The sequence below is a fragment of the Alkalidesulfovibrio alkalitolerans DSM 16529 genome (assembly GCF_000422245.1).
GTDB lineage: Bacteria > Desulfobacterota > Desulfovibrionia > Desulfovibrionales > Desulfovibrionaceae > Alkalidesulfovibrio > Alkalidesulfovibrio alkalitolerans.
In genome coordinates, this window is the sequence record NZ_ATHI01000022.1 from 1 (window position 1) to 56,362 (window position 56,362).

At 61.1% G+C, this 56,362-nt stretch carries 59 protein-coding genes and 1 pseudogene (1 of these 60 cut by a window edge); 47 read left to right on the top strand and 13 right to left on the bottom strand.

The features are described from left to right. Positions 1-378 precede the first annotated feature (378 nt). From DSAT_RS07060 to DSAT_RS15125, 4 genes are read right to left on the bottom strand one after another with little or no spacing between them, the layout of a single operon-like run. Positions 379-801, bottom strand: a complete 423-nt coding sequence (locus DSAT_RS07060) for a hypothetical protein (protein ID WP_020886689.1) — start codon at positions 799-801, stop codon at positions 379-381. Further along, positions 798-2,384 carry a recombinase family protein gene (locus DSAT_RS07065; RefSeq protein WP_020886690.1) on the bottom strand — a complete coding sequence of 529 codons (1,587 nt, stop codon included), beginning with the start codon at positions 2,382-2,384 and terminating at the stop codon, positions 798-800. The genes DSAT_RS07060 and DSAT_RS07065 overlap by 4 nt, the downstream gene beginning before the upstream one ends. Beyond that, positions 2,377-2,901: a DUF2924 domain-containing protein gene (locus tag DSAT_RS07070; RefSeq protein WP_020886691.1), complete on the bottom strand. Its 525-nt coding sequence runs from the start codon at positions 2,899-2,901 to the stop codon at positions 2,377-2,379. The genes DSAT_RS07065 and DSAT_RS07070 overlap by 8 nt, the downstream gene beginning before the upstream one ends. 34 nt (positions 2,902-2,935) lie before the next feature. After that, positions 2,936-3,178: a hypothetical protein gene (locus DSAT_RS15125; protein ID WP_020886692.1), complete on the bottom strand. Its 243-nt coding sequence runs from the start codon at positions 3,176-3,178 to the stop codon at positions 2,936-2,938. A gap of 302 nt (positions 3,179-3,480) precedes the next feature. On the opposite strand from DSAT_RS15125, the gene lexA reads away from it, so the two are divergent. From lexA to DSAT_RS07130, 12 genes are all read left to right on the top strand, one after another. Then, complete coding sequence (gene lexA, locus DSAT_RS07075; RefSeq protein ID WP_020886693.1) at positions 3,481-4,104, top strand: transcriptional repressor LexA; 624 nt, start codon at positions 3,481-3,483, stop codon at positions 4,102-4,104. A 46-nt stretch (positions 4,105-4,150) separates the two neighbouring features. Then, positions 4,151-5,317 (top strand): hypothetical protein, encoded by a 1,167-nt coding sequence (locus DSAT_RS07080; protein WP_020886694.1) that lies wholly within the window; start codon positions 4,151-4,153, stop codon positions 5,315-5,317. Next, positions 5,310-6,374 carry a hypothetical protein gene (locus DSAT_RS07085; protein ID WP_020886695.1) on the top strand — a complete coding sequence of 355 codons (1,065 nt, stop codon included), beginning with the start codon at positions 5,310-5,312 and terminating at the stop codon, positions 6,372-6,374. Before DSAT_RS07080 ends, DSAT_RS07085 begins: the two co-directional genes overlap by 8 nt. 322 nt (positions 6,375-6,696) lie before the next feature. Beyond that, on the top strand, positions 6,697-7,023 hold the full coding sequence (locus tag DSAT_RS07090) for a hypothetical protein (protein WP_011367849.1): 327 nt from the start codon (positions 6,697-6,699) through the stop codon (positions 7,021-7,023). Positions 7,024-7,218: 195 nt separating this feature from the next. Next, positions 7,219-7,803, top strand: a complete 585-nt coding sequence (locus tag DSAT_RS07095; protein WP_020886696.1) for a sigma-70 family RNA polymerase sigma factor — start codon at positions 7,219-7,221, stop codon at positions 7,801-7,803. Positions 7,804-7,907: 104 nt separating this feature from the next. Beyond that, positions 7,908-8,243, top strand: a complete 336-nt coding sequence (locus DSAT_RS07100) for a hypothetical protein (protein ID WP_011367847.1) — start codon at positions 7,908-7,910, stop codon at positions 8,241-8,243. Further along, positions 8,240-9,256, top strand: a complete 1,017-nt coding sequence (locus DSAT_RS07105; RefSeq protein ID WP_020886697.1) for a PD-(D/E)XK nuclease family protein — start codon at positions 8,240-8,242, stop codon at positions 9,254-9,256. The genes DSAT_RS07100 and DSAT_RS07105 overlap by 4 nt, the downstream gene beginning before the upstream one ends. 26 nt (positions 9,257-9,282) lie before the next feature. Continuing rightward, positions 9,283-10,053, top strand: a complete 771-nt coding sequence (locus DSAT_RS07110) for an ATP-binding protein (RefSeq protein ID WP_020886698.1) — start codon at positions 9,283-9,285, stop codon at positions 10,051-10,053. Positions 10,054-10,065: 12 nt separating this feature from the next. Continuing rightward, on the top strand, positions 10,066-10,539 hold the full coding sequence (locus DSAT_RS07115) for a DUF669 domain-containing protein (RefSeq protein WP_013219083.1): 474 nt from the start codon (positions 10,066-10,068) through the stop codon (positions 10,537-10,539). 2 nt (positions 10,540-10,541) lie between these two features. Beyond that, entirely contained in the window at positions 10,542-11,021 is a 480-nt protein-coding gene (locus DSAT_RS07120; RefSeq protein WP_235695934.1) for an ERCC4 domain-containing protein, read from the top strand. After that, the gene (gene recD2 / locus DSAT_RS07125) at positions 10,973-13,201 is read left to right on the top strand and encodes an SF1B family DNA helicase RecD2 (RefSeq protein WP_020886700.1); all 2,229 of its coding nucleotides are present in this window, start codon (positions 10,973-10,975) and stop codon (positions 13,199-13,201) included. Before DSAT_RS07120 ends, recD2 begins: the two co-directional genes overlap by 49 nt. After that, complete coding sequence (locus DSAT_RS07130) at positions 13,198-16,512, top strand: CHC2 zinc finger domain-containing protein (RefSeq protein ID WP_020886701.1); 3,315 nt, start codon at positions 13,198-13,200, stop codon at positions 16,510-16,512. The genes recD2 and DSAT_RS07130 overlap by 4 nt, the downstream gene beginning before the upstream one ends. A 15-nt stretch (positions 16,513-16,527) precedes the next feature. On the opposite strand, the gene DSAT_RS07135 is transcribed toward DSAT_RS07130, so the two are convergent. Both DSAT_RS07135 and DSAT_RS07140 read right to left on the bottom strand, forming a co-directional pair. Then, positions 16,528-16,854 (bottom strand): type II toxin-antitoxin system RelE/ParE family toxin, encoded by a 327-nt coding sequence (locus tag DSAT_RS07135; RefSeq protein WP_020886702.1) that lies wholly within the window; start codon positions 16,852-16,854, stop codon positions 16,528-16,530. Then, on the bottom strand, positions 16,854-17,129 hold the full coding sequence (locus tag DSAT_RS07140) for a type II toxin-antitoxin system Phd/YefM family antitoxin (RefSeq protein WP_020886703.1): 276 nt from the start codon (positions 17,127-17,129) through the stop codon (positions 16,854-16,856). Before DSAT_RS07140 ends, DSAT_RS07135 begins: the two co-directional genes overlap by 1 nt. A gap of 650 nt (positions 17,130-17,779) precedes the next feature. On the opposite strand from DSAT_RS07140, the gene DSAT_RS07145 reads away from it, so the two are divergent. The 3 genes from DSAT_RS07145 to DSAT_RS07155 all read left to right on the top strand — a co-directional run bounded on the left by DSAT_RS07145 (position 17,780) and on the right by DSAT_RS07155 (position 19,424). Next, entirely contained in the window at positions 17,780-18,550 is a 771-nt protein-coding gene (locus tag DSAT_RS07145; protein ID WP_020886704.1) for a hypothetical protein, read from the top strand. 3 nt (positions 18,551-18,553) lie between these two features. Continuing rightward, on the top strand, positions 18,554-18,832 hold the full coding sequence (locus tag DSAT_RS07150) for a hypothetical protein (RefSeq protein WP_020886705.1): 279 nt from the start codon (positions 18,554-18,556) through the stop codon (positions 18,830-18,832). A 91-nt stretch (positions 18,833-18,923) separates the two neighbouring features. Next, positions 18,924-19,424: a hypothetical protein gene (locus DSAT_RS07155; protein WP_020886706.1), complete on the top strand. Its 501-nt coding sequence runs from the start codon at positions 18,924-18,926 to the stop codon at positions 19,422-19,424. 555 nt (positions 19,425-19,979) lie between these two features. Here the strand turns inward: DSAT_RS07155 and DSAT_RS07160 are convergent. Then, the gene (locus DSAT_RS07160) at positions 19,980-20,894 is read right to left on the bottom strand and encodes a tyrosine-type recombinase/integrase (RefSeq protein ID WP_020886707.1); all 915 of its coding nucleotides are present in this window, start codon (positions 20,892-20,894) and stop codon (positions 19,980-19,982) included. Next, positions 20,875-21,249: a hypothetical protein gene (locus DSAT_RS07165; protein WP_020886708.1), complete on the bottom strand. Its 375-nt coding sequence runs from the start codon at positions 21,247-21,249 to the stop codon at positions 20,875-20,877. The genes DSAT_RS07160 and DSAT_RS07165 overlap by 20 nt, the downstream gene beginning before the upstream one ends. Positions 21,250-21,617: 368 nt before the next feature. Between DSAT_RS07165 and DSAT_RS07170 the strand changes: the two genes are divergently transcribed. The 3 genes from DSAT_RS07170 to DSAT_RS07180 are packed head-to-tail and all read left to right on the top strand — an operon-like array spanning position 21,618 to position 23,688. After that, a complete protein-coding gene (locus DSAT_RS07170; protein ID WP_020886709.1) occupies positions 21,618-21,890 on the top strand; it encodes a hypothetical protein in 273 nt (90 codons plus the stop codon). Further along, positions 21,887-22,165 (top strand): hypothetical protein, encoded by a 279-nt coding sequence (locus DSAT_RS07175; protein WP_020886710.1) that lies wholly within the window; start codon positions 21,887-21,889, stop codon positions 22,163-22,165. Before DSAT_RS07170 ends, DSAT_RS07175 begins: the two co-directional genes overlap by 4 nt. Next, positions 22,165-23,688 (top strand): terminase large subunit domain-containing protein, encoded by a 1,524-nt coding sequence (locus tag DSAT_RS07180; protein WP_020886711.1) that lies wholly within the window; start codon positions 22,165-22,167, stop codon positions 23,686-23,688. The genes DSAT_RS07175 and DSAT_RS07180 overlap by 1 nt, the downstream gene beginning before the upstream one ends. A 185-nt stretch (positions 23,689-23,873) precedes the next feature. On the opposite strand, the gene DSAT_RS07185 is transcribed toward DSAT_RS07180, so the two are convergent. From DSAT_RS07185 to DSAT_RS07195, 4 genes are read right to left on the bottom strand one after another with little or no spacing between them, the layout of a single operon-like run. Then, positions 23,874-24,872: a DUF4340 domain-containing protein gene (locus DSAT_RS07185; protein WP_020886712.1), complete on the bottom strand. Its 999-nt coding sequence runs from the start codon at positions 24,870-24,872 to the stop codon at positions 23,874-23,876. 3 nt (positions 24,873-24,875) lie between these two features. Next, positions 24,876-25,988: a Gldg family protein gene (locus DSAT_RS15835; protein WP_020886713.1), complete on the bottom strand. Its 1,113-nt coding sequence runs from the start codon at positions 25,986-25,988 to the stop codon at positions 24,876-24,878. After that, positions 25,964-27,772 (bottom strand): DUF7088 domain-containing protein, encoded by a 1,809-nt coding sequence (locus DSAT_RS15840; RefSeq protein WP_020886714.1) that lies wholly within the window; start codon positions 27,770-27,772, stop codon positions 25,964-25,966. The genes DSAT_RS15835 and DSAT_RS15840 overlap by 25 nt, the downstream gene beginning before the upstream one ends. After that, complete coding sequence (locus DSAT_RS07195) at positions 27,765-28,679, bottom strand: ABC transporter ATP-binding protein (RefSeq protein ID WP_020886715.1); 915 nt, start codon at positions 28,677-28,679, stop codon at positions 27,765-27,767. The genes DSAT_RS15840 and DSAT_RS07195 overlap by 8 nt, the downstream gene beginning before the upstream one ends. A gap of 478 nt (positions 28,680-29,157) precedes the next feature. On the opposite strand from DSAT_RS07195, the gene DSAT_RS07200 reads away from it, so the two are divergent. Further along, on the top strand, positions 29,158-29,703 hold the full coding sequence (locus tag DSAT_RS07200; protein ID WP_020886716.1) for a hypothetical protein: 546 nt from the start codon (positions 29,158-29,160) through the stop codon (positions 29,701-29,703). 84 nt (positions 29,704-29,787) lie between these two features. Here DSAT_RS07200 and DSAT_RS07205 read toward each other — a convergent pair whose 3' ends face one another. Further along, positions 29,788-31,098, bottom strand: a complete 1,311-nt coding sequence (locus tag DSAT_RS07205; RefSeq protein ID WP_020886717.1) for an ATP-binding protein — start codon at positions 31,096-31,098, stop codon at positions 29,788-29,790. A gap of 299 nt (positions 31,099-31,397) precedes the next feature. On the opposite strand from DSAT_RS07205, the gene DSAT_RS07210 reads away from it, so the two are divergent. The 28 genes and pseudogenes from DSAT_RS07210 to DSAT_RS07345 all read left to right on the top strand — a co-directional run. Next, on the top strand, positions 31,398-32,906 hold the full coding sequence (locus DSAT_RS07210) for a phage portal protein family protein (protein WP_020886718.1): 1,509 nt from the start codon (positions 31,398-31,400) through the stop codon (positions 32,904-32,906). Then, entirely contained in the window at positions 32,906-37,495 is a 4,590-nt protein-coding gene (locus tag DSAT_RS07215) for a minor capsid protein (protein WP_020886719.1), read from the top strand. Before DSAT_RS07210 ends, DSAT_RS07215 begins: the two co-directional genes overlap by 1 nt. After that, positions 37,492-38,004, top strand: coding sequence for a hypothetical protein (locus tag DSAT_RS07220; protein WP_020886720.1), 513 nt, complete (start codon positions 37,492-37,494; stop codon positions 38,002-38,004). Before DSAT_RS07215 ends, DSAT_RS07220 begins: the two co-directional genes overlap by 4 nt. Beyond that, positions 38,001-38,354: a hypothetical protein gene (locus tag DSAT_RS07225; RefSeq protein WP_020886721.1), complete on the top strand. Its 354-nt coding sequence runs from the start codon at positions 38,001-38,003 to the stop codon at positions 38,352-38,354. The genes DSAT_RS07220 and DSAT_RS07225 overlap by 4 nt, the downstream gene beginning before the upstream one ends. A gap of 103 nt (positions 38,355-38,457) precedes the next feature. Further along, on the top strand, positions 38,458-40,854 hold the full coding sequence (locus DSAT_RS07230; protein ID WP_020886722.1) for a DNA adenine methylase: 2,397 nt from the start codon (positions 38,458-38,460) through the stop codon (positions 40,852-40,854). A gap of 12 nt (positions 40,855-40,866) precedes the next feature. Beyond that, positions 40,867-41,229 carry a hypothetical protein gene (locus DSAT_RS07235; protein WP_011366968.1) on the top strand — a complete coding sequence of 121 codons (363 nt, stop codon included), beginning with the start codon at positions 40,867-40,869 and terminating at the stop codon, positions 41,227-41,229. Positions 41,230-41,247: 18 nt separating this feature from the next. Continuing rightward, positions 41,248-42,111 (top strand): HK97-fold major capsid protein, encoded by an 864-nt coding sequence (locus tag DSAT_RS07240; RefSeq protein ID WP_020886723.1) that lies wholly within the window; start codon positions 41,248-41,250, stop codon positions 42,109-42,111. An 18-nt stretch (positions 42,112-42,129) separates the two neighbouring features. Next, complete coding sequence (locus DSAT_RS07245; protein WP_020886724.1) at positions 42,130-42,489, top strand: hypothetical protein; 360 nt, start codon at positions 42,130-42,132, stop codon at positions 42,487-42,489. Next, positions 42,476-42,940 carry a hypothetical protein gene (locus DSAT_RS07250; protein WP_020886725.1) on the top strand — a complete coding sequence of 155 codons (465 nt, stop codon included), beginning with the start codon at positions 42,476-42,478 and terminating at the stop codon, positions 42,938-42,940. Before DSAT_RS07245 ends, DSAT_RS07250 begins: the two co-directional genes overlap by 14 nt. Beyond that, positions 42,927-43,286 carry a hypothetical protein gene (locus tag DSAT_RS07255; RefSeq protein ID WP_020886726.1) on the top strand — a complete coding sequence of 120 codons (360 nt, stop codon included), beginning with the start codon at positions 42,927-42,929 and terminating at the stop codon, positions 43,284-43,286. Before DSAT_RS07250 ends, DSAT_RS07255 begins: the two co-directional genes overlap by 14 nt. Continuing rightward, entirely contained in the window at positions 43,276-43,761 is a 486-nt protein-coding gene (locus tag DSAT_RS07260; protein WP_020886727.1) for a phage virion morphogenesis protein, read from the top strand. Before DSAT_RS07255 ends, DSAT_RS07260 begins: the two co-directional genes overlap by 11 nt. Positions 43,762-43,820: 59 nt before the next feature. After that, the gene (locus DSAT_RS07265; protein ID WP_020886728.1) at positions 43,821-44,369 is read left to right on the top strand and encodes a hypothetical protein; all 549 of its coding nucleotides are present in this window, start codon (positions 43,821-43,823) and stop codon (positions 44,367-44,369) included. A 12-nt stretch (positions 44,370-44,381) separates the two neighbouring features. Next, on the top strand, positions 44,382-44,639 hold the full coding sequence (locus DSAT_RS07270) for a hypothetical protein (RefSeq protein WP_020886729.1): 258 nt from the start codon (positions 44,382-44,384) through the stop codon (positions 44,637-44,639). Positions 44,640-44,641: 2 nt separating this feature from the next. Then, a complete protein-coding gene (locus DSAT_RS07275; RefSeq protein WP_020886730.1) occupies positions 44,642-46,171 on the top strand; it encodes a phage tail sheath C-terminal domain-containing protein in 1,530 nt (509 codons plus the stop codon). 30 nt (positions 46,172-46,201) lie between these two features. Continuing rightward, a complete protein-coding gene (locus DSAT_RS07280) occupies positions 46,202-46,648 on the top strand; it encodes a phage tail protein (protein WP_227501130.1) in 447 nt (148 codons plus the stop codon). Positions 46,649-46,663: 15 nt separating this feature from the next. After that, on the top strand, positions 46,664-47,341 hold the full coding sequence (locus DSAT_RS07285) for a T4 family baseplate hub assembly chaperone (RefSeq protein ID WP_020886731.1): 678 nt from the start codon (positions 46,664-46,666) through the stop codon (positions 47,339-47,341). Between the two features lie 329 nt (positions 47,342-47,670). Beyond that, a pseudogene (locus DSAT_RS15950) lies at positions 47,671-48,684 on the top strand (phage tail tape measure protein); the annotation flags it as partial. Between the two features lie 2,444 nt (positions 48,685-51,128). After that, positions 51,129-51,440 carry a DUF7768 domain-containing protein gene (locus DSAT_RS07295; protein ID WP_020886733.1) on the top strand — a complete coding sequence of 104 codons (312 nt, stop codon included), beginning with the start codon at positions 51,129-51,131 and terminating at the stop codon, positions 51,438-51,440. Positions 51,441-51,443: 3 nt separating this feature from the next. Continuing rightward, a complete protein-coding gene (locus tag DSAT_RS07300; RefSeq protein WP_011366981.1) occupies positions 51,444-51,914 on the top strand; it encodes a CIS tube protein in 471 nt (156 codons plus the stop codon). After that, positions 51,911-52,201, top strand: a complete 291-nt coding sequence (locus DSAT_RS07305; protein WP_020886734.1) for a LysM peptidoglycan-binding domain-containing protein — start codon at positions 51,911-51,913, stop codon at positions 52,199-52,201. The genes DSAT_RS07300 and DSAT_RS07305 overlap by 4 nt, the downstream gene beginning before the upstream one ends. A 66-nt stretch (positions 52,202-52,267) precedes the next feature. Next, on the top strand, positions 52,268-53,551 hold the full coding sequence (locus DSAT_RS07310) for a phage late control D family protein (protein ID WP_020886735.1): 1,284 nt from the start codon (positions 52,268-52,270) through the stop codon (positions 53,549-53,551). Next, a complete protein-coding gene (locus DSAT_RS07315; RefSeq protein ID WP_020886736.1) occupies positions 53,544-53,918 on the top strand; it encodes a YcbK family protein in 375 nt (124 codons plus the stop codon). Before DSAT_RS07310 ends, DSAT_RS07315 begins: the two co-directional genes overlap by 8 nt. After that, a complete protein-coding gene (locus DSAT_RS07320; protein WP_020886737.1) occupies positions 53,915-54,334 on the top strand; it encodes a DUF1353 domain-containing protein in 420 nt (139 codons plus the stop codon). The genes DSAT_RS07315 and DSAT_RS07320 overlap by 4 nt, the downstream gene beginning before the upstream one ends. Continuing rightward, on the top strand, positions 54,327-55,376 hold the full coding sequence (locus tag DSAT_RS07325; protein WP_020886738.1) for a phage baseplate assembly protein V: 1,050 nt from the start codon (positions 54,327-54,329) through the stop codon (positions 55,374-55,376). The genes DSAT_RS07320 and DSAT_RS07325 overlap by 8 nt, the downstream gene beginning before the upstream one ends. A gap of 12 nt (positions 55,377-55,388) precedes the next feature. Then, positions 55,389-55,763 carry a hypothetical protein gene (locus DSAT_RS07330; RefSeq protein WP_020886739.1) on the top strand — a complete coding sequence of 125 codons (375 nt, stop codon included), beginning with the start codon at positions 55,389-55,391 and terminating at the stop codon, positions 55,761-55,763. Beyond that, on the top strand, positions 55,760-56,023 hold the full coding sequence (locus tag DSAT_RS07335; protein WP_011366988.1) for a PAAR domain-containing protein: 264 nt from the start codon (positions 55,760-55,762) through the stop codon (positions 56,021-56,023). Before DSAT_RS07330 ends, DSAT_RS07335 begins: the two co-directional genes overlap by 4 nt. A gap of 10 nt (positions 56,024-56,033) precedes the next feature. Then, on the top strand, positions 56,034-56,342 hold the full coding sequence (locus tag DSAT_RS07340) for a hypothetical protein (RefSeq protein ID WP_020886740.1): 309 nt from the start codon (positions 56,034-56,036) through the stop codon (positions 56,340-56,342). Next, positions 56,339-56,362, top strand: the 5' end (the start) of a protein-coding gene (locus DSAT_RS07345) for a DUF2135 domain-containing protein (RefSeq protein ID WP_020886741.1). Its footprint extends 987 nt past the window's final position; only the first 24 of its 1,011 coding nucleotides appear in the window; it begins with the start codon at positions 56,339-56,341; the stop codon falls past the right edge of the window. The genes DSAT_RS07340 and DSAT_RS07345 overlap by 4 nt, the downstream gene beginning before the upstream one ends.

A 56,362-nucleotide genomic window follows, 5' to 3' on the forward strand; every position in this document is an offset into this window, starting at 1 on the left:
GGGTGACGGGTTTTCTTTTTCTCCTTGTTTATAAAGGGTTTGCGCCCGTTTCACATCTTTCCAAAGCACCTCTTCGCACCATCGATTCTCCCCATCCTCCCGCCTTTTTTTCTCTGTTTGGCCCCTGATTCTCTGTTTTCTCCGGACCAAGTCCGAAGCTCGTCCGGAAAGCTACATCCTTGATTGATATGGGTTTGCGGCTGGTTGCCGTTTTGGGCGGTTGTCTTAGGTCATCGCTCGATGCCGCAACCGGACGTTTTTTTCGAAATCACCCGCCTCGGCCATGAAAAGAAGCGTGGTCAACTCCGGTTTCCTGCCCCCGAAGAAGAAAAGCCGACGCTGATGGTCGGCTCTCTGGGGTGGTCTCCGGTCCGGTCGTCAGTCGGTGGCGAAGCCGAACTGGCGGCGCTGCTCGGCCCAGTCCTCGGGGAAGGTCTGGGTCAGCTTGGCCAGCGAGAGCCCGTTGGGTTCCTCGCCGTTGATCAGGGCTTCGACGATGTCGGGGGCCAGGGTCGTCAGCTTGAGGATGCGGGCCACATACGAGCCATCGACGTCGAGGGTACGGGCAAGCTCGCTGATGGACTTGATCTGGCCGGATTCGAGGATGTCGGCCCAGGAAAAGGCCCTTGCCAGAGCCTGGAGGACGGCGGACTGTACCGGCTCCTGCGCCCCGGGGATATCTCCATCCAGGGCCTGGGGCGCGATGACCGTCTTGCGGCCGCGCATGCGCCGGATCAGCATCGGGATGTGGATCTGCAGGTTGCCGTTGTCGGCAACGGTAATGGTCGGCTTCATTTTCATCGGCTTGGCCTCCGTTCGGTGACTTCGCATGCCAGACCGGCCAGCTCGGCGATGAGCGTTGTCAGCCCGTTGGTGCGCAGCTCCATGTCGATCCCGGTCTCGCGGATCTCGACCTTATCCACCAGGAGGCGGATGAGCCGGTTTCGCTCCACCGGGAAAAGGTCTTCCCAGAAGCCTTCGACATTCTGGAAGGCCTCCGAGACGTCCTGTTCCGTGATGCTGTTCCCCCGGTAGGCTCTGCATCGCTCGCTCACGTGCGTCAGTTGTTTCGAGAGCTCGACCGCCTGGCGGTTGACGGTCGTCAGCATCTCTGCCTTGCCCGGCTGATCGCTGCCGGGCTTCATCAGTTCGAGTGCCTGCTCCCGCGCCTGCGACAGCTCCATCTCGAGTTGGGCTTTCTGCTTGAACAGCCGCTCCCGCTCCACCTGCTCGATGTCCCGGGCCGCGAAGTAGGTTTTGGCCACCAGCGTCGGTGTGCGGAACACCGCGCTCAACTGCTCGACCACGGCCTGCTCGATGTCCCCGGCGGGAATCCGTTTGAGCGGACACCGGCTCACGGTCCGCTTGCTGTCCTTCTGGCAGATGTAATAGGTGTAGTGGCGGCCGTTCTTGCGGGCGTAGGTCGGTCCCATCGCGCATCCGCAGTGGCCGCAGCGGATGACGCCTTTCAGTGGGGCGACCATTTTGGTTCTGGCCATCGAAACCTTGACCGGTTTGTTGTCCTCCAGGATGGCCTGAACCTTGTCCCAGGTCGCCCGGTCGATGATCCCTTCGTGCTCGCCGGGGTAGCTGCGATCCTTGTGGGCGATCTCGCCGATATAGATCCGGTTGTTGAGCAGCCGGTAGATATGGGCGGTGTTCCATTCGGAGCCCTCGCGCACTTTGCCTTTCTTGGTGGTCCAGGCCTTGGTGCGGTACCCCTGTTCGTTCAATTCCTGGCCCAGCTTCTTGGCCGAGCCGATCTGGATGAATCGGCGGAAGATGTACTGCACCGTCCTGGCTTCATCGGGATTGACCAGCAGCTTCTTGTTCTCCCGGTCGACGTCGTATCCGAGGATGGGTACGCCGCCGCAGTATTTCCCCCGGCGCTTGGCTGCCGCCACCTTGTCCCGGATACGTTCGGCTATGACCTCCCGCTCGTACTGGGCGAAGGTGATCAGGATGCCGAGAAACATTCGGCCGGTAGGGTCGGTGGTGCTGAAGTGCTGGGTGACCGAGACGAAGCTGACGCCCTTCTCGTTGAAGAGGTCGATCATCTTCATGAAGTCCAGCAGCGAGCGGGACAGCCGGTCGACCTTGTAGACCACGATCACATCAATCTTCCCGGCGTCGATGTCCGCCAGCAGTCGGCGCAGCCCCGGGCGCTCCATGTTCCCACCCGAGAAACCGCCGTCATCGTAGCGATCCGGCAGAGCCGTCCAGCCACGCATCCTCTGGGCTTCGATATAGTGTTCCGCCGACTCCCGTTGCGCATCCAACGAGTTGAATTCCTGTTCGAGCCCTTCCTCGTGGCTCTTGCGGGTGTAGATGGCACAGCGCAGGGTCTTGTTCTTGCCCGGCGCGACATTGCTGTTATCAAGCATCCGAACCTCCCTCGGCTTTTCTGCCGTAAACCTTCTTCAGCCCGAAAAAGACTTTGCCGTTCCAGCGCGTCCCGGTGATCTCCCTGGCCACCGCGCTGAGCGACCGGAAGGTGCGACCTTCGAATTCGTAGCCATCGGCAAGGACGATCACCTCATAGCGACGGTCGTTCCAGACCCGCACCAGTCTGGTCCCGGGCAGGATCGCCTCGTTTGATTTCCGCTCTTCTGGGATGCGTCGATTGACAGTGGCGACCGGGTCCTCCTTGGCGGCCTGCTGGAGATGGACCTTGGCCTGCTCGGACAGCCCGCCGTAGAAAAGCTCCTGGATGCGATAGGCTAGCCGCTTGATGAGGAATTGCTTCTTGTACTGGGGCGGCTCTTCACCGTTGAGGTCGAGCCATTTTTCCCGGAGCTGCTCCAGGGACATGGATTGCAGCAGGGCCATCTGCCGAAGAACCGAGTTTCGGGTTCGGTCCTGGTTCTTGCCGCCGGTGGCGTCGTTCTGTAACTCATTCATTTTCAACTCCTTATTTTGGTTTCCGGACGAGTTGTCATGAATGAATGCTCTGTTCCGGCAATGAATCAAGTCCTTCTCCGAGCACAGGGGAAGAATCTTTGAAAACATCTAACTCATTGCCCACACATGCTTTTTTGGCCTTTCGGCGCAGGACCGCCGTGGCCAGAATCGAGGCGGCTGACTGGAGCCTCGCCTCACCCGACAGGCGGCCGGGTTTGCCGTTTTCGCCAAGGTCATCCGTCCCCGGCACATCATTCATTTCCTGTACATCCAACATCGAACACCTCCGGTGGGACCGGGGGGGCTGGATGGTGTGGATGCCAGAAAACGGTGGCGGTCGGGATGCGCGTTCGATGGCACCCACAACCGCCTCAGCTCCGCCTCTGGTCGGTTATCTGGTTTCTAACTGTTCGTCCGGTTTCAAACCGGCTTTCTTCAGGCATTACCTACCGAGGGGCTCATGGAAGTGTCGGAAATCAGGTGTGAGATTATTTCTTGACCTGATGTGCATCAGGTTTATATTATTAGGGTTTGTTGGCGCATTGCGCCTTTTTGTCTTTCAACAGAAATGGAGACTCCATGGGCAAAGCGAAAACGGATGAGATAACGCCGTTGCAGCGAAAAACGCTCGAAGAGATATGTCGTTTCGTCGATGCCAAGGGTTTTCCTCCAACGGTGAAAGAACTGAGTGAGATCTTTGAAATCAGCCCGGCCAGCGCCCACGACCGAATCAATCAACTGGTGCGCAAGGGATTCCTGAAGCGAGAGGACGGAAAGTCGCGAGGAATAGCTGTTGCCCGCCGCCCCAGTGAGATGGCTGCCTCTCTGGTTTCAGTCCCTGTTGTGGGTATGGTGGCCGCTGGTCACCCTATCTTGGCCGAAGAGAACATCACAGGCCAGGTGCTGGTCGAGTCGGACGTCGTTCGTTCCGGACAGCACTTCGCACTCCGTGCGGTGGGGGACAGCATGGTCGGTGCCGGTATCAACGATGGCGATTTGATCATTGTGCGGCAGCAGCCCATCGCCGAGGACGGTGACATCGTTGTGGCGCTGCTCAACGACGAAGCGACCGTTAAGCGGTTGAGAATCAAAGACGAGCTCATCGAATTGGTGCCCGAGAACCCGGAAGTACGGAAGATCCGAATCAGGCCGGAGGATGACCTTCGCGTGTTGGGCAAGGTCGTTGGGTGGAAACGGAATTGATCGAGACAGACATGGAAGAGTAACGACAAAACGACAGGAGTAATTGATGGCAACTTTTAACCTACGCCGCTTTTCGAAGCCGGAGATGCTCCGGCGAATCGACAGGAAGCATCTCATTGCCTTTCTGGAACCTCATGCCGCTTATTTTTCAGCTCGCGGCGTAGAGTTGCCACCAGTCCAGCAGGAAGATGGCCTGGACTACAACGCCCTCAGCCACCTTTTGCTGACGCCGGACAGTACGACCCCGGATGATCTGGCCGAGGCGCTGTTTTATGTGAATGAGGTTTCGACCCCCGAGGGTTTTGACTCCATTCAGGATGAGATCGCTGGAACGGACATCGACGTGGAAATCGGGGAGAACGCCGCCCCTGCAGACTTGGCGATCCAGGTTTGGATGGCTGACCGGGAAATCATCGAAAAGGTACACGCCGAGCAGTTCTTCATGAACGTCAGGTCCTTCGAGTATTTCAAGACCAAGAAAAACCCACTGCCGGATTTCTTGCTGCCATCGCAGGAAACCCTCGCGGCCCTTGAGTCCGATCTCGACGAATGGTTTTCCAAGAAACGTCGAGGTAAGTATTCCAAGGTATTCGTCTATCCCAAAGAGGGTCACACATGGTTCCTCGTGCGCCATGGCAAGCCCTATGCCCGTGAGGCGGTCATTGAGGCCGGTGAGTCCACCAGCCAGTATTTTCGTCCTGAAAAATTCGATGTGCTTGCATACAACCCCGTCATCGGGGAGATCCGTATGAACGCCGAAACCAAGGGTGAGAAGGAGCTCTACCGCAAGAAATTTGGATTTCATCTGTTCGGAGACGAAGAGTTCTTCAACGAACGCAGCCGATTTGACCTGGAACCTTTGCGGCAAATTGGTGAGGACGCGCTCCTATGTGACGACGTCGATGGCATCGAGCATGTCAGGCTCAAGGAGGTTCAGGTCTTTTGGGGCGGCGCTCATAAGGACGTTGAGATTCGTCGGTCCGAGGATCTGTTTGCCTCCCTTCGTGATCGCGAAAAATCCCTTCCCGCAGGCGGAAAGATCGTGAAGGCAAGCTTCCAGATTAAATTCGACGGTTCGAAGACGCCCAGGTCGGTCACCTTGAGTTCAGGTAACCGAGCGCAATTCAAGCGGGATGGTGATGCCGAGGTTATCGAGCGCTGGCTCGGACTCAGGGGCTTTATTGTCGGAGCCGGAGGGACATCGGATGAGTGATCCCTTCTGGGCATACCTGGAGAGATTGCCTGGAAAGTCGGCGGCGCTGTTCGATTGGGATAAGGCGCTCTCCGGTTGGGACCGATACCCGTTGTTTCGGGATCACTTCCTTCAACTGACCAAGAATCACGCGACCGCCGTGGATTGCCCAACGGAATGTGGCCTCGGATGCCCACGGAGTGTTGTCACCCATGTGAAGACCAACATCCGGGCCATCTGCAATGAAAAGGAATATCCAGCCGTCCAACTCACCACAAGGCAGACCCTGATCTACCGGCTCAAGCAGTCAGCCATCAATGGCGCTATCTGCGCGGCGTTGGGAATAGAACACCGAGAGTCGAAACTTGATGGACTGCCTCATACATGGAGACTGGGCGATTTCATACCCACGGCGGGGATGGACTTCCCGGTTGTTCTGACGATGCAGGACAGCATGGATGCGCTGGCAGAGGTCGTTCGATCATTATGTCTCTCGATCCCCAAGCCCTTTGTCCTGATCGCGCCCACGCGCCTTCATCTGAGTCCTGCAGTTGAAACACTGCTGGCGCAGAGAAGCAGCCCCTTCATTGCGCTGAACGAAGAGCTGCACCTGGGAGATGCACCATGGTTTCTGACCCGTCGGGACAAGGCCGCGATATTCGCCCCCCTTATCGGCCAGGTGCCTGAGCCGGATTCTGGCGGCACGGTGTTTTTTTCAACACCGCCGGGCACCACATGGGCGCAAATCAAGATTCAATTCCGTGATGGCCATACCGTCACAATATGGGCGGGAGATCAGAGCGGTCGATACACCTATACGCAAATGGGAATGGCGAGCAGGAAGAATGGCAATCCTACCGAGCAATGGAAATTGCTCGAGGGGTTTGCCAACTCCCGTGGCGAGATCGACTGGCACAGCCGATACGCGTCGGACAAACTGAAAAAACAGAAGCAAGAGCTGTCGAGGCACCTGCGGGAATTCTTCCGGCTCGATGACGATCCCATCGAATGGGTCAAGGACACCAAGACCTACCGGTGTAAGTTCAGCATCCTCCCGGAAGGTGCCGAGGTTTACTGACCACCCTTTATAGCGCCCGACAAATCTATAGCCCCGATTCAGGATTCTGGATCGGGGCTTTTTGCGTCTTGGAGGCCCGCTCGGTGAAATTTCACTGGGGCCGGGCAAAAAAAGTTAAAAAAGTTTTCCTCTGTAAATCCAACACCAATCAGAGCCTTACGGGCTTTCCTCCTTCTTGAGCCAGGGCGTTTTTCGGGGTCGCAACGAAAATTCGCCAAAGCAGGGTGACAGGTCTGGTGAACACAAAAAGTTCACGACCGCCACCCGGGAAATTCATGCCGGACCTGTCTCCCGGTCGGTCCAGAAATGAAGGAGGTTCGGCATGAACCAGACAAGCAAAGCACACCTCACCCCACCGAAGCGGCGACTCATCGAGTTGATGCAGGACATCAACTTCGGCCGCATCACCAACATTCCGGTCCGCGACGGCGAGCCGGAACTCACCCCTGACACGGTCATCGAGCGCGAGATCAAGCTGGGAGGACAGAGCGGTCCCCGGCCCGAGCGCGACCAGGATGACTTCATTCTCAAACAAGAGGTCGTGGCGCTGCTGGAGCACCTCGCGCAGATGGGCAGCGGAAAAGTCTGCCTGCTCGAGATCAAGCACGGTCTCCCGTTCCTGATGCGCATCGAGGAACGGGCAGCCTGAACACGTAACGACCTGAACCCTTAGACACTGGACAACAAGCTGGACGCATGGCGGAGGCTGTTGTGGGTGTCGCCGAGCCGAATACGGCAATTGGCGGCGTACCTGCGACCCCTTCGCCCACGCGACAGCTTTGTCCTGTGATCTGGCCCGTGCCGACACCCACGCGGACCTCCTCCTCGCTCCGAGGAGGCCCCGATGGTTTCACAAAATTCTTACGACGGCATCGACAAGTATGCCGCCGACCTCATTCGGCACAAAGCACGTCAACTCGTAGGCAAGGCCGGATTCACCGAGGACGACAGACCCGACCTCGAACAGGAACTGATGATCGATCTGCTGCAGCGGATGCGGCATTTCAATCCCGCCAAGGCCAAGAAGACCACCTTCATGGCCCGGATCGTCGAACGTCACATCTCCACCATCCTGGAGGCCCGGTTCGCCCAATGCCGGGACTGGCGGCTCTGCCAAACCTCACTCAACGAACCCCTCGACAACGGCGAAGGCGACACCACCGAGCGGATCGAGTTCCTGGACAGCGAAGGTTCTCTGGGAGGCGGCACCCGCGAGACAAGGGAGCGCCTCGCCCATGAGATCCGCATGGATCTCGGCCAGGCCATCGCCTCGCTGCCGGAAGAGCTCCGGGATCTGTGCGTGCGCCTGCACGACAGCACCATGGCCGAAGTCGCCCGGGAGATGGGCATTCCCAGAACCACCCTCTACGACCGGCTGAGCAAGCTCCGGGACGCGTTCCGCGAGGCCGGGCTCGAGGACTACCTGTGATCTCCGACGCATCGGCTCCGCCTCCGGTAAGTAAGCACCGTGCCGCATGGTGCGGCTATCCGGGGCCTCGGAAATCAGAACCTGAACAAAAGAGGAGTTCAACCATGACTCACGACACCTACAAGTACCGTTTTGACGAGTCGGTCCCGGCCCAGGAACTGGAAGACACTTTCATGCTGGCGATGCTGGCCGTCGAAAGCCTGCATGGCCGTTCCCGTGTGCGGATGGAGAGCCGGTTCAATCTGGACAAGGCCCGACGCACCTGCGTGATCGACGCCTCCACCGATGTCGGCAGCGACCTCGCCCGCATTTTCACCGGCTTCGCCACCAAGGAATACGGCGAACGCTCGGTCCTGATCGAACGTACCCAGCCGTCGGGTTGCGCCTGTGCCTCCAAGCATCGCGCAGCGCCCGCCGCCGAAGCGGGGGTGGCGGTATGAGCGAGCTGATGACCACCACCTATTCCATGTGGCGGCTGTTCCGCAACTGCCGCATGGCCTGCAAGTGGCGCTACATCGACGAGCTGGTGCCGCTCGAGCGCGACCCCAATCTGGCCTTCGGCTCGGTCATCCACGACTGCCTGGAGTGCTGGCACGGCGAGCGGAATCTGGCCAAGGTCCTCGACCACATCGACCGGACCTATCCGAACCGGGCGCAGGACGACCATCAACAGGCCGACTGGCATCTCGCCCGGGCCATGATGAGCGCCTATGCGGAACACTACCCCGCTGAAGAGTTCGAGGTCGTCGCGCTCGAGAAAACCTTCGAAGGTCCCATCGTCAACCCGGCGACCGGGGCGACCTCGCGCAGTTTCATTCTCGCCGGGAAGGTAGACGGCATCGTCCGTCAGGATGGCCAGTATTTTCTGCTGGAACACAAAACCGCCGCGCAGATCGACGCCAGCTATCTGGAGCGGCTGTGGACTGATTTCCAGATCATCCTCTACGCCTGGTACCTGGAGCAGACCCTCGGCATCACGGTCAGCGGCATCATCTATAACGTCCTGGTCAAAGCCCGGCTGCGCCAGGGCAAGGGTGAAACCGAAGCTGAATACGAAGCCCGCCGAGACGAACTGATCGCCAAGTCGAAAACCGGCAAGAGCAGCGCCAAGCGCAAGTTGCCCGAGGACGACGACACCTTCCAGCAGCGGCTCCAGGAGAAGTACCTCGAGCCGGGCATGTTCCACCGCGAGGTGCTCTACATCTCCCGCGACCAGTTCGAGGAACTGCGGGCGGAGCTGTGGGAACTCTCCAAGGCCATGCTCGACGCCCGTCGGCGCGACACCTTCTACCGCAACACCAGCTACTGCTTCCAGTACGGAAGGCCCTGCGCCTACTTCCAGCTCTGCCGCTCGGGCGGCAACCCCAACGTCATCGAAAACCATTTCCAACGGATCGCCCCGCACGAAGAGCTGCGGGACGGAGCCGGTGAAGACGCCGCTCCGGTGTTTTGAAATCCCAACCATAAGGAGACGAAGCCATGCTTCCCAAGACCAAAAGCAAACCCAAACACACGCTCTCGGACCTCACCGCTCTGGTGTACGGCCCGAGCAAGATCGGCAAGAGCACCTGGTGCTCCAAGGCCGATGACGCACTGTTCCTGGCGACCGAGCCGGGCCTGAACGCCCTGGAGGTGTTTCAGACCCCGATCACCTGCTGGGACGATCTTCTGCAGGCCTGCGCGGAAATCGCCGAGGGCAAGCACGAGTTCAAGACCATCGTCGTCGACACGATGGATAACGCCTACAAGATGTGCTCGGACTACGTCTGCAAGAAATTCAAGATCGAGCACGAGTCCGACCTGGGCTACGGCAAGGGCTACGCGCTGATCAACAACGAGTTCCAGCGCGTCATCAACAAACTCGCCTTCCTGCCCTATGGGTTGATCCTGATCTCCCACTCCCAGGAACGGGACATCGAGACCCGGACCGGCAAACACACCCGCATCGTGCCGACGCTGCCGGAAAAGGCGCGGAAGCTGGTTACCGGGCTGGTGGACCTGATTCTGTTCTGCGATCTGGACATGAAAACCGGCGAGGACGGCAAGCCGGTCTGGCAGCGCGTGATGCGCACCAAGCCCAGTCCCAACTACGACGCCGGTGACCGCACCGGCCGACTCCCCGAAGTCATCCCCCTCGATTTTTCGAGCTTCATGAAAGCGTTCAACAACACGGCAGCCGGAGCTGCGGCGAGTGCCGCCCGGCCGAAGCCGGAGCCGACCGCGAGTGCGGCGGCGAAACCCCAACAGTAAGGAGATCCGACCATGGAACACTACGAAAACCAATCCAGCAGCAACCTCGACCTGGCGCAGTTCGACGACGCCTTTGAAACCGCCGAAGTCGAGGAACGCGAGTTCGAGGCCGTCCCCGACGGCAAGTACCAGGTCAACGTCGACCGGGTCGAACTGACCCGCGCCCAGACCTCGGGCAATCCCATGCTCAAGTGGACTCTGCGCATTCTCGCGCCGACCCACAAGGGTCGTCTGCTCTGGCGCAACAACGTCATGGCCAGCAACGAGAACATCAAGTGGCTCAAGCAGGACCTCTACACCTGCGGGCTGCAGCTTCAGAAGCTCTCCGACCTGCCGGGCCACCTCGAGCAGCTTCTCAACATCAAGCTGGAGGTGACCAAGCGCACTCGCGGTGAAAACGAGAACATCTACTTCAACCGTCGCATTGTCATGGCCGACGATGCCGGGGCTCCCGGCGCGGCGATGGACGACATGATCCCGTTCTGATGATGGACCGGATTACCGTTGTCGTCGACACCCGCGAACAGGAGCCTTACAGCTTCGATACAGACAAGGTTTCGGCGGTTCGCAAGGCGCTGCCCGCCGGTGATTACTCGCTGGTTGGCCTCGAGGAACGGTTGGCGGTGGAGCGTAAATCCCTGACGGATTTCGTCTCCACCGTCATCCGGGGGCGGAAGCGGTTCCACCGCGAACTGGAAAAACTCTCTGCCTACGAATCCGCCTGCGTGGTTGTCGAGTGCAACTTTCGCGATCTGGTCGATGGCCGCTACCGCAGCGATGCCCATCCGCACGCGCTGATCGGAACGGTCGCCTCCATCGTCGTCGACTTCGGTGTCCCCGTCTACTTCTGCTCGGACCGGCAGGCCGCCTGCCGTTTTGTCGAGGAGTACCTGACACGTTTTCACCGGAGGATCGCGAGATGCCAAAAAGAAATGAGAGTAACCCGGCGCGACTCCGGGGAAGAATAGAGCGCGTTTACTATGCCGGACCCAAGTTCTCCGCAGGCCGACTGCTCACCCCGGCCGGTGAGGAAGTCCAGTTCGCGGGCAATTTGTTCGCCCGGGAAAATCAGCCTGTGGTCCTGCTCGGGTCGTGGTCCACCCATCCCAAATACGGCCGTCAGTTCAAGGTCGACGGGATGGAGCACGACCTCGAACTCGATCCGGAAGGGCTGATCCACTATCTGGCCAACCATCCGGAGATCAAGGGCATTGGTCCGGCCAAGGCCAGATTGATCGTCGAGAGTTTCGGCGACGCCTTTGAAGAAACCCTTTTGAGTGACCCTGAGCGCATCGCCCTCAAAGCCCGGCTGCCCCTGGATGCAGCCAAGCGGCTGCATGACGAATGGTTGAAGAACCGCAGCGTCAACACCGTCATGGCCTGGCTTTCGGCATTCGGCCTGACCCATCATCAGGTCACCACCCTGGTCGAAAGACTCGGCGGCAATTGCCTCGATATTCTGAAAGAAGACCCGTACATCCTCATTCGGGAGATCCGGGGATTCGGCTTCAAGAAGGTCGACAAGATCGCCCGCAAGCTGGGAACCCCAAAGGACCACGTTCCCCGTATCCGGGCCGGTCTGCTGTTTTGCGTCCGTGATGCCCTGGACAATGGCCACTGCTGGATCGAATACGAGGATCTGGTGGATCAGGCCAATCTGCTGCTGGTCATGGATGCCCTGGACAGCCGGGTCCGCATCGAGAGCGCCCTCGACGCTCTCATCGAAGAACAGGCGCTTTCCTGCGATTCCCACGGTGGACGTTTCGTGGTCGCTCTGCCGGAGATCGTCCGCATGGAGCGGGAGCTGGCCTTGTTGTTCGGCCAGGCCGAAACACCGAATCCTCATTTCCAGTCCGTCAAGAAACTCGATGCCCTGATTCGGCGCTGCGCATCAACGCTGAACGAGAAGCAGCTCGACGCGGTCCGCTCGGCCCTCCAATACAGCATCAGCCTGATTTCGGGTGGAGCCGGTTCGGGGAAGAGCTACACCATTTCAGTCATCAACACCATCTGCGAGGAGAGCGATCTGGAGGTCGTGCTCGCCGCGCCGACCGGCAAGGCCGCCAAACGCCTGGAGGAAGTCAGCGGCCGTAGCGGCACCACCATCCACCGCCTGCTCGGCTATGACGGCAAGGGTTTCTCGCGCAGCAAGGAGAACCCCATCGATGCCGACGTCCTGGTGGTCGACGAGTTTTCGATGGTCGACGTGCCGCTGGCCTGGCACCTGTTCGAGGCGGTCGATTTGTCGCGGACCACGGTGCTGCTGGTCGGGGACCACAACCAGCTTCCGCCGGTGGGACCCGGAAACATCCTGCGCGATCTGATCCAGACACGCGCCATCCCCACGGTCATCCTCGACAAGGTCGTGCGCCAGGCTGGCGTCCTCAAGGAGAACTGCACCGCCGTTCTCAAGGGCGAGGTGCGCAAGACCAGCGAGGCGTCGGTGGCCGGATGCCGGGATTGGTACCTGGTGGATCAGTTCACAGATCCGATGGCTGCACGCTCGTTCCTGCTGGAGCTGTTTCAGGAGCGGCTCGACGCCCTGGGTTTCGACATCATCAAGGACGTGCAGGTGCTGACGCCGACCCACAAGGGGCCGCTCGGCACCAAGGAACTGAACGAGGAGCTGCAGCGGCTCATCCAGCGCAAGCTCTGGAACACCGAGGTGCCGCCGGTCGCCATGGGCCGCCGCGCCCCGTTTCTCAAGCACGACAAGGTCATCCAGACCCGGAACAACTACGACCTGAACGTGATGAACGGTGCCATCGGCTATGTGGTCGATGTCCTCGCGAACGGCACCCTGGTCATCGACTTCGACGGCATGCCCGTGGAGATGGAAAAGGGTTCGCCCGACCTTCAGGACCTGCAGCTCGCCTATGCGCTCACCATCCACAAAACCCAGGGGTCCGAATTCCCCTGCGCCGTGGTGGTGGTCCACAAGGCGCATTCCTTCATGCACCACCGTAATCTGCTCTACACCGGGGTGACCCGCGCCCGGCGCACCGCCATTGTCCTGGGCGACCATTGGGGCATCCAGAATTGCGCCAAGCGTTGCCAGGTGGATGACCGTCGGACCTTTCTGCCCCTGTTTCTGGACGCCGCCCAGCACGCGGAGGCCGATTTCGCCCGTGTCGCGGAGGCCGAATGAGTATGGGCGGAACGGATAACGTCAGGGAGTATTACCGGCACGTCACCGAGATGGACATCGGTGACGTGGCCCGGGAACTCCTGCCGGGACGGATCACCCAGGAGACCGGCCAGCGCTTGATGTGCGACTGCCCCAACCATCAGAGCCAGTCGCGTCTGTCGCTGCACGTGATGCTCGACAAGCAGGGCTGGTACTGCTTCGGCTGCGGAGTCGGCGGTGATGTGCTGCAGCTCGTTGAGTTCATTCAGACGGGCTCGGTCACCGCCGGGCAATCCGGTCCGATGCCGGACAGCCACCGTCAGGCCCGGGACTATCTCGCCAAGAAGGCGGGCTTGCCGCCGCTGTCGCGCTATGGCCTCAGCCAGGAGCGTCTCGCCCAGACGGAGGCCGACCGCGCCTTCGAACTGCGGGTCAAGGACGCGCTGACCTCGCTGGCCAGGCTTTACCACGCCAGACTCAAAGAGTCGCCGGAGGTCCTCGACTGGCTGAAATCCAAATACGCCCTGAGCGAGGAGACCATCGACGATCTCCTGATCGGCTACGCGGACAACGCGTCCGGCGCGGTCGCCCAACTGACCGGGGGTGAGGACGGTTTCTCCAAGCGGGAGCTCGCCGCCACCGGCGCTTTCCGTCCCACCAGCCAGGACGGCCTGACGCCATTTTTCGAGCGCCGCATCGTCTTTCCCTACTGGAGCCGTGGCCGGGTGGTGTTCATGATCGGCCGCAAGACGCCGTGGACCCCGGACGTTGGCTGGGAGCAAGGGAAATACAAGAAACTGCCGGTTCACGACGAACACCAACGGCCTTACGTCGCCGACTTCATCAACAACGCGCTGCTGTTCAACGAGGACTGCCTGCTGGCGAGGCCCGGCAAGGTGATCATCACCGAGGGGGTGACCGATTGCTTGGCGCTGATGCAACTGGGCCTGCCCACCGTATCGCCGGTCACCGTCCGCATCCGGGCCGCCGATTGGGAGCGCCTGATCCCCAAACTGCGCGGCGTCGAAACCGTCTACATCTGCCAGGACAACGAACTCTCCCAGGCCGGTCTCAAAGGGGCGCTGCAAACCGCTCGTACCCTGGCCGAACACAAGATCGACACCCGCCTGGTGACGCTGCCTTTGTCGGAAACACAGATCTCGGCCCGGCAGGAGCTGACCGAACGCTTCGGCCTGACGGCGAGCGTGGGGCCGAAGGAGCTGGCCAAGCTACTGGCGGGACGTCCCGCCGAGGAAATCCAGGCGGCCGAGGCGCTTCTCGCCATCGCCAAGATCGACGTCAACGATTACATTGCCGCCGGGCATACCCTGGAGGATTTCGAACGCCTGCTCGCCGAGGCCAGCACGCCCATCGAGTTCGGCGTGCGCTCGCTGCCCGAGGGCGCTGAAGAGGAAGAACGCAACCGCCTGCTCGAACCTATCCTGGGGGAGATTTCCGAGCAGTCTCCGCTGGAACAGGCCCGTCTGCTGAAGCTGGTGCAGGAGCGCATCGGCGGTGGTGTTTCGATGGCCACCCTCAAAGAGCAGATCCGCGCCATCCAGAAGGACCGTAAAGTCGAGTTCCGCAACGAAAAGAAGAAGGCCAAGCGGATGTCCGGCGCGATGCCCGGATCGTGCCGCGCCCGGGTCGACGAGGTGCTGATCGACACGGAACTGGAGAACGGTGCTCCCGACTACACCCTGGCCGCCGAGGCTGCCTACGACTGGTTCAACGCCAACGGTGCCCAGTTCTTTCACACCCTGCAGGGCGAGCCGTTCATGTATTTCGACAACGCCATCTACTGGATGGATTCACCGGACCGGGGCCGCAAGCGCCATTACGCGGCCATGCTCTACAAGCACACGGGTATGGTGCCGACCACGGGCGGCGGACGGACATTTTTCGAGGTGCTGCCCAGCCTGGCCATGATCCGTGGCCAGGTGCGCGACCATTTTTCCTGGCTGCACACCGATGTGGCCTCCTACACCGTCTATTTCAACCTGAACAATCCGGAGCACGAGATCGCCAAGATCACCCCGGACGAGATTCAGATCATGAAGAACGGCGGCAACGAGGACGGCATCATCCTGGACGGCTCGCGCAAGATGAAGCCGCTGAAATTCCTGCCCGACGCCGACCTCGAAGAGGCGGACCGGCTCCTGGTCGATCTGCTGGTGGGCAATATGACCTGTCCGCAGGGGGATCGATTTCTCATCCTTTCCTGGCTCTCCTGTTTCCTGCTGATCGACTTCGCCGGGACGCGGCCCATGACCCGCTTCGAGGGTTCGGCCGGATCGGGCAAGACCACCGCCAGCAAGATCACGTCGACGCTGCTTTACGGCGAGCCCCAGCACAAGAAAGCCACCGACGCGGCGAACTACACCGATGGCTCGCAGAACCCGCTCATCGTCCTCGACAACATCGAGGTCAAGCAGATGACCGAGGATCTGACCACCTTCATGCTGACCAGCATCACCGGCATCGCCAAGGAGAAACGCAAGAGCGGCACAGACAGCGAGACCATCACCGAGCGGACCAAATGCCTGCTGAACACCACCGGCATCGAGCCGCTGTGCGGGGAGCTTTCGGAGATACTGTCGAGGTCCTTCGTCATCAACTTCGACCTCGCCAACCAGGCCAGCGACTGCTTTCTGGAATCGGAGGTCATCTCCGCCATCCAGCAGAACCGGGATCTGATCATCTCGGCCATCATGAAGCGGACCAGCCATGTGCTGGCGATGATCCGGGACGGAGCCCAGAAACAGGTCATGCGCCTGCTGCACCGAACCATGCCGACCCATGGCAAGCGCCGGTGCAACGATTATCTGAGCCTGATGTACCTGATGATGCTGGCCGGGTCCGAGGAACACGAAGTGACCACCGGACTCGAGGAGCTGAGCCCGCTGTTCATCGAGCAGATTCATTCCATCAACGACACCAGTCAGGAGATGGCGCGGGAGTCGAACCCCATTGCCACGGCGCTGGCGTCGCTTTTCCATGCCTACCGGAACGCGGTGGAGCTGGACGAGAAGGCCCGCTACGGCGAGGACGACCGGGCAAACCACGTAGTGGGGTTCATCGAACGCTACCAGGTGAGGTTCGAGAACGAGAACACCATGGAGCCAGTGTCAGCGGGACGGCTGCTCGCGGCGCTGCGCAGGGTCGGCCGGGAATTCAACCTCGAGTTCGAATACAAGAAGCCCGCCCAGCTCGGTCGGCGCATCAGCAACGACCTGGACGTCATCCGGGACGCCGGTTTCGACATCGACCGGCAGCGCAACGCCCACACCAAGAACTTCGAGTATTGGATCAGCGCGAACAGGGGGAAATGAAGGAGAACTGGAGAGTTATGCCTGTAATAGACGACGTTGCAGCAAGGTCTGCATATCACGGCGGCCGTCGGCAATCACCATGACATAAACATTTTCGGCCATGACGCGATAGATGATGCGGTAGGGTTTGAAAAATATCTCACGGTACTCGCGAAGCCCTATGGCCAGCAGTTCTTTTGGATAGGCTCCTCGCTCCGGGTTCTCGGAGAGGCTCGAAAAGGCCTTCTCTATTTCATCGAGAACGTAATCCGCTTTTCCCGGCGCGTCGTGGGATGCAATGTAGTCGTACAACTCCTCCAAATCCCGCGACGCATCATCGGTCAGAAATATCTGGAAGGTCATCAGCGACTCTTGCTCCGGTCGCGAAGCCGCTGGATGACATCACCGGCGGGCTGGACTTTGCCTTCCTCGATCTGACGCGAGCCGAGCGCGAGGATCTTCAGAAGGGCCATGGTCTCCTGGGTCTGCTCATAGCTTTCGATGTCCTGCATCACGACCTTGGCTTCGCCATTCTGAGTGATGACCAGGGGTTCACCTTGCCCGGACATGTTGCGCACGATTTCTGCGGCATGGGCTTTCAGGTAACTGATCGGTTTGATTTGGCTCGATAGCTTCATATCCATCCTCCTTTGTATGACCAAATATAGTCCGAAAACAGGTCAACTGTCAATCTGAAACGCTCCGAGTCGCCACCGTGGTGGCTTGGAAAATCATCCAGGACGCTCTCGGGCGTCCTTTTCTTTTGCGGTGGTGCGGTGATCACCGCTGTCTCTTGCGGTGGATGACCACCGCACGCCAAACCCTTGCCAGACAAGGAGTTTATGGCCTTTGCGGTGGATGCGGTGGTAAATCCAGAGGTCTCACCCCCTATGGGCTGAAATATTTTTTCGACCCACCGATCCGGCATTCCTCGGCAGAGAAATTTCGGCCAAGCGTGAGAGACATTCCCCAAATACCACCGCAACCACCGCACTCTCTCTTCTCTTTCTTCATAACTATCTAAAAACAAATAACAAACAAAGAACTACCCCCCTGCGGTGGGACAAGAAAATCTTCCACCGCACGACCACCGCAGCCACCGCACATATCCACCGCAGAACCTGCCAGTTTCTCGAAAAACGTTTAGAGACCTCAAAAAACAGTTACAAAACGGCCTCTCGCTCAAAAAAACGATTACAAGCGAAGGCATCGGTCCGCCGTCATCTGGCTTTGGGTTCCGGTAAGTAACGGGAAAAGCGATTAACCCGTATTTCTGGAGCGTGAAGCCATGAGCCTTCTGAAAACCATGATCAAGCACACCGCCGGAGGGCAGGAAGCCTCGGACGGAGGTGAAACCCCATCACTACCACCGCAACCACCGCAGCCCGCCATCTATGTCTCCACCGGGCTCGACATCCACGACATCGAGGACGCCCGTGATTGGCCTGAAGACAGGGAGATCGACGGCACGCTGTGTCGCCGTCTGTCGCCTGAATACTTTGCCTGGCTACGTTCCCGCATGGTCACCGCCCAAGCCGCGCACAAGGCCGGAAAACTCCCCGAGGATGCCTGGAATACGCTGCGGCAGCGATTCAACGCCCTGCAGGAGCTGGCCATCCGGGAATTCGGCAAGGAAAGCCTCCAGGAGGTCCTGCAGTCCTTTTCCCCGAAGAACTACCGGCCACCCGCGCTTCGTCCCGAGCCCCAGGAGAAACCCGTCGAAGCTCCCAGAAAGGACTGGATTTATCCCGGGAACCAAGCTTGGAAATGTAAGCAGCCGGTGACTTCCCAGGCTGTCGCCAAGGTCGACGCCATCCGTGAGGAGGCCATGGCCAAGGGCTGGTCCGAGGCACGCCTCTATCAGAACCAGGGCCGGTTCCGGTTTCCCTGCGGCGAGGACTACGGCCTGCTCTGCTTCGTCGATGGCGATCAGGAGATTGGCGAGGTCACCGAGCGTTCTATCGAAATTATCCACGGGCCGAAGTCCGGGCGTCCCAGCACGCTGCGGTTCTACAACCCGGACGTGCCGCAGCCGTGGATGAAGAAAGTGGAGGATTGAGCCGTGAAGAAAAAGAAACGCTACGCCAACGCCAAGGATGTCCTGCCCGAGAAACTCTTCGAGCAGATCCAGAAGCACTACACCGGAATTCTCTGGGTCCCTGCACCGAGCCGCTTCTACCAGGAACGCCGTGACCTGGTGCTTGCCCTTCATCTGCAGGGGATCAGCAGCCAGGAGATCTCCAACCTCGCCGGAGTGACCACCCGCCGGGTCAATCAGATCATCGCCGCCGAACGAAAACAGGATCGGGACCGACAGTTGGCCGCCGCTTCCGGTAAGTAACCCCTGAACCGGCGGGAGCGCGTTTGGAGGCTAAATCGGCCTCCCGCCCCGCATCCCGGCTTGGGAAAACAATATTCGGCAGGATTTCCACGTGGCACTGAACAAACCGGACAAAGAGACGCTGGATCGTTGGCACCGCAACGAGGGCAAGACCGAACCGCCCCGGCGCGGGCCTGGTGCGCCCGAGGGCAACCAGAACCGGCTGCGTCACGGCATCTTCGCCGACCGCTGCCTGACGCCGGAAGAGAAGGTCATGTTCGACGCGATCATCGACCGCCTCAACCAGGACTTCGAGTTCAACAAGTCCAGCGACTTCCTGCAGGTGGAGTTGGTGGGCGTCTACTCGGTGAAGCTGGTCCGCGCCCAGATCGAGGGGAACACCGACGCCGCCGAAAAACTCGACCGGATGATCCGCTGTCATATGAAGGATCTCAAGACCACCAAGATCGCCCGTGAGGGTGATGAGCCGAAAGGCCCGCAGACCTCTCCGGCGGAATGGGCGGCGGCGCTGCTCGAGAAGGTGGCCGAGGCCGCCAACGCCCCGGCAACGAAAACCTCCGGCCGCAAGAAACGCGGAAAGAATTGCGGATAACACCATGGAGGGCCTTTCCGATGACTCCGGCACACGGCGACTTGCGGCAGACAGCTTCACCAGGAATTGCGGATAAGACGTGTTCCTTGCACTTTCGGAATCGGCATTCTCCAGCGGCCGATCATCATTTCCACTCCTCCATTTCTTCCTGCAGCTCTCGATATCCGCTTGGCATGTGTGCGCATAAGCAGAGCCGCATAAGCCAAGCAGATATTGGCATGTCGAGGCCCAGGCAGAACCGGCCAAGCCCCGCAAACAGCCATTCCATCGGCAGCGGCCCTCGCACATGCCAAGCAGATATTGCCATGTGTGTTTTGCGCCAGGAGCGCACAAGCCAAGCAGTTATAGCCATGTGCGGCCGACAGACAGAAAAGGAGAAATTCCGGTCAATCGATATTTCCCGCTCCGCCCGGGAGGCTGAGAACCATCGTCATGATCATTCATCATCGGCTGATGTGTTCTTTTGCGGGCACTGTCATTCACTGTCTTCGACACTGTCTCGCCCAACGAAAACAGGAGCAGCCGAGGCCGCTCCCATCATCGGGGCCGAAAGGATCAGAGACGTTCGAGGGCTTCCTCGAGCTGGCCGTCCACGAGGTGGGTGTAGATCTGGGTGGTGGATACGTCCCGATGCCCCAAGGCCCGCTGCACCACGAGCAGGTCGTTGGTCGCGCCGTAGAGGTGGGTGGCGAAGGTATGCCGCAGCCCGTGCGGCGTCAGTTCCTTTTCGATCCCGGCTTTCCGCAGCCAGTGAGCGAGCCGGTTGGCAATCTGCCGCTGGCAGAGTCTGCCGTCCCGGTTCGACAGGAACAGAGCTTCCATTTCGGGACGGCCATGTCGACGGCGCTCGGCCAGGTAACGGCGCAGCAATGTGCGGAGGTCGGTCTTGATGAACTTGACCTGCGGCACATTCCCCTTGGCCCGCACCCGCAGATGCTTGGCGTCGAGGTCGATGTCATCCATGTCGAGCGCGGCCAGCTCGCCAAGCCTGATCCCGGTGCCCAGCAGCACCTCGATCATGGCGCGGTCGCGCAGCGCGGAGAAGTCGGTCCGTCCCTTGAGCTCCTTGAGGAGCCGTTTCTTTTCGGCGGCAGTCAGGAAGACCGGCAGCTTTCTCGGCAACCGATGCATGCGGATGGACCGGGCCGGATTGTCATTGACCACGCCCGCCTCGGCGGCCCAGGCGAAAAAGGCCCGCACCGCAGCCTTCATCCGATGGAGCGAAGCCGCCGAGCGTTGGCCTCGCTCACTCTCGATGACCGCCCCGGCGGAGAACACCTGGTCGAGGAGCCTGGCCGTGATCGCCCGGCAGACGATGCCCGGGGCCAGCTCCCCGGCCACACGGGCCACCAGGGCGAGGTCCCGGCGGTATGCGGCTATGGTCGCTGGGGAGCGTCCTTCGGCCGACAGGCGGGCACAGAACGCCTCTGTCGCGGCCGTCAGGTCGAGGTCAGCCGTTCGGTTGCTCATCGCTGGTCTCCTTCACCCGGCTGTGGCCCATGGGTGTGCTCTTGGGCAGCGGCAGCTCCTCGATACGCCCAGACTCTCTGGCCCAGACCATCATCATGCGGAACACCCGAACGGTCTTGGCGACGGTGCGCTCGGCCCGCTCCTTGCCGTCGGGGAGTTTGAGCAGCAGATCGGATTTGTAGAATTTGCCGACCTGGGGAAGCCGGATCTCGGCGAGCTGGCGATCCGCGCCGAAGAAGGACTCAACCACGTCGAGGTCCTTCCGGTAGGTGTAGAGGGTCCGCTCTTTCTTTCCGGATTCCCGCAGGTGGCCGATGAAAGCCTCGGCGGCTTGATGCACGGTGCATTCGGTCATGTCGATGTCTCCTTTGTCGGTGGCCCGGTGTGTTCAGGACAGGAACTCGTCCAGCTCCCGCAGCAGTTCCTCGACGTGGCCGAGGGAGCCGACGCTCGCCCAGGTGATGTCCGGCTGCTTCGCGTCCGCTTCGAGCTTGCCGCGAATGCCCTCGATCAGCCGGGTGATGTTCTCCTACTTTTCTCGGTACGCCTTGAGTGCCTGCTGGCGGTTTCTGTCGTAGGTCATGGCCTGCCTCCGGTTCCGGTTTTCGTGGATGCGGGACCATCCCGCGTCACATCCAATGACGCTTCTATTTCGTTGGAAATCAAGTGTTTGCAGAGATCTTTCTGCATGTTCCCCAAACCCATAACCCAAAGGAGATCAACATGTTGAAGAAGACCCTCGAATGGACCATCCCGCTGGTCCTGGCCGGGATCATGACCGGCTGCGCCACCTACCGGCCTCCGGCCCAGATCCAGTCGGCGGTGGCCACCATCAACCGCCACACACCCGAGTATGTGACCGAGGCCAACAAGGCGCTGCGCGAGGTCGGCCACCCGGACGCCGAGCGCCTGACCGGTGTCGGCCTGCGCCTGCAGACCGCCGTGGACGCCCTTGACCAGTGGGCCAATGGCTCGAACCAGGAGGCGGGCCAATGAAAGAGATCCTTCAGGAAAACAGCGATGCCGTTCGCCAGGCCGGTGAGGCCCTGGTTGAAATCGGCACCGAACTGGCGGCGGGACGGATCGAGAACGCCCTCGGCCGTCTGGAAGCGGCTCAGCAGCAGTACCGGGCCTGGGCGGAGTTGGACCAGGCCATCATCGACATTCAGGAGGCTGTCCACGACCGGAAGAACACCCTGGCCGTGCAGCAGATTCTGACGGAACTGGTGGGCACCATCCTCGGCAGCTCCTTGAGGACGGGAATGCACTGATGGCGGTAACCGACAAGGAGCGCAAACTCGCGGCGACCCTGAGCGATCCCGTGTTGTGGGGACAAGCCTACCTCTACAACCGGGATGGCTCGGGCCGCGACTACTGGCCGCACCAGGTGGAGGACCTGCGCTGCCCGGCCAAGAACATCATCCACCTCGACGGCCGGGACGTGGGCAAGTCCATCGTGCTCTCGACCGACGCGCTCCATTACGCCTTCACCACCCGAGGCGGCCAGGGCCTCATCGCGGCTCCGCACCAGGGGCACCTCGATACCATCATCGAGGAGATCGAGTTCCAGCTCGACACCAACCCGGATCTGATGAACAGCATCGCTCTGACCAAGTACGGCAAGCCCAAGATCCACCGCAAACCCTATTTCCGGCTGGAGTTCACCAACGGTTCGGTGCTCTATTTCCGCCCGGCCGGGGCCTATGGTGACGCCTTTCGGTCCCTGCATGTTGGCCGCGTCTGGGTCGATGAAGGAGCCTGGCTGACCGAACGGGCCTGGAAGGCGCTGCGCCAGTGCCTCAAAGCCGGGGGGACGCTACGCATCTACTCCACGCCCAACGGCCTGCGCGACACCACCTATTACCGGCTCACCTCGTCGGACCAGTTCCATGTGTTCCGCTGGCCGTCCTGGCTCAACCCTCTTTGGACCGAGGATCGCGAGGCCGAACTGCTGGAGTTCTACGGCGGCCGCGACAGTTCCGGCTGGCAGCACGAGGTGGCCGGTGAACACGGCAAGCCTTCCTATGGGGCCTTCAATGTCGAGCAGTTCAACCTCTGTCGGCAGGATCTGCTGGAGTATCAGAAGATCGTCATCACCGATTCCGAGCTACGCGATTGCGATACCGAGGAAGCGGCCCACGACCGGCTGGAGATGCTGCTCAACCTCACTCCCCGCAGCGGGCAGTTCTGGGTCGGCGGCGACCTGGGCTACACCAACGACCCCACCGAGATCGTCGTATTTCAGGAGATGGAGGTCGGCGAGCGGACGCTGCTGAAGATGATCCTGCGCGTGCATCTTGAACACGTTTCCTATCCGCACATCGCTCAGATCATTGCGCTGCTGGAGCGTTACTACACCCCGGCGGGCATCGGCGTGGATAACGGCGGCAACGGTCTGGCGGTGGTTCAGGAATTGCTCACTCTGGACAAATACAAAGGGCTGGAACTGGAAGGCAGGCTCAAGGGATACGACTTCGGCGGCATGACCCGGCTGGCGGTGCGGGACGGCAAGGAAATCAAGAAGCGGACCAAGGAGCTGATGACCAGCCTCATCAACGGAGCCCTGCAGCGTAAGCAGCTCATTTTCCCCTCGGACGACCTGGAGGTGGAGGACCAGTTCACCACCCACACTTACACACTGCGGGACGGCAAGATCATCTATTCCAAGGGCAACGACCACATCATCGACGCGGTGCGCTGCGCCATGCTGATCCGGGAGGAAGGCAACCTCGACCCGGTCGGCGAAGAGGTGGTCTCGCTCAAGCCGGTCCTCACCAATCCGGTCCTCATCTGACCGCACCACCATAACTTGCTGTATCTCAATAGTTTTAACCAAGTTAGGTAGACTCAATCATCCTCTTGGCAGATAAAAGGGGTATAACCCCATCGGGAGTTCGAATATAGAAAGCCAGTTTGAGAGGGCCGGCTGGCGGTGACAATCATGCCAGCCGGACCCCATCGGGTTAAAGAGTCAAATGGTTACTTCGATAAAGCCCCTTTTTTGGCTTTTTCGGCGATCTTTTTCGTCAGATTTTCGAGACTGGCGGATTCAATTAGCGGCTTGGCCTTGTAGCTGGCCAGCCTGAAGTACTCCGGTCTGTTGGAGACCTTGAGAGTGTACTCTTCCTTATCCTTGGCCTTGCCCAGCTGGTAGGTCAGTTTCGCCCCTCCTTTTTGAGTCAGGGTGATCGTCAGAACGGGATCGTTCAGGCCATATTCCTCTTTTGCCTCTTGCCCCAGGACACGCTCGAAACGCAGCTCCGCCAACAGTCCCGCGAGTTTGTCCGCGGCTTCGACTTTAAGCGCTTTGCCTTCATCGATGCCCTCGGCCTTCCATGTTGGTTGCGGACTCGATTCATCAGTCGCTTTGTCCTGAACAGTTTCGGCTGAGCTTCGTTGGATACGCAAGCCACCCACATCGATGGCGGCAATGTCCGATTTCAATAAGGTTAAGATGGATTTATCTTCCCAATCCTCTGCTTTCATCGGGACATCGTAGGCGGCCATCTTGACGGCATGGATGGCATCACTCGCTTCATTGCGGGCGTGGATCAGCCGCATGCCGGGCGAACTGCCCAGGTAGAGCCGGGCGAGCGTCTCATCGCCGCTGGACAAGGTGATACGGCGTTCAAATACCTCGTCACTGACCTTGAAGCGTTCACGGGCGCTACGGCTGGTGGCCACCGGCGCTCCGGAACGCAGGGCTTTGAGCCGGTCGAAAAGTTGCTTCACTTTGTCGCTGTTGACTGGGAAGTCGGCCACATCCGGCAGCACCCAAGTGCCACCTTCCTTCTCAAGCGTTACTTTCGCGTCGTCCGGTCCCTCCAGGGTGATGCGATTGACTTTTTCACCATCGAACTCCAGCAGAGAAACGGGTTCGTTGCCGGCGGAAATGCTCCGACCGGTCAGGCCGACCCCTGCCGCCAGCAGCAATTGTGCAGCGAGCAGAACGGCCAGTATCTTGACTGTTTTTTGCATGGTTTATACCTCCGCCAACACGGTGTCGTAATGCTGCTTGTCAGCGGCCGCTACCTTGCGGCGCCAGCCCCACACGGCCAGTAGTCCGAGGACGGCCAGGCCGTAGTTGACCCACTCCCAAATCCGTTGTTCGCCATCGGGCATGGGGTCGAGGGTGCGCGCCAGTTGCGTTCGTCCCCGCAAGGCCAACAATCCGCGGTCTTCCAGCGACCAGTCGATGGCGTTTTGCATGAAGGCCAGCGGTTTCGTATACAGGGTATTGAGACCCTGTGAGGCGAGGTCGATGGCGGCGTCAGAAGCGAAGGTGTTGCTCGACACCAGGATCAGCCGCGCCGATTCCGGCGAGCGCTCGATCACACCCGTGATGCGCTGCTCGGCCTCTTTCTCCTCTTTTTTATCCGCACTTTCACCGTCTGCCTCGCTGTCATTGGATGCGTCGTCGCTCTCTTCAACCATGGCCAGGGGCGACTCCTTGTCTTTGTAGAACGAATCGAAGCGCCCTTCGATGGCCACGGCCAGGAGCTGTGATTTGCGTTTGCCGCTGACGCTAAAGCCCGTATCCGGGTGGGCGCGGTAATCAGGCACCAGGTTCAGGCTGTCCGAGGTCCAGCTGTTCTCGGAGCTATGCAGCAGCTCGATCACCTTGCGCTCCTGATTTTTCTCTGTATCCACCTGAATCGGCGAGGCCCAATTCAGGGTGAGCTGACCCAGCGAGGCGGTGATGGGGTTATCCGGGTTCAGGCTGTCGCCGCGCAAATCCGGGAAGTGGGGATAGGGCAGCATGCGGATCTCCCGCAGGGCCAGGCCGCCGATGTAGCGCTCGGTCGGAACCGGCAGCGCCGCATTTTGCGGATCGAGCACCATGGTCTCGTGGATGCTGATGCCGTGATGTTCTAACCATTCTTTCAACCCGGAGTCCTGCTTGCTGGCGTTCAGGCTGCCACTGGTCTGCACGTCGAAGGGCGAGGTGGCGAGCACCACGCTGCCGCCCTGCATCAGGAACTGGTCGATGGCGAAGCGCTGATTTTCGTCCAGTTCACGCGGCGCCAGCACCAGCAGCAGGTCGGCATCCTCTGGCGCCTGACCGCTCTTCAGATCGCTTTCCTTGATACGCACGTTTCACCCAGCACGTCTTCCAGAGCATCATAGCGATGCCCGCCCGGGCCGAAGGCCTGGGGCTTGACCAGGGCGACGGTCTTTAGCGCACCGGGGGTCAGGCGTTGCAGCGCTGCGTTCAGCGAGCGCTCCAGGGAGCCCTTGTCCAGGGTCTTCGGTAACGGCACCTGCAAGGCTTGGCCGTCGCCCTCCAGCACCATGTAGAACCAGAAGGGCTTGGGGTCGAACAGGCTGGCGATCTGTGGCCCGAAACCGTACTTCTGCTGGAGCTCGGCGGCGAGCTTGCCGCCGTCGGCATCCGGATCGGCGAACTGCACGGTCAGCTTGTCGCCCGCCTGTTTTTTCAACTCGTCGAGCAAGTCCTTGAGATCGCCGCGCAGCTCGCGCAGGGTCTCCGGCAACTGCTCGTCGGGTGACATATAGCCCTTGAACGCCACCGGGTGTTGCAACGCCTCAAAGGGGTTGCCGCCGGCCCGGTAGCTGCCCGCCACCTTGCGGATGGCCCGGGTAATGGCGTACTCTGGATTCTTCAGCGCCACGTCCAGATCCCGTTCGCCGCGCGCTTTCACCTCGATGAGCTCCCGGAATCCTAGGGTTTCATACTGGTCGCCATAGGCGATCAACAGGTCGAAGTAGGAGCTGACCACGGCCGTCTGATAACGGTCCGCCGTCTGGAAGGGGACCGGCTTGATGCCATAGCGCGAGGCGGCCTCTTCTTCGGCCTCACGGTCGCGGGTGGGATCGACGAAATCGACCCGGATGCGGTCACCGCCGGCCACGGCATACTCGTCCAGCAGGTCCTTGATCCGAGGCACCAGCGGCGCCAGCAGGGGGTGAGTCTTGGCGGAGAAGTAGCCGCGGATCAGCAGGGGCTCCCGCAGGGCCGCGAGCTGGCTCTCGGTGGCCTCGGAGAGGGAGTACTGCTGGTCTGCGGTGATGTCCGCGCGGGCCCAGCCGATCGGGTTGAGCCAGAGATTGGCGGCTATGAAATTGGCTGCCGCCAGTCCCACGGCCCAGCCCCACAGCCGGTGTCTGGAGCTGATGGGATTGCCCGCCCAGCGCAGCCGCTCGAGTGAGAACAGATTGAGGGTCAGAAAGACGCCGACGATAGAGAGATAGTAGTAGAGGTCGCGCAGATCGAGCACGCCGCGGGTAATCGACTCGAAGCGGGTACCGGTGCCGAGCAAGGCGAGCAGACCACCGATCTCATGGCCGAAAAGAGTGGTCAGGGTGTTTGATCCGATCAGGTAGAAGAGCCCGCTGACCACGGCGGTCAGAATCAGGGCGACGATAGGGTTGTCGGTGCGCCCACTCGTATAGAGCCCGATGGCCACGTAGGCCGCGGCCAGAAACAGGGTGGCGATGTAGCCGCCGACCACCGGGCCCCAGTCAAGCGGCCCGAGCAGGGAGACCGTGACCGGCAGAGGCAACGTCAGCGCCAGTGCCAGGGCAACCAAGCCCAGGGCCGCAGTGAACTTGCCCAGGATCAGCTCCAGTGGTTTGACCGGTGCGGTCAGCAGGCTTTCTAGGGTGCCGCTGCGGCGCTCCTCGGACCAGGCGCGCATGGTCAGAGCCGCCACCAGGAAGATCAGCAGTATCGGCATCCACTGAAACAGCGGTCGCACATCGGCGATATTGCGGGCGAAGAAGGTCTCCACCCAGAAAAAGACGAACAGCGTCACCGCGAGGAAACCACCGAGGAAGAGATAGGCGGCCGGTGTGGCGAAGAAGCCACGAAACTCCTTGCGCGCGATACTCGGTATGCTGGAAAAGCGCTCAGCCATGGCTCACCTCCTCGTTGACCCGGGCGAATACCGTTTCCAGATCGTGGCGCTCCGGTGTGATTTCATGCAGAGCAAGTCCCGCATCCATGACAGCTTGAGCCACCCGGGGCGCGCTGCCCGGTTGCGCCTCCACCCGATAGCGCCTGCGGCCTGCGGCCGCATCCAGCTCGGCGACCTCGGCGACCCCCTCCACTGATTTGAGAGTGGTCTGTGCATCACCGTCGACGGCCACCAGCAGGGCGTCATCGCGTTGCAGCTCATCGATCCTGGAATCAACTACCAGGCGACCGGCGCGCAGGATAAGCACCCGCTCGCATACCGCCTGGACCTCTTGCAGGATGTGGGTGGATACGATGACCGTGGCCGTTTGCGCCAGTTCGCGGATCAGGCCGCGCATCTGGCGGATTTGGGTGGGATCGAGCCCGTTGGTTGGCTCGTCGAGGATGACGATGTCGGGCTCGTGCAGGATGGCCTGAGCCACACCGACTCGCTGGCGGTAGCCCCGAGACAGGGTCTGAATCGTTGCAGTGGCCTTCTCCTTCAGTGCCGTGCGGCGGATTGCCCTGACGATAGCACCCTTACGCTGGCCCTCCGCTATGCCGTGCAGGCACGCCTGGTAATCGAGATAATCGATGACGGTCATCTCCGGCCAGACCGGACAGTTCTCCGGCAGGTAGCCGATTCTTGACTGGATGGCCGTGGTATCCTGGCCGATACGCCGGCCGTCGATGTCGATGGTCCCGGCGGTGGGTTCGAGAAAACCGGTCAGCATTTTCATGATGGTGGTTTTGCCGGCGCCATTGTGACCGAGCAGGCCGACGATTTCACCGCGGCCAATACGGAAATTGACATCGTCCACGGCAGTGAAATCGCCATAACAGCGCGTCAGGTTTTCGACCTGAATCATGGAAATTTCTCCTTGTTGATAACGGATTAGAAAATTGAATGTGTCAGCATCGTCCCGGTGAATGCAATGCGTTCCGATCCGGCCAAGCAAGTGCGACAGCATCTTTGTTTAAAAGCAGGGAGCTATGGGGGGGGGCGGGCGGTTATACGTCTGGTGGAATTTTCTTTTTCTGCACAGATACATGGTTAATGAGGTTTTTTACATTGGTGTATTTTGGTTATAATCCACTTTAATGACAATGTATGATTCGAAAGAATCTTTCCTATCTGAATCTCATAAAATAAAAATACAGAAATGCCTTGTCAACCCATTGTCCCCTGGGGTCTCCCCATTTTTCAGAGACCGATGGGCAGAATTGGTAACCTGAGTTGGCTTTGGAGCCCAGGCGGTTTTCCGCTGCGCAATCGCTCGTAGAAGACGCTCCGGGCTTCGGCAAAAAGCCTCTGCCATCCCTTGAGCAGGCTGTAGAGTAGAAAACGTGGCCGCTTTCTGTCAGACGCTGCTGAAGATGATCCTGCGCGTGCATCTTGAACACGTTTCCTATCCGCACATCGCCCAGATCATCGCGCTGCTGGAGCGTTACTATACCCCGGCTGGCATCGGCGTGGACAACGGCGGGAACGGTCTGGCGGTGGTTCAGGAATTGCTCACCCTGGACAAGTACAAAGGGCTGGAGCTGGAAGGCAGGCTCAAGGGATACGACTTCGGCGGCATGACCCGGCTGGCGGTGCGGGACGGCAAGGAAATCAAGAAGCGGACCAAGGAGCTGATGACCAGCCTCATCAACGGAGCCCTGCAGCGTAAGCAGCTCATTTTCCCCTCGGACGACCTGGAGGTGGAGGACCAGTTCACCACCCACACTTACACACTGCGGGACGGCAAGATCATCTATTCCAAGGGCAACGACCACATCATCGACGCGGTGCGCTGCGCCATGCTGATCCGGGAGGAAGGCAACCTCGACCCGGTCGGCGAAGAGGTGGTCTCACTCAAGCCGGTGCTCACCAACCCGATTTTTATCTGAACCAGACAAATCGTTACCAGTTTTGTGGAAGTGGCAACAATAGGTCTGATGCCCGAGGGCCAGGGAATGGCCGTGGCTTGGATGTCAGGCGCTTTCCGGCATGTTCAGCAGAAACCGCCAGGCGGGCACCACGTCAATTTTTCCGGAATCTACCTGTATCTGCTCTTCCTCGTTACGCGTCACGATAATGCCATGCGACAGTTTCAGTTCGGTCATGGCTTCGGCAAGCGCGGTGGTTTCCCGCTTGCGGGTTTGCTGGTCGGCCATCGATTCACAAACCTGAACAAGCATGCGGGACGGGCCTTGTCGTCCGGCGATGAAATCAACCTCCCGGCCCGCCTTGGTCTTGTAGTAAAAGATATCCGGCGTGACCCGACGCAGCGCGGTGAACACCAGGTTCTCCAGAAGATGGCCCGAGTTGACCAGAATGCCGGAGCTGATCGACGTCACCAGCGCGTGATCGACGCAGTAAATCTTCTTGGGGTTGGTGTTGGCCCGGGCCAGCGAGGCGTCAAAGATGCGCACCGTGAACAGAACGTAGGCATCCTCGAACCATTCGAGATAATCGGAGACGGCGGGTTTCGGCGCTTTGTGCCCCAGGGATTTCAGGTAGCCGGTCAGGTTGTTGATGGAATAGAGGGAACCCGTATTGTCCACCAGCCAATGCGCCAGATCCGTGACCGCCTTGGGGTGAGAGATATCATGGCGTTCAACAAGGTCCCGGAACAGCATTGCGTTGAAATACTCTTGGTGGGTCTTGATTCGCAGCATACGGTTAAGGCCTGCAACCTCGGGGAAGCCACCGGTTTCCCAGTACTCCTCGAATGCCTTCTGGACAGTCAGACGTTTTTTGGTCGAGAGTGGACCGTCGCTCTCGATCCCCTTGTAGTCGAGAAACTCCCGGAATGAAAACGGGAACATTTCCCAGGAGAGTGCCCGGCCGCGCATCTGGGTCGCTATCTCTCGTGAGAGCATCTGAGCCGACGACCCGGTAATGTACACCTCGCACTTTTCCATGCGCATCAAGCGGTCAACGAAGGGCTCCCAGCCAGGTACGACCTGGATCTCATCGAAAAAGCAATAAACCTTCTCGGCATTCTTTTTTTCCGGACAGAGAGAAAAGTAGGCTTCCAGAATCACACCCAGATTGTCGTGTTGCAGACTATGCAGACGATCATCGAAAAAGTTCAGATAGAGGATGTTCTGACGGGCAACGCCAGTGTCCTGCAGCTTCTTCATAAGCTGGAACATGAAAGTCGATTTACCGCTGCGGCGCACACCGATGCAAACCGTGGCTTTTCCCGGCACTGGCGAAACAGCAACCCGCCTGGGCACACCCGTCGGAAGGTCAATCTCCTGAAAATCGAGGATTATTTCTTTAAGCATGTCAATCATCGCGAAAACCTCCGGCTATCAATTTTTCCGGTCAATATAACAACCGGAAATAATTATTGCCAGTTTAGGCTTGAAATGGCAAGGAAAATTTCTGGTTTCGACCTCGGCCGCCTCAATGCAGTCTGATGCAAAACCTCTTTACTTCTTCTCAAATGAAGAGGTTTTGCATATTGACCACCCGCCAAACTCATCCTCCGACGCTTTCCACCCCGCTCCGGTAAGTAACGGGCATCGAGCCGGGTTCGGCCCACACGGGCCGGATGTGCGGCTGTCATGGCCGAAACTATCGAGAGGATCACGTGGAAAGCACCGCCCATCAGGACGAACAACCCGAAAGCCTGGACACCACCGGCTTTGTCATCGCGCCGATGGCAGCAGCGGCCGCGCTCGACTCGGCCGCCTTCGCCAAGGTGAACGCCGCCGAAGCGATTCCGGCCACCTGGGAAGAACGCGCCCGCAAGGCCTGGGAATACTATGTCGAGGAGCCGCTGGTGAAGAACTGCGTCAACTCCTGGCGCACCTTCGCCGTGGGCGACGAGATCAAGATCACCAGCGATGACGAGACCCTCAAGGAACAGGCACTGGAGGCCGCCTGGCGGCTGAACGTCTCGCAATTCATCAAGGACATGGTTCTTCAGCTCCTGGTGAAAGGTGACGCCATCGGCTTCAAGCGCTTCACCAAGTCCGGCCAGGACATCGAGGAACTGGTCTGCGTCAACCCGGTTTCGGTCAAAGTCAAATACGCCCAGGGCGAGCTGATCGAGGCCCGGCAATTTCCCGAGGACACACCCGGCGGCGGGGAATCCATCCCTCTGCCCGTCGAACAGGTGGTCCACCTCAAATGGGATGCTCCGGCCTTTTCGCCCCGGGGCAACTCCCTCGTGCTTCCAGCTTTCCAGGCCATCGAACTGCTGCGCGACTACCGCCGGGCCGAACAGGCCATCGCCAAGCGCTGGGCCACGCCGTTCCGTCTGCTCAAGGTGGGCGGCGCGTTCGGCCAGAAGATGGTGATGCCGGACCAGCGGATGCTCGAACAGGTCCGCGACATGGTCAACAAGATGGACATGAAAAGCGGCCTGGTGGTCCCGTTCTACGTCAATGTCGAAACCCACGGCACCGACGGCCAGGTCCTCAACGTCGAGGACAAGGTCAAGGAGGTGAAGGAAGACATCGTGGTGGCCCTGGGTCTGTCACGCTCGCTGGTGACCGGCGACGGTCCGAATTTCGCCACCGCCTCGGTGAGCATGCAGAAGATGATGGTCATGATCCGCGAGATCAAACAGGCCGCACGCAAGCTCCTCGACTGGGTGTTCGACGACTGGATGGAGCTGAACGGCCATGGCGACAAGAGCATCCAGTTCATCTTCAACGACCTCGACCCCAGCGACGCGGTCGATTTCAAGAAGCTCCTCATCGAACTCTACGACCGCAAACTCATCAGCCGCTCCAGCCTCCAGCTCAAGATGGACCTGGACCCGGACATCGAGGCCGCCAACCGCGAGACAGAACGTAAGCAGATCGACCTGATGGACGAGAAACAGGTGAAGCCGGTGGTGGATATGGTCGTCTCCGGCATCCTGAGCGTGCCTCGCGCCCGGAAGATGCTCGGGATTCCGGCCGAGGACGATGAACCCACGGCGGAGGCTGCATTGGTCTGGTCGGGCGACCTGGAGTCCACCGGCGATGCGGCCGTGTGCGACGAGTGCAGCCACTTCATTGCTGACACCAACCACTGCCGGGTCCACAACAGCGAGCGCACCTTCGACGCCCCGGCCTGTCGTTTCATCGACCGCCGGGAGCCCCGCTGATGCCATCGGACCTCAAGCAGCGCATCCAGGCGGCCACCCTGAAGAGTCTGACGGCCCGCAACCGCTACAACGACCAGATCACGGCCCAGCTCACCCAGGCGCTGAAACAGGCCGAAGACGAGGTCGCCCGCGCCATCCTCCAGTACCGCTCCCTCGGCTCCCTGCCGGACAACAAGCTCGCCGCCCTCAAGGGGCTGGAAAAGCTCCAGCTCGAACTCGACGACACCATGAAGCGGCTCAAGCGGGAGCAGACACTGGTCTTTCGCAAGACGACCAAGGAATCCTTCAAGCTCGGTATCCAGCAGGGAATCGGAGAGCTCGCCGACGCGGCGCTGCCGTTCTACGCCGACCTCAAGCCCGAGGGCATCGACAAGCTGGCCACCAAGGTGTTCACCATCGTCGACACCAATGCCCTCGACTTCATGGCCCAGTACAACCTCACGCTCGCCGGTGACGTCCACCGCGAACTCGCAGACGGAATCAAGCGCACCATCCTGAACGGCGTCGCCACGGGCAAGGGAGCCGACGACATCGTCCGGGACATGGGCAAGGTGATCGTCGACAAGGACTCCTTTCGCCAGGCCGGAAGCCGGGTGTTCAGCAAGGCCCAGTACCGCATGGAGATGATCGCCCGCACGGAGGTACTCCGAGCCCACAACATGGGCAGGCTCAAGTTCCACGAGCGGGTCGGCATCCAGAAGCTGGAATGGCTGGCCATGGAGGACGAGCGCATGTGCCCGGTCTGCGGCGGCCTGGACGGCAAGACCTTTGCCCTCGACAAGTTCCCCCAGCAACCCGCGCATCCGCACTGCCGCTGCACCAATATCGTGGCCTGGCCGATGACCGTCTGCGGTAGCGAGATGGCCGCCAAGGCCGCCGCCCAGGCATCGCAGGGGGACGCATGCATTCTCCCGCCCCATGTGCTGGAAGGTATGGCCGCCGCCCAGGCCAAGGAGAACGCCAAGCTCAAGAGCGCCTTTGAAAACGGCGACATCGCCGACCTCGGTTCGCTGACGGTCAAACAACTCCAGACCCTGGCGAAACAGAACGGCGTGGCCATTGCCCGGACCAAGGCCGATTTCATCAAGCTGCTCGACCTGGCCGAACCCGGGATCGATCACGGTGACCTGGCCGGAGCGGCGCTCAGCGCCAAGCTCAAGGAACACAAGATCGGCCTGCTGCGGACCAAGGAAGAACTGGTCGAGCTGCTGGGACTGAAGCAGGCGGAACTCAAACAGGCCAAGCTGCTCGCCGCCCAGATGGCGAAGATCCCCCCCGCCGAGGGGCTGGAGGGCATGACCGCCCAGCAGCTCAAGGAGATGGCAAAGGAGAACGGCATCTCCCTCAACATAACCAAACAAGAGACCATCGAGCTGCTCGACAAGCTGGAGCCCGGCGTGGATCACAGCGGCCTGATGGGCAAGGAACTCGCGGCGGCCAAACAGAAGCACGGCATCGGCATCCTCAAGAACAAACAGCAGCTCGTCGAGGCGCTACAGAAGAAGGCCGGTGCCGACATGGCCGAGTCGGTCAAGAAAAAGGCGGTCGACGAGGCCAAGCAGAAGTTGATCCTGAAACAGAAAACGGCCCTCGAAGACGCCGCCAAGGCCGTGGTCGTTCCCGACACGCCGACCGGCTACAAGGATTTCCTCGACGCGATTGCCAAGGCGGAACAGGCGGTTTCCGGCGGCACCGATCTGCCCCAGGAACTGCTTGCGGCCCACAGCAAGGAAATCGCCCTCAAAAAACAGCTCTTCCAGGATCAGGTCGGCAAACTGAAATCGGCAGAGCTCAAGACGCTCGCCAAGGAGACCAAGGTCCAGTATTGGCAGTGGGCCAACAAAGACGAGCTGACCACGCTCTTCACCGAGACCGACCCGGCGAAAATCAAGGCGGTTCAGGCCAGCATCGACACCAAGCACGCCGCATGGGCCGAAAAGCATGGCGGCAAGAAGAAAACCGCTCCTGCCAAGCCCGCCACGCCGAAGAAAGATCCGCCGAAACCGGCTCCACAGCCGAGCCCGGTCAAGCCGCCCGAGGCCAAGATCGGCAAGAAAGGCGCGGAGTTCGCCACAGTCGATTCAGCGTGGCAGCAGAAAGGTCTGCCGTCAAAATTCAAGAAAACCGGCAAGGCCGCTGTCGGCGGCGCACATGAAAAGGAGTTCTGGACCGACGAAAACGGCGACAAATGGCTGTTCAAGCCCATTGGCCGCAAGGATGATGAGTTCATCGCCTTCGGAGAGGAAGCCGCCTACAAGATCGGTCGCCTGATCGACCCCCATTCCATCGAGGTGCGTACCATCCAATTGAACGGCCGCACCGGCTCTATCCAGAAATGGCGCACCGATCTGCGGGACGACTTCGATTTTCGCAACATCCTGCCCCAGGATCTGACCACCATCGAACTGGAGCAGATCCAGCGCGAGCATGTGGTCGACTGGCTGATCGCCAACCACGACGGACATTCCAAGCAGTTCATCCGCGCCCGGGACGGTCGCGTTTACGGCATCGACAAAGGCCAGGCCTTCAAGTTTCTGGGGCAGGACAAGCTCTCGCTCGACTATCACCCCAACGGCGTCTGCGGCGAGGAAGAGCCGTTTTACAACAAGGTCTTCCGGGCGGCCAAGGAAGGGAAGGTACGGGTCGATCCGAACGCGACCCTTCGCTACATCCAGGAGGTCGAAAAGATCGCCGACGAGGATTACCTCGATCTGCTGCGGCCCTACGCCGAGGGACGGTTTTCCAAGGACCCGGCCGGGCTGCGGCATTTCTACGATCTGGCCTTGGAGCGGAAACACAATCTCCGGCTGGACTTCGAAGGCTATTACGCCGATGTGCTGGGGGATCGTGGCTTCCGTTTCGACAAGCTGAGCGCCGCCACCGGCAAGAAAAAGCTGCTCTCCTCCGCCGAAGAGACCCTGGTCGAGGAGGCCCGCAAACTCGGCTGGCAAGGCAAGACGTTGCCCTTCGACAGCGGCGACGTGGAGGACCAGAATGCGCTGATCTTCACTGAGAGCTTCAAGGGGAAGAAGCGCACCGTGGTGAAGATGAAGATCCGGCCGGACACCGACCGCCGCATCGACGAGGTGCTGCGCAGGTATGTGCAGACGGCTGCCGGGGAAAAGGGACAACCGCTGGTCGAAGACAGCTTCTTTCCGACGATTCTGGACGCCGTCAAAAACGTCAATTTCCACGTGGGCGACGGCAAGTACAACCGGACCAAGATCGACAAGGCCCTGCGTCTGCGCAAGAAACTGGAGACCCTACAAAAGAGCGCCGACCCCAAGGTCAAGGAGATGGCGGACCATTATTTGAAATGGGTCAAGGAGATCGAAGAATCCGTCGACTGGGACCGGGCCACCAACGGCGTTTTTGAGCAGTATCTGCCCAAGCTCGACGCGCAGAAACCCAAGGAGAAACCGCCGTTCAAGGTGGAACGCGGCAAGGTGACCCACACCAAGCGCAGGATCGGTTCCGGCACCATCACCGTCGAGGCCGACGACATCGACAACCGGACGCTGTTCAATCACAACTCCTGCATGCAGGACGGGCACCAGTACACCGTCACCTTCGAGGACGGCACCCGGGTCCGCTATCGCCCCTGGTCGGACACCAACCTTTATGCCCAGCGCGGAGAGCTGGAAATGATCCTGGATGGCGATGCCACCCCCGGACGGGTCGAAGCGATGCTGGAAAAGCTCGAACAGCTCGGCATCGACACCCGGGTGGCCACGGCGGAAAACGCGGAGCAGATGTATCTCGAAAAGCTCGCCTACATCCGCAAGACCGACAAAAGCGCCGACTTCAAACGACTGCAGAAATCCCTTGATGACCGCAACGCCACCACCACCGAGCGGGTACAGGCCCTGCGCGGCTATTGGCAAAAGGAGCTGGGCGTCCAGGACATCACCCAGCTTTCCGGGTACAACCCGCTGGGCGAATACCAGGCGGGCTTTCTGGACCGAGACGCCAAGGGCGGATACCGGCACCAGTTCCGGTTCGACATCACCGAGGAGGACCTGGAAAAACAGATGAAGGGCTATTCGCTGGTCCATGATCTGACCAACGGCGAGAGTATGTCCGGCTTCATCGACTTGATCATGGAGAACAACGGAGCCATGGTCAGCACGGTCGAGAAGATGCGCATGGGCGTGGCTCCGGGCGGAATGTCCCCGGTGGCTGACATGCAGACCGGCGGCGCGAGCTATTTCTTCACCCGGATCAAGAAGCAACCGGCCAGCGACGCCTCACCGGCCCTCTATTTCAAGAAACAGATGCTGCGGCGCATGGACGCTATCAGTTATGACCATGACGCCTACGGCAAGGTGATTGATGACTACGTGCAGCGCAACCGGGGGGCCAGCATCGACGACTGGAAGCGGTTCTCGCAGCGCCATGGTAACGAGACCATCTTCAAATACTCGGTGACGCTGCTGGACAACATCGAATTCATCGTCGCCAGAAGCGACAACGAACGCCGGGAGATCATCCAGAGTTTCACCCGGCGCGGCATCAAGAAACTACCCGACGGGCGCAAGGTGGAGGACATCGTCCATACTCCTCAAAGCTGGAGCAAACGCAAACAATGACCATGAAAAACTTTATCGAACAAGAGAAACAGCGGCTGCAGGAAGCGCTGCACTGGTTCAACAACCGGGGCAGCCGCATGACCGTAAGGGAATCCGGGGATCTCTTTCTGGATACCCTGGTGGACAGCTTCACCGTCACCCGGATCGCACCCCATTTCGACACCGCTGGCAACCATCTGCGCACCGATTTCTGGCTGTTGTGGAAGGCACTCGGTTATGACGAGGGTTTTCAGCACGCCCACACCATCAAAGTGGTCGATGTCCGGGTCGAAGATACCCTGATGGCCGAACATGACGGCAAGGAGGTCGAAGGCTGGCTGATTGTCGAGCTGACCGACGATCTGGGCCGCATTCACCATGTCGAAATGATCGAGCCGGTCTCGGAGCCCGAGCTCGCGGCGGACTGGCAACGCTGGATCGCCTACCGACAAAAAAACGCCGAAAGATTCCACCGGATCGACGCCCAGCTTCTGGAAGAGCATCTCCAGATCGCGGAGGACTGGTCATGAAACTGCGCTATATGATCGACTCGATAATGGCCGACCGGCAAGCCACCGTCCCGGAATACGTGCCCGTGGGCGTCTGGGTTCAGGGGCCGGGTCCCGGTCTGGATGTGGAGATGTACTACCTCGACCGGGGGCCGAACGGGCTTGCCGACCGCAAGGACGAGGCCGCCTGGGTGGTCAACCGTCTGGTCGAGGCCGAGGCCACCTCGCTTCCGGCGAATTTTCTCGAATATCACCGGCTGTCCCGCTCCCCCTATGACGGGGTCTTTTCCGAGATCACCGAGAGCGACGAAGACCCCTCCCTCGACGCCTGCGGCAAGGCCGTTCTGGGCCGGCTGAACTCCGCCCGCTGAAATTCGCCGTCACCCTCCGACACATCGCCGACGCTTCCGGTAAGTAACCGCTGAACGCTCCCCGCAGGTCGCGGAGAGCACAGCAAACTGACCGGAGACGTTGATGGAACTGTTCGCCACAGACCTGGAAAGGCTGGCGTTTCTACTGGAGGCCGATGCGGCGCTGACTCTCGATCCCGATGCGCTCGGGTCCGAGGCCGCCGAACAGTCAGCTCCTGAAGAGCTCCCTCCCGAGAAGCGCCCCAAGTACATCACCAACTACATCGGCAGTAAGCAGAAGCTCGTCGACTGGATCTGGAAGCATACCCCGGAAGGCACTGGCACGGTGCTGGATGCCTTTTCGGGGTCTGCGGTCGTGGCCTACATGTACAAGACCAAGGGCCTCCAGGTCATCGCCAACGACCGGCTCCGCTACTGCCACCATGCCGCCAAGGCGATCATCGAGAACAACTCGGTTCGCCTGAGCGAGGACGAGATCGAGGCACTCCTGGCCGACAACGCCAAGGCGGGCAGCTTCGTTCAGGACAACTTCAAGGGCATCTTCTTCGCCAAGGGCGTCCATGCGCTGATCGACACCATCCGCGCCAACTGCGACAAGCTCTCCGGCTTCAAGAAAGACATCGCCCTGTTCGGCCTCGGCAAGACCTGCATGAGCGGCAAGGGCGGCTTCGGCCACTTCTCGTCGTCCACCGACTATGGCCGCCGCCAGGACACCCCAGACGAATTCAAGGATCGTCTGCGCAAGAACCTGCAGCGCATCAACGCCCTGGTCTTCGACAACGACAAGGAGAACAAGGCCCACCGGCAGGACATCAACGACCTGCTGCCGAAAGCCAAGGCGGATCTGGCCTACTTCGATCCGCCCTACGCCACCGAGTTTTCGACTACCAACTACGAGCGGGCCTACCACTTCGTGGAAGGGCTCATGACCTATTGGGAAGGGCTCGAAATCAAGGCCGACACCAAGGTCAAGTATTACGAGACCGACCACAAGACCGTCACCAAGGCCAACGCCAGCGAGTTCTTCCAGACCTTTCTCGGCAATGCCAAGCACATTCCGCACTGGCTGATTTCCTACCGCGATCACGCCTATCCCAACGAGCAGGAGATGAAGCGGATCATCGGCTCATTCGGCAAACAGAGCCGGATGAAGTCCAAGGATCACCACTACGCCATCACCTCCAAGCACGGCGAGGCTTCCAACGCCAAAGAACGTCTGTTCGTCTGCGCTCCCGGGGCCAAGGCCAGCGCCGAACGGGAGGAGAAACCCGTTCCGATGGCCGCCGCCGCGAACTTCCACACCAGCATCCCCGTGGACATCCGGCTGGGCGATGGTGAACGCCTCGCGACCGAGGCCATGGATGTCGGTTCGGCGGGCGACCCCCAGTTCAGCTTCGTGCTCTGCCGAACCGGGACCAACAAGAACGGCGACCACTTCACCGCCGAGGAGTTGTCCGGTCGGCACATGACGGCCGTGAACAAGAAGGTCGATCTGCAGCATTCGCAGGAGTTCAACGACATCGTGGGTGGCATCGTCGCCGCCGACTACCTGGAGGACGACAACGGCGGCCGCGTGGAATGCGTCGGCGAGCTGTATGTCCACGACACCCCGGCCGCCCGGCTGGCCTACAAGCTGATGAAGCGCGGGATCATCTCCCAGGTCTCCATGGAGTGCGACTACCAGGAAGGCGAATGCTCGGTCTGCCACAAGCGCTTCCAGAACAAGGCCGACTACTGCACCCACCTGCGCAAATTCAAGGGCCGTGATGTGGGCGGCCAACCCGTTTTCGAGATTCTGCACGGCGTCACTTTCACCGGACTGGGACTGCTCGACCGCAAAGGCGCGGACGAGAACGCCAGGATTCTGCAGGTGGCGTCCCTTCAGAGCCAGCCCGACCAATCCCAACCCGAAGGAGATTCCACGATGGAAGACAAAACCAAACCTACAGATGAACCGGCCGTCGAAGCGGCCAAGAAGAAACCGTCCCAGCAGGAAGGCGATCCTGCCCGCGTTACCGACCTGGAAAAGGAAAACCGGCAGCTCAAGGCCCAGGTGGCCGAGCTGCAGAAACGAGTCCAGGAACTGGAAGCCGAACAAAAGGCGGCCGCCTGCCGCTCCCGGGCCAAGAAGCTGCTCACCCGTCTGGAGAAGCAGGGGCTCTCCTTCGCTTCCGAGGAGGACCGGGAAGCCGAGCTGAAACGCCTGGCCGAACTGTCCGACGAAACCTTCGCCGCCACCGAGGCCGCTTACGAACGCCTGCCCAAATCGGCCAAGGCGGACAAGGACAAGGAAGAGAAACCCGCCGACAGCGACCAGGGCGGCAAGCCCGCCGCCAAGGCATCGACGGAAACCCCGCTACGCAGCGACGCCGGTGTCCGGCCCCACGATGTGGACGACCGCAAGGTGTCGCTCGAGGACCGTCTGCGCGACGGGTTCATGGCCGCTTACCGCAACCGTGTCGGCGAGGACTTTCCCGAACACTCGCAAATCAACGCATAAGGAGGAAACACCATGTCATTCATCAATCCGTGTCACCGCAGCCTCGCCTATGGCGACGGCCACATCCAGGGCGACGGCCAACTCGGCCAGGTGGTCCGCGTGGTCGGCGACGACCTGTTCGCCGTCAACACCGATCCCACCAAGCGCTCCTTCGGCATCCTGATCAAGGATTACGCCGGTGGCGAAATGCCCGGCATCTACTGCGACGGCGGCGTTTACGAGACTGACGCCTTCGAAGGGACCGTCGTCGCCGGAGACGACCTGAAAGTTTCGGCGAGCGGTCGGCTGACCAACGGCATCGCGGCCGGAGAGCACGTCGTCGCCCACGCCATTTCCGTACAGAGCGGCGTCCTCAAATTCCGCCTGCTCGTCTAACCCAAGGAGCCAACGCACATGAAAACCAATCAGTTGAAGATCCATTCCCAGGAATACATGGAAACCATGGCGCGGCTCATGAGCGAGGCTCTCGAGTCGCCCGAAGGCATGCGGGCGCTTGCCGCCGCCATTGCCGCGCCCATCGAACAGGAGATCAAGCGCAAGGAGATCTCCTCGCTGCTGCTCACCAAGCACACGCTGCCAAAGGGCGAACGTCCGGTTTACCAGAAGAAACCGACCGTCAAGGCCCACTGGATCAGCAAGGACGGCGACGCCCAGGAGCAGGAGGTGGGCAAGGACGAAGTCGAGTTCCCCACCAACCGCATCCACTCCAATCCGATGGTGGACGTGTCCGTCCTCAAGAACGGCAACATCGGCACGCTGATGGACATCCAGACCAGCGCCGCCGACGCCATCCGCAAGGAGATGGACCGCCGCACCATCTCGGTGCTCTCCTCGGCCATCCCGGCGACCAACACCATCGAGGTCACCGGCGACCTGCTCACCGAAGAGGCGCTGAACGAAGCCATCTCGATCATCGAGGACCTGGAGCTGTCGGTGAAGTACATCGTCATGCGCGGCCGCCGGTTCAACGACATGCGCGGCTGGAACCTCGATCCCCAGACCAAGCTTGAGCTGCGCCAGAAGGGCGTCATCAAGAACTACGGAACCGGCGGCATTCTGCTGACCGCCTCCATGCCGCTGGACGAGATCATCATCGTCCCGGATGAAGAGGTCGGAAAGATGCCGGTGCGCGAAAACCTGAAGACGGAGTCCATCGATCAGAAGACCCGCTTCAAGACCGGCTGGCTGGTGTGGTCCGAAATCGGCCAGGGCATTACCCGCCCTGACATCATGGCCAAGGTCAAACTGATTCCGTAATCCGGGAGGTGACGTGAGATGAATCGAATCAAGAACATCCGTCCCGGCGTTCTGGTGATCCCCGACGCCGGGCTGAAACTCAAGCCCGGCCAGGTAGTCGAGGTGGAACGCCTCACCAAGCAGATCCAGGCGGCGCTCAAGAACGGCCGCCTGGCCATGGCCGACAAACCGAAGCAGGAACCGCTCGCCCCTCCAGAGCCAGACCAGGACGCGGAACCGGTGGACCTGAGCAAGCTCTCCGCCACCGACGCGATTTCCAAGGTCAACGAGGAGGCCAATCCGGAGACCCTCAAGGGCTACATGGAAACCGAAAAACGCCGCACGGTGATCGACGCGCTCAAGAGCCGTCTGGAGGGCCTGCAAGGTGCTACTGAGTGACCTGATCGCCGACCTGCGGCTCGACCTGTCCGATCCGGGCGCATCTCTCTTCGAGGACCAGACTCTGGAGAGATGCGTCCGGAAAGCCGTTTTCCGGGTCGGCCGTGACCTCGACCAATCGCTGACGGTAACGGCCGGAGAGATCACCCCCGATCCCACCGGCGAGGTCCGCGAGCTCCTGGTGATCGTGGCGCAGATCCACGCCTGCCAGGTCATGCGTTCGGCCACCGCCAACGCCTTCTCCTTTTCCAGCGGCGACAAGCGGGTGGACAAAACCGGACAGCCCGGCCACTGGGCCAAGCTTGAAGCCGATCTGCTCGCCGACTACCGGCAGCGGCTCACCGAGCTGCGTCCGGCCACCCAGCTCGATCAGGAAGCCTACATCCTGACCCCGAGCGGCCTTACGCCGGTCATCTACGAACAAGGGATCGATCTCGATGTTGTTGAATGAGCGGGAACGCGTCGAAGCCGTGGCCGACGTCGCCCGGCTGATCCTCTCCTCCGGCCAGACCGCACGCATCCTGCGCGTGGTTCCCGGCGAGCGGCTCTACGGCACCGACGATGCCGAATACACGGAAATCTCCGTCATCCCCCTAGAACTGAACGAAACCCCGCCGGAGGAGCTGAGCGGCAAGATCGACGCGCTTGCCTGTGTCCTTCCGGATGCCGATGTCCGGGGTGAAGACCGCCTGGCCACCGACAGGGAAACCTATCGCATACAGAGTGTGGAAGAAGAACACTTCTTCGGCACCGTCACTCACAAGAACCTGCAACTGGTGAAGCTCAATGGGCGTTAGGCGGACCGGTGACTGGGATAAGGCCCGCGCCAAGCTGACCACCGGCACGGGGCCACGCTTGGCCACGGCCCTGCGTCAGGCCACGATCCGCAACGCCCTTTTTTTGGTGCGCGAGATCCAGCGGGGGATTCGCTCCCAGGCCCCGGGCGGACAGGCCTTCGTGAAACTCGCCGAGAGCACCATCGAGCGCAAAGGCTCAAGCAAGGCGCTCATCGACACCGGCTTTCTCGTCAACGCCATCACCCAGAAGATCATGGCCGACAAGGCGTTCGTCGGCCTGCTGCGCGGCACCGTCAACAAGGACGGGGAAGACATGGTGAACATCGGTGCCGTCATGGAGTACGGGGCCACCATCAAACATCCGAACGGCGCGACCATCATCATCCCCGCCAGACCCTTTCTGCATCCGGTGATGGATAAGTACCGCGAGCAAATCCTCCAGAACTATCGCGAGGCGATCCGCTCCGCGCTTTGAGCCTCCGACACATCGACAGCGCTTCCGGTAAGTAACCAGGCAGAAAACGGAGGCGTCCCTTGAGCACGATACAGACCGTCACAGAAACCCTGATCCGCCTGGCCAAGCAGGCCATCCACCCGGACACTGTGTTGGTGTTCCCGGATGACCTGTTCGAGGTCCAGCGCACCCCCAGCGTCATCCTCCAGGGGCCGAAGCTGACGGAAGACCGTTTCCGCCGCAGCCAGAGCCGCCTATTCGAGAAGAATATCGCGGAGCTGAGTTTCGAGGAGTGCCGGTTTCCCCGGCTCTATCACCTCGATTTCGACCTGGTGGTAACCGTGGATCGGGAGGCCGAACTGCTCGGTTTTCACGAGTCGGTATCGCGGTTCCTTCAGCTTTACCCGGAGATCGCCATCGCCGACCAGGGCAGCCTGAACCTCACTGAACTGGTTCCTCTGGGTGGCCTGGCCCGGGTGAACCTCTCCAATCTCCGGCAGAGCTCCGGACGCATCCGCATCGAATCCTGCCCGGTGTACGACGGCGACCTGCGCGACGGTCGGCTGATCCGGGACCGGACCTTCCAGTTTCACGGCGACGTGACAGAGCAACGAACCATTCAACCGTAAAGGAGAACAACCGTGATCGAGATCAGAAACCTGCAGTTCCAACCCCTGACGTTCAACCTCTCCGGCCAGGGAACCCTCCACCTCGGGCCGCGAGAACGCAAGAGCATCGCCCGCAAGGACCTCTCAGCCGAGATCAAGACCGCCGGAAAACGCGGCCTGGTGCGCATCACCGATCTGACCGGCGGCGCGGAACCGGAGCCGGAAAAGCCCACGGCGACCGAGGACGCCGGAACCGATGAGGCCAAGACCACCAGCAAGCGGAGGAAATAACCATGCCAACCTATCTATCGCCCGGGATTTACACCCGGGAAACGGACTTCAGTTTCTATGTGAAGCAGATCTCGACCTCGTCGGCCGCCATGGTCGGGGTGGCCGAGAAAGGCCCGATCAACAAGCCTGTGCTGGTGACGAGCTGGGAACAGTTCATCAACCGTTTCGGTTCCTACATCAACGAGAGCTATCTGGCCTACGCCGCCCGGGCGTTTTTCGACAACGGCGGCTCAGTCCTCTATGTCACCCGCATCGCCCATCTCACCGATCCCACCGACCGGGACACCCTGACGGCGCTCAAGTCTTCCATCGTGCTGCAAAACCGGGAGGCGACGCCCGCCGACGCCCTGCGGATCGAGGCCGTGAACGAAGGCGTCTGGGGCGACCGACTCTCAGTCTCCATCGAGGACGGCTCCCTTGACCCGGCCAACCATTTCAACCTGGTGGTCCGGCATAAAGGCGATGTGGTCGAGGTGTTCAAGGATCTGAGCATGGACGAGACGCTGCCCAACCATGTGGAGCTGGCGATCAACGACCGTTCGGATTTCATCCTGGTCCAGGATCTGGCAGCCGCGTCGGGAACGCCCGGCGACCGTCCGGCATTGGGCGTGTTCACGCTCGGCGGCGGCGACAACGGACTGACCGATCTGGCCGATGCGGATTTCATCGGCGATCCCTCGCAGCATACCGGCCTCTATGGCTTTGACGAGATCGACGCCCTGAACCTGCTGATGGTTCCCGGTGTCACCACGGTGCCGGTGATCAACGCCGGAATCGCCTATGCCGAGGGGCGCAAGGACCTGCTGTTCATCGCCGACACGCCCATACACCTGGAGCCGCTCGAAGCGGTCGACTTCCGCAAGGGACAAGGGATGTACAGCCACGCGGCATTCAACTCCTCCTACGCGGCGCTCTACTACCCCTGGCTGGAGATCAGCGATCCGGTCAACTCGCGCAAGAAGCTGGTGCCGCCCTGCGGCGCGGTGGCGGGCTGCATCGCCCGCAGCGACCAGAAGACCAACGTCTGGAACGCGCCCGCCGGTATCGACCGTGGCCGCATCTTCAACACGCTCTCCCTGGCCTACAAGACCAGCCGTGGCGAGCGCGATGTGCTCTATCCGGAGGGGATCAACGTCATCGCCGTGTTCCCCGACACCGGCATCAACATCTGGGGCCAGAAGACACTGCAAAGCCAGCCCTCGGCCGTGGACCGCATCAACGTGCGCCGCCTGATGATGTTCATGGAGGAAGCCATCTCGGAATCCTCCCGCTTCGTGGTGTTCGAGCCGAACCATCCCCAGACCTGGCGTGCCCTCGGTCGCCTGATCAATCCCTTCCTGCAGGACATCAAGGACAAGGGCGGCCTCTACGACTTCGCCTTCCAGTGCGACGAGGAGACCAACACCCCGGCGGTCATCGACCGCAACGAAATGGTGGCCCGCGTGTTCGTCAAGCCGACCAAGACGGCGGAGTTCATCGAGCTGAACTTCATCCTGACCGCTACCTCTGCGGACTTCAAAGAAATCATCTAACGGGAGAACACGGCTATGAGAAGCGGAAACATGCCCAAGAGCCTTTACCAGAACTGGCAGTTCGCCATCGAGGTAAACGGCTTCGACGTGGCCCTGTTCCACAAGGGACAGGAGCCCAAAACCGAATTCGAGGAAGTGGCCTTTGCCCCGGCCGGTTCGATGTTCGACCAAAAGGTGGCGGGGCGGGTCAAGTTCGAGGACATCACCCTCGAGAAAGGCACCCTGCAGGACGGCTCCGACGAGGCGGCCCGTGAATGGATCAAGAAACAGGTGGACGTGAACGCCGTCACCGGCGGCCTTCCGGCCGACTACATGCGCGACATCGACGTTGTCCGCTACGACCGCACCGGCAACGAGACCCGCCGCTGGACCCTGCACGGGGCCTGGGTGAAGGCGCTCGAATACGACGAGCTCGAAGGCGGCAACACCGAGAACACCATCGAGAAGCTCACCATCTGCTTCCAATACTGGACCTAAACCGGAGGATCGACCATGTACAGCTTTGAACTGCCAAGCGGCACTGAACTCGAGCTTCGGGAAATGACCGGGACCGAGGAAGAACTGCTCACCAACCAGCGCCTGATCCGTTCCGGAGAGGCGATCAACCAGGTGCTCCGCAACTGTTTCGTCCGGCTGGGCGAGAAGACCGATCCCGATCTCGCCGAGGTGATGAACCTGCTCTCGGGTGACCGGCTGTTCGCCCTGGTCCGCCTGCGCCAGATTTCCCTGGGGGACGAGGTGGAGCTGGAGCTGAGCTGCCCGAACAGCGCCTGCCGCATGACCAACTTTGTGACCATCAATCTCGAGGATCTCAAGGTCACCCCCTACGGCGAGGAGCGGGAGTTCTCCTTCAAGCTGCCCGGCTCGAAGAAAACCGTGCGCTTCGGATATCTCGATGGCCACAAGGAAAAGCGACTGGCCAGCCTGCGCGAGCCCAATATCAGCTCGGCCATGCTCATACGTATCCTCGACATCGACGGCAAGGCTCCCTCCAAGAAGAGCCTGGCGGAGATGTCGATGCGCGACCGCAACGCGCTGCGGCAGGAGATGTCGCGGGTCGACGCGGGAATCGACACCTCGGTCGAAACCGAATGCGATGGCTGCGGCACCAAGATCCGCACCCGCCTGGAGGCCGAACCGGCTTTTTTGTTCCCCGGAGTTCGCTTGTAAGCGACGCATTTTTTCTCGCTTACGGCGGACTGCACTGGGGCTGGTCGGAAACCCGCTCGCTGCCGCTCAGGGTCCGGCGTCAGTTCGTCGAGGCCCTCGAGCGGCAGCTTGATTTTGAACGTGAGCAAACGGAACGGCGATAGATGAACGGCGATCTCGGACTGGGCATAGTGGTATCGATGAAGGATGCGTTCTCGCAGAACGCGCAGCGCATCCGTGGCTCCATGATGGACCTCGATTCCACCGTGGCGGATGCCAGTGAGCGAATGACCCGCAACCTGGACCGCATCCAGCAAGGCACCATGATGCTGGGGGCGGGGCTGGCCCTGATGGCAGTGCCCGCCGCCTTGGTCGCCTCCACCGCCGCGACCCAGAAGGCCCTGGGAGAGCTGGCGTCCTTGGGCGTGCAGGATCTCCGTGCCATCGAGGACGCCGCCGAATCCTTCACCAACCAGTGGTCCGGTGCTGACAAGGCGGCGTTCATCACCGCCACCTACGACGTGAAATCGGCCCTGTCCAACCTCAGCGACGAGGCGGTGGGCGTCTTCACCTCCATGGCCGCCATGACCGCCAAGGCGACCAAGGCCACCACCCAGGAGATGGTCGGCACCTTCACCACGGCCTACGGGATCTTCAAGCCCATCATGGCCGACATGAACGACATGGAATGGGCGACCGCCTTTTCCGGAGCCATGGCGCAGACCGTGGCCTCGTTCAAGACCAACGGCACCCAGATGGCCGACGCCATCAAGAACATCGGCGCGGTGGCGGCCGCGAGCAATATTCCGCTGAACGAGCAGCTCGCCGTACTCGGCCAGCTCCAGACCACCATGCCCGGCTCCGAGGCGGGCACGCTGTACAAGGCGTTCATCATGAAGGCGGCCGAGGCCGGTGGCGAGCTTGGCCTGTCCTTCACCGACACCAGCGGCCGCCTCAAGGGCGTGGTTCCTATCCTGCAAGAGATCAAGCGCCAGTTCCCCGACCTCTCCAACGCCGCCGCCCAGGTGAAGCTGAAGAAGGCCTTCGGCTCCGACGAGGCGGTCAAGTTCCTGCTGCAGATGTCGGCGGGCATGGAGAGCCTCGAAGGCAATATCCAGTCGGTAGGCCGGGCCATGAAGACAGGCACGGCGGTCACCGAACAGATGGCCGACGCCATGAACCAGGACATCGGAGCCCGGTTCCTGCTTCTGCGCCAGCAGATGGCCAACCTCAGCGAAATCCTGGGCCGCACTCTGCTGCCGGTGGTCACGTCGGTGATCAACGGCGTCTCCCGCTTCATTCTATTCCTGCAACGCATGGCCAAATCGATGCCGGGCGTGACCCGGGTGGTCCTGGGACTGTCCATGGCCCTCGGCACCATTCTGGTCGTGGCCGGAGCCGTCACCGCCGCCGTGGGCATGGTGGGACTCATGCTTCCCGCCATCAAGGCCGGGTTCGTGGCCATCAGCGCCGCGCTGGCCGGAGTGGGTTCGGCGGTCGCGACCTATATTCTGCCCGTCACCGCGATTATCGCTGGCGTGATCCTCTCGGTGTATCTGCTCAAACGCGCCTGGGAAACCAACTTCGGCGGCATTCAGGAGATCATCACCGGGGCCTGGAACAAGGTCTCGCTGGTCTTCCAGGGGATCAGAGAGCTGGTGGGTTCGCTCAGCGGCGGCGTCGGGCAGATGTCGTCCGAACTGGCCCAGAAGCTCGAATCCGCCGGACTGCTGGGCTTCGTGGTCACCGTCTTCAAAGCCTATTACCGCGTTCGTGAGGCCCTGGCCGGATTGTGGGGCGCGTTTTCCCATGCCTTTGGCCGCATCCGCGCCATCCTCGAACCGACCGTCCGCACCCTGATGAGCGCATACGCGGCGCTGGCCAGCGCGGTCTTTTCGGTGGTGGAGATCTTCGGCGTGGCCGCCAGCGCCACCGACGGGTCGTCCTGGCGCACCTTCGGCACGGTTATCGGCACCGTCGCCGGTGTGCTTCTTCAGGGGTTGGCGTTCGCGCTGAAGATCGTGGCCTGGAACCTGTCGCTCATCGTCCGAGCCCTGGCGGTGGTGGTGCGCAGCGTGGTCTGGGTCGGCAAGGCCATCGTCGGGTCCCTGGTCGGAGCGACCAAGTTCATCTATAAGTTCCTGTTGCCCGTGCGCATGATCGGCGAGGCCTTCGTGGCCGCCGGGAAGATCGTCTATGCGGTCTGGCAAGTGCTGACCGGCGACATTTCCCTGCTGGACGGTCTCAAGGCCATCGGCGGCGCGGTCTACGATTTTCTCGCCACCCCGTTCCGCTGGGCGCGGGATGTGGTGGTCGGTGTCTGGAATTTCATTTCCGGGATCTTCACCTCCATCGGCCGCCTGGTGGCCGACGCCGCCGGACAGATCGGCCAGGCGATTCTGAATCTGCCGATCATCAGCACCCTGCGGGATCTGTTTGCCACCGTGCGCTCCTTCTTCGCCGGGGATACCACCTTTTTCGAGGCGGGCAAGAAGCTACTGATCACCCTTGGCGAAGGGATCTGGTCGGCGGTGACCTATCCCTTCACCATGCTTAAGAACGCCCTCGGCAAGCTGCGCAATCTGCTGCCGTTCTCCGATGCCCGCGAGGGACCACTCGCCAGCCTGACCGCCTCCGGTTCCGCGCTGCTCAAGACCCTCGCCGACGGCATGAGCCTTACCCAGTCGCTGCCCGCGAAAGTTTTCGGCTTCGCCGCTCGCGGGATTCTCTCGGACGCTGCGGGAGCCTGGCAGCAGATCAAATCGGCGGGCGGCAACCTCATGGAAGCCGCCTCGGCTCCCTTCCGGATGGCTGGAAAACTCTGGGATGGGCTGACCACCGGGGCTCAATCCGTCGCGGCCAAGGCCGGTGCCATCTTCGGCGGTCTCAAACAATCCCTGTTTGGCGACACGCCCGAACTGGCGCTCACGCCGCCCCAGGTCAATACCTGGGACGCGCTGGCCACAGGAGCCGTCAATCTCCGCGACCGGATCGTTGCCACGCTGTCTGCCGTCCCCGGGGCTGTGGGTCGAATCTTTGCCAGCGCCGGTACCGAGGGGCAAACCCTCTGGCAAAGGCTTTCCAGCGGCGCGAGCGCGGGCATCCAGGCACTCAAGAATCGCAGCACCGGGATCGCCAACGGTTTGCTCTCCTCCGCTCGCGCCATGCTGGGAGTCCAGACCCCGATTCCGCAGGTGGCCGAGCAGAAACAACCGCTCGGAGCTACGCCGCCCGCCGAATCGATTGGGCAACGCATCATCGAAAGCGTGCTGAGTCTCGTACCGCGTCTGGACGAGCGCCTGGTGCCCAAGGCTCTGAGCGCCATGCTGATGCTCCAGCCGGTCATGGCCACGGCCGCGCCGCATCCGCAACAGATGAACGGCACCGTGCAGACCGTCGCGGCAGCCGTTGAGCCGGTAAGTAAGAGCTATATCCAGCCGTTCGCGGTGGAACCGGCACTGGAAAAGGGAGACGCCTTTCTGGCTCCGGCCGGGATCGAGCGGCCCATAACGGCCGCTCCGACTCCGATAGCGAAGCCCCTGCAATCCGGACTCGCCGAGACGGTGCCTTCCGAGCGGTTGATCGCTCCGGCTCGCACCGCTCCCGCGACACCCATGCGCGGAGAGGAAGCCGGTCCGGGGCTGCGCGAACTGCTGGAATCGCTACTCTCGCGCCTCGATGGCCTGGCCGACCGCCCGGTGGAACTGAGCGTGACCACCAACATCGATGGCCGGAAGGTGGCCGAGGCCGTCTACAAGGACCTACGGGAGCGGAAGATCAGAAACTACGAAACCCTTTGAGAGAACCGATGAAACGCATCTTTGTCTGCAGCCCGTTCGCGGGCGACATAGCCCGAAACGTCAGGGTCGCCGAGGCGCTTTGCCGCCAGGTCATGAGAAGCGGTCACGCGCCGTTCGCGCCGCACCTGTTGTATCCAACCTTCACCGACGACAGCGTTCCAGAGCAGCGGGAGACGGGCATCGCCTGCGGCCTGGCCTACATGGAATGTTGCGACGAGGTGTGGGCGTTCACCGGCAACGGCATTTCCAGCGGCATGCGGCTGGAACTCGACCGGGCCGGACAACTGGGCAAGCCGATCCTCGAGATCGCCGAGGTGTAAGCAATGGCCTGGGATCAACAGCCCATCAAGGGATATCTGGTGGACGCCGACACGGGGGAGCGGCTCGAATTCCAGTACAACCCCAACTCCATCAGCGACGAGAAGTCGACCGACTACGCGACGATCAAGATCCCCGGCATGAGCCACCCGCGCTACCAGTATGTCGCCGGGGAACCGCGCCGGATCGCCTTCAAGGTCGAGCTGTTCAAGGGACCGGTTAAACAGAAGGTCGACTGGCTTCGCTCGCTGCAATATCCGGAACACGCCGGAACCATGCTCAAGAACGCGCCGCACCGCGTGCTGCTTATCTTCGGCGATCTCTACCCGGGCGTGACCTGCATCGTCCGGCAGGTGAAGGCGCGGTTCTTCGGCCTGTTCGACCGGGACAACCTGCTGCCGCAACGGGCCGAGGTGGACATCGTCCTCGAGGAATATGTGGACCGTTCCATCAACTGGTCGGAGGTGCGCTCATGATCGGCCGCGATTCCCGATACGCCCGCTGCGTTCTCTACCGGGACAGCGACGGTACCTCCCTCGGTATGCGCCAGCGCATCGACACCACCCCCAGACACGACGACCGCCTACACACCTTGGTCGAGGGCGAGCGTCTGGATCTGCTCGCGCACCGCTATCTGGGTGACGCCAGGCTCTGGTGGATCATCTGTGATTACAACGACATCTTTTTCCCGTTGGCGCTCGAGCCGGGTCTGGCGCTGCGCATTCCCTCCCGCGAACACGTCCAGATGCGCCTGCTCGACTGAAGCGTCCGACACCTCGCCATGCCTTCCGGTAAGTAAGCAGGGAACTGCGAACCGCCGGAGAGACGCATGGATCTGGATACCTTCAAGCCGACATTTCTGATTCAGATCGAGGGGCAAGACCTCTCGAAGGACATCACCCAGGAGATCACTTCGTTCGTCTTCACCGACAATGAGGAGGAGCTGGATGTCCTCGAGCTGTCGGTGACCGACCGCAACCTGCAGTTCGTCGACGATCCCCTGTTCCAGGAAGGCAATGAGATCGTCGCTCGCTTCGGCTACGTGGGTAACCTCTCTCCACGCAAGAAGGCGGTCATCAAGGACATCGATTACGACTTCCCGGAAAACGGCGATCCAACTATCCGCATCAAGGCCTACGACAAGGGCTTCAAACTCGCTGGCAAGGAGAACCAGAAGGTCTGGCAGAAACCCGCTCCTGGCATCCTCTATTCGGAAATCGCCGAACAGATCGCCGCCGCCAACGGCCTCACGCCGGTGGTCACGGCCACCAAGGGAACCCATCTCCGCGTTACCCAGAGCAACATTTCGGACGCCCAGTTCCTCAAGGAGCTGGCGGAAAAGGCTCGCGACCGCGATGGCGACGGTGTGAGCGGCTATGTCTTCTACATCCAGGACGACGAACTCCATTTCCATCCTCGCGAGCTCGACCAGACGCCGCTTCTGACCCTCGAATATTTCACCGACACCAAGGGCCTGCTGCGCTCGTTCCGCCCCAGCACCCAATCCCAGGGGGCCAAGGGCGCGGGTGTCGAGACCAAGACGGTCGGTGTCGACCCGCGCAAGAAGGACGTGGTCGAGCACAAGGCCAACAACGCCACCACCCCCGAGCGGACCGCCCTGGGCAAGCAGACTTATCTGGTCGACGGCAACACCGGCGAAGGCAGCTTCAAGGAACGGGAGACGGGGCAGATCGTACCCAGCTTCGACCGTTCCGAAGGCTTTCACGAAGAGCCGCGCCAGGAGCCCGCCCAGGACAGCGCCGAAGGCAAATTCCGCGAGGCCGAGCTGCGCCAGGTCGAGGCGGATGCCGCCACCATCGGCATTCCCCAGCTACGCGCCAAGAAGAACGTCGAGATCAAGGGCGTGGGACGAAAGTTTTCCGGCATCTATTACTGCCACTCGGTGCGCCACAGCATCAGCGGCGCTGGCTATCTCTGCGAACTCAAACTCAAGAAGAACGCCCTCGGCAAGGGCGCGGGCGACAAGTCCGCCGAGTCCCAGGGCAAACCCAACGACAAGGAGGCCCCGCCCACGCCGCAAAACGAGCCACCAGCCATGGTGACCATCGACGCGGATTCCGGCGCGGTCACACAAGGAGGCGGCAATGGGTGATCTCAGCAAGAATTTCAACCGTTCGGAATTCGCCTGCAAGGGCAAGAACTGCTGCGGCCATTCGGCTGCGGTCCATCCCGACCTGGTCGACGCCCTGCAGGCGTTGCGCGACCGCATCGGCAAACCGCTGTCCATCACCAGCGGCTTCCGATGTAACCGGCACAATAAGGCGGTGGGCGGCGCGGAGCAGAGTTTCCACACGTTGGGCATGGCGGCCGACGTGAGCTGTCCCGCAGGCGTTTCGCCCGAGGAACTGGCGGTCATCGCCGAGGAAATTCCGCTCTTCCGCGAGGGCGGCATCGGTGTCTATGCCTCCTGGGTCCATCTCGATGTACGCCAGTCGGGCAAGGCGAGGTGGCGGTCATGAGCGCCGAAACCAAGACCCTGTTTTCGGGCACCGCGCTGGGACTGTCCGGGCCTCTTCGGGTGGAGATCCTGCCCAATGGAATGACCGCGAGGCTGACCCAGCCGTTCCGTATCCGCACCGGCGCTGGCCGCATCATCGAAGTGCCCGCTGGGTTCGAGACCGACTTCGCCTCGGTGCCGCGCCTGTTCTGGCGCGTGGTGCCGCCCTGGGGGAGATATTCCCCGGCGGCCGTCGTTCACGACTACCTCTACCACACCGGCAAGGTCTCGCGGCTTGCTGCCGACCGCGTCTTTCTCGAACTGATGGCGGCCCTGGGGGTGCCTCTGTGGAAAAGGCAGGTCATGTATTGGGCGGTTCGCCTGGGTGGCTGGCTGGCCTGGGACACCAGTCGAAAACGGGAGACGGAGCATGCTTGAAACCCGCGACCGTCAATCCGAGGAGCGCTACCGCAACCGCTGGTACGGCAAGTACCGGGCCTTCGTGCGCGACAACAACGACCCCGAACGCCTTGGCCGGGTCCGGCTGGAGATCCCCGCCGTGCTCGGCAGCGGGCGGGAGAACTGGTCCGAATGGGCCGCGCCCTGTTTCCCCTACGGCGGCAACGACGACACCGGCATGTTCCTGGTCCCCGAGGAAGGGGCCTCGGTCTGGGCCGAGTTCGAGGGTGGCGTCGTCCAGTATCCGATCTGGACCGGGGTCTGGCTGGCCAAGAGCAATCCCGGCGAGCAGCCCGAGGAATCCAAGCGCACCTGCGCGAATGCCTTCTGCCATGACTGCGAGGACAAGGTCGAGCATCAGGCCAACCGGCACGACGATCTCGAACACAAGAAGTACCACGGCCATCCGCCGTATTACTGCCCGCGCCTCAAGGTCCTGCTCAAGACCGAAACCGGCCACACCATTCTGGCCGATGACCGCGACGGCGACGAGCTGCTGCGGATCATCGACCGCGCCGGACAAATTCTCACCATGGAAGGGAAGGTGAAGCCGGAGATGCAGAGCGGCAACGCCCTGCGGCGCGGTACGAAGGACGCCGAGAAAGGCGACCAGCTCGACATCGCCTCGCAGATCGTCGGCTCCCGCGCCCGCATCCAGCTCACCGACCTCTGCCGCCAGCAGGTGATCCTCGAAGCCTGGCAGGACAAGGAGAAGGTCCACATCCTCTCGTGCGACAAGGGCCGCTCCCGCTGGCAGAAGATCCTCATCGACACCACCAAGGGCCGGGAGAAGGTTCACATCTGGGGACTCAACGGCACTCAGGAAATCCTCGTCGATTCCACCGCCGCCGCCGAACAGATCCGGCTCACCGACAAGGCCGGTCAGGTTGTGCGCATGAACGCCGCGCCCGGCCAGGAGAGCATCGGCGCCACCGACAAGTCTGGCAGCCTCGTGTTCATGGATGGGGTGGCCGGAAACATCATCATTCGCTCGACGAACACCGTCTTGATCAACACCTGAAGGAAGCATCGCATGGGAGAAAGAACAACAACGCCCTCCGGACTTTCGGCTAGCGAGGAATTGCTGGCCCGGACCTTCGAGCATTGGCGGGAGGAATTCCGCAGCATCCTCGAAAACCACCGCCGGGAAATCCAGGATCGCCTCGAAAAGATCGAGCGCGAAATCGAGAAGAAATCGGACAAGGAAAACGTCGAGGTGCTGGTCCGCTCGATCTATTCCGATCTGCACCGGCACGCCGAGGAGATTGACCGGCTGCATGCCCGGGTCGGCTCCAAGATGGGGACCGAGACCATGTGGAAGATCGTCGGCCTGGTGTTGACCATCGGCAGCACCATCGGCGGACTCATCGGCTTTCTGATCCATCTGTTGCTGAAGGTGAACCCATGAGCTCCCAGGCGCGACTCGGCGACATCAGCAGCCACGGCGGCGTCATCATCACCGGGGCCAGTCGGACGCTGGACAACGGCATGCCGGTGGCCCGCATGGGGGACCTTCACGTCTGTCCTATTCCGGGGCATGGCGTGACGCCCATCGTGACCGGCAGCTTCGACACCATCACCGAAGGATTGCCCAACGCCCGCATCGGCGACATCACCGCCTGCGGAGCCATCATCGTCACCGGCAGTCCCGACACCATCGACAACTGAGGGGGATGCCATGAACAATCTCGAACAACCGCAGGAACCGCACTACTGGGATGTCTTCCCGAAGCTGATCCGGGTCTCGCGATCCCCATTCGTTCAGCGCATTCCGCTCTCGATCCGGGGTCTACCAGAAGCGCCAGTGTTCGAATCGTCCAATCCCGACGTGGCCAGTGTCGATGAGGACGGCAATGTCGAGTGCGGCTTCGTTCCTGGGGCAGCCATGATCCTGGTCTGGGATTCGCCCGAGCGGCTCAGCCTGCGTCACGTCCAAGTCGAGGTCTATGGCGGCGGCGTCTCCGCACCGGTGGAGGTCCCTTCATGACGGATACCGCGCCAGCCTAT

Bases quoted from the DNA above. Each gene is read 5' to 3' on its own strand.
- DSAT_RS07080 (WP_020886694.1), top strand. From the start codon at position 4,151: ATGGCAACTTTTAACCTACGCCGCTTTTCGAAGCCGGAGATGCTCCGG.
- DSAT_RS07135 (WP_020886702.1), bottom strand. From the start codon at position 16,854: ATGACCTTCCAGATATTTCTGACCGATGATGCGTCGCGGGATTTGGAG.
- DSAT_RS07220 (WP_020886720.1), top strand. From the start codon at position 37,492: ATGACCATGAAAAACTTTATCGAACAAGAGAAACAGCGGCTGCAGGAA.
- DSAT_RS07225 (WP_020886721.1), top strand. From the start codon at position 38,001: ATGAAACTGCGCTATATGATCGACTCGATAATGGCCGACCGGCAAGCC.
- DSAT_RS07160 (WP_020886707.1), bottom strand. From the start codon at position 20,894: ATGAGCAACCGAACGGCTGACCTCGACCTGACGGCCGCGACAGAGGCG.
- DSAT_RS07105 (WP_020886697.1), top strand. From the start codon at position 8,240: ATGAGCGAGCTGATGACCACCACCTATTCCATGTGGCGGCTGTTCCGC.
- DSAT_RS07095 (WP_020886696.1), top strand. From the start codon at position 7,219: ATGGTTTCACAAAATTCTTACGACGGCATCGACAAGTATGCCGCCGAC.
- DSAT_RS07230 (WP_020886722.1), top strand. From the start codon at position 38,458: ATGGAACTGTTCGCCACAGACCTGGAAAGGCTGGCGTTTCTACTGGAG.
- DSAT_RS07280 (WP_227501130.1), top strand. From the start codon at position 46,202: ATGCCCAAGAGCCTTTACCAGAACTGGCAGTTCGCCATCGAGGTAAAC.
- DSAT_RS07325 (WP_020886738.1), top strand. From the start codon at position 54,327: ATGCTTGAAACCCGCGACCGTCAATCCGAGGAGCGCTACCGCAACCGC.
- DSAT_RS07320 (WP_020886737.1), top strand. From the start codon at position 53,915: ATGAGCGCCGAAACCAAGACCCTGTTTTCGGGCACCGCGCTGGGACTG.
- DSAT_RS07070 (WP_020886691.1), bottom strand. From the start codon at position 2,901: ATGAATGAGTTACAGAACGACGCCACCGGCGGCAAGAACCAGGACCGA.
- DSAT_RS07165 (WP_020886708.1), bottom strand. From the start codon at position 21,249: ATGACCGAATGCACCGTGCATCAAGCCGCCGAGGCTTTCATCGGCCAC.
- DSAT_RS07255 (WP_020886726.1), top strand. From the start codon at position 42,927: ATGTTGTTGAATGAGCGGGAACGCGTCGAAGCCGTGGCCGACGTCGCC.
- DSAT_RS07205 (WP_020886717.1), bottom strand. From the start codon at position 31,098: ATGATTGACATGCTTAAAGAAATAATCCTCGATTTTCAGGAGATTGAC.
- DSAT_RS07180 (WP_020886711.1), top strand. From the start codon at position 22,165: ATGGCGGTAACCGACAAGGAGCGCAAACTCGCGGCGACCCTGAGCGAT.
- DSAT_RS07330 (WP_020886739.1), top strand. From the start codon at position 55,389: ATGGGAGAAAGAACAACAACGCCCTCCGGACTTTCGGCTAGCGAGGAA.
- DSAT_RS07130 (WP_020886701.1), top strand. From the start codon at position 13,198: ATGAGTATGGGCGGAACGGATAACGTCAGGGAGTATTACCGGCACGTC.
- DSAT_RS07145 (WP_020886704.1), top strand. From the start codon at position 17,780: ATGAGCCTTCTGAAAACCATGATCAAGCACACCGCCGGAGGGCAGGAA.
- DSAT_RS07295 (WP_020886733.1), top strand. From the start codon at position 51,129: ATGAAACGCATCTTTGTCTGCAGCCCGTTCGCGGGCGACATAGCCCGA.
- DSAT_RS07110 (WP_020886698.1), top strand. From the start codon at position 9,283: ATGCTTCCCAAGACCAAAAGCAAACCCAAACACACGCTCTCGGACCTC.
- DSAT_RS07195 (WP_020886715.1), bottom strand. From the start codon at position 28,679: ATGATTCAGGTCGAAAACCTGACGCGCTGTTATGGCGATTTCACTGCC.
- DSAT_RS07285 (WP_020886731.1), top strand. From the start codon at position 46,664: ATGTACAGCTTTGAACTGCCAAGCGGCACTGAACTCGAGCTTCGGGAA.
- DSAT_RS07120 (WP_235695934.1), top strand. From the start codon at position 10,542: ATGGACCGGATTACCGTTGTCGTCGACACCCGCGAACAGGAGCCTTAC.
- DSAT_RS07340 (WP_020886740.1), top strand. From the start codon at position 56,034: ATGAACAATCTCGAACAACCGCAGGAACCGCACTACTGGGATGTCTTC.
- DSAT_RS07335 (WP_011366988.1), top strand. From the start codon at position 55,760: ATGAGCTCCCAGGCGCGACTCGGCGACATCAGCAGCCACGGCGGCGTC.
- DSAT_RS07140 (WP_020886703.1), bottom strand. From the start codon at position 17,129: ATGAAGCTATCGAGCCAAATCAAACCGATCAGTTACCTGAAAGCCCAT.
- DSAT_RS07060 (WP_020886689.1), bottom strand. From the start codon at position 801: ATGAAAATGAAGCCGACCATTACCGTTGCCGACAACGGCAACCTGCAG.
- DSAT_RS07260 (WP_020886727.1), top strand. From the start codon at position 43,276: ATGGGCGTTAGGCGGACCGGTGACTGGGATAAGGCCCGCGCCAAGCTG.
- DSAT_RS07170 (WP_020886709.1), top strand. From the start codon at position 21,618: ATGTTGAAGAAGACCCTCGAATGGACCATCCCGCTGGTCCTGGCCGGG.
- DSAT_RS07235 (WP_011366968.1), top strand. From the start codon at position 40,867: ATGTCATTCATCAATCCGTGTCACCGCAGCCTCGCCTATGGCGACGGC.
- DSAT_RS07100 (WP_011367847.1), top strand. From the start codon at position 7,908: ATGACTCACGACACCTACAAGTACCGTTTTGACGAGTCGGTCCCGGCC.
- DSAT_RS07310 (WP_020886735.1), top strand. From the start codon at position 52,268: ATGGATCTGGATACCTTCAAGCCGACATTTCTGATTCAGATCGAGGGG.
- DSAT_RS07065 (WP_020886690.1), bottom strand. From the start codon at position 2,384: ATGCTTGATAACAGCAATGTCGCGCCGGGCAAGAACAAGACCCTGCGC.
- DSAT_RS07090 (WP_011367849.1), top strand. From the start codon at position 6,697: ATGAACCAGACAAGCAAAGCACACCTCACCCCACCGAAGCGGCGACTC.
- DSAT_RS07315 (WP_020886736.1), top strand. From the start codon at position 53,544: ATGGGTGATCTCAGCAAGAATTTCAACCGTTCGGAATTCGCCTGCAAG.
- DSAT_RS07300 (WP_011366981.1), top strand. From the start codon at position 51,444: ATGGCCTGGGATCAACAGCCCATCAAGGGATATCTGGTGGACGCCGAC.
- DSAT_RS15125 (WP_020886692.1), bottom strand. From the start codon at position 3,178: ATGTTGGATGTACAGGAAATGAATGATGTGCCGGGGACGGATGACCTT.
- DSAT_RS07185 (WP_020886712.1), bottom strand. From the start codon at position 24,872: ATGCAAAAAACAGTCAAGATACTGGCCGTTCTGCTCGCTGCACAATTG.
- recD2 (WP_020886700.1), top strand. From the start codon at position 10,973: ATGCCAAAAAGAAATGAGAGTAACCCGGCGCGACTCCGGGGAAGAATA.
- DSAT_RS07305 (WP_020886734.1), top strand. From the start codon at position 51,911: ATGATCGGCCGCGATTCCCGATACGCCCGCTGCGTTCTCTACCGGGAC.
- DSAT_RS07085 (WP_020886695.1), top strand. From the start codon at position 5,310: ATGAGTGATCCCTTCTGGGCATACCTGGAGAGATTGCCTGGAAAGTCG.
- DSAT_RS07215 (WP_020886719.1), top strand. From the start codon at position 32,906: ATGCCATCGGACCTCAAGCAGCGCATCCAGGCGGCCACCCTGAAGAGT.
- DSAT_RS07240 (WP_020886723.1), top strand. From the start codon at position 41,248: ATGAAAACCAATCAGTTGAAGATCCATTCCCAGGAATACATGGAAACC.
- DSAT_RS07175 (WP_020886710.1), top strand. From the start codon at position 21,887: ATGAAAGAGATCCTTCAGGAAAACAGCGATGCCGTTCGCCAGGCCGGT.
- DSAT_RS07245 (WP_020886724.1), top strand. From the start codon at position 42,130: ATGAATCGAATCAAGAACATCCGTCCCGGCGTTCTGGTGATCCCCGAC.
- DSAT_RS07275 (WP_020886730.1), top strand. From the start codon at position 44,642: ATGCCAACCTATCTATCGCCCGGGATTTACACCCGGGAAACGGACTTC.
- DSAT_RS07115 (WP_013219083.1), top strand. From the start codon at position 10,066: ATGGAACACTACGAAAACCAATCCAGCAGCAACCTCGACCTGGCGCAG.
- lexA (WP_020886693.1), top strand. From the start codon at position 3,481: ATGGGCAAAGCGAAAACGGATGAGATAACGCCGTTGCAGCGAAAAACG.
- DSAT_RS15840 (WP_020886714.1), bottom strand. From the start codon at position 27,772: ATGGCTGAGCGCTTTTCCAGCATACCGAGTATCGCGCGCAAGGAGTTT.